This window comes from Candidatus Saccharibacteria bacterium (assembly GCA_034521515.1).
In the GTDB taxonomy this organism is placed as follows: domain Bacteria; phylum Patescibacteriota; class Saccharimonadia; order Saccharimonadales; family JAXHMH01; genus JAXHMH01.
Genome location: JAXHMH010000002.1, coordinates 57,672 through 115,342, shown reverse-complemented (window position 1 = coordinate 115,342; position 57,671 = coordinate 57,672). Strand labels below are relative to the sequence as shown.

At 45.7% G+C, this 57,671-nt stretch carries 59 protein-coding genes (2 of these 59 cut by a window edge); 46 read left to right on the top strand and 13 right to left on the bottom strand.

The window, feature by feature from the left end:
- From secA to U5K77_00600, 12 genes are all read left to right on the top strand, one after another.
- Positions 1-1,103, top strand: the end of a protein-coding gene (secA, locus tag U5K77_00655; protein MDZ7744260.1) for a preprotein translocase subunit SecA. Its footprint begins 1,507 nt before the window's first position; the window shows 1,103 of its 2,610 coding nt (coding positions 1,508-2,610); its start codon lies off the left edge, out of view; the stop codon is at positions 1,101-1,103.
- Positions 1,104-1,205: 102 nt separating this feature from the next.
- A complete protein-coding gene (locus U5K77_00650) occupies positions 1,206-2,492 on the top strand; it encodes a pitrilysin family protein (GenBank protein MDZ7744259.1) in 1,287 nt (428 codons plus the stop codon).
- A gap of 73 nt (positions 2,493-2,565) precedes the next feature.
- On the top strand, positions 2,566-2,934 hold the full coding sequence (locus U5K77_00645) for a hypothetical protein (protein ID MDZ7744258.1): 369 nt from the start codon (positions 2,566-2,568) through the stop codon (positions 2,932-2,934).
- Between the two features lie 21 nt (positions 2,935-2,955).
- Positions 2,956-4,047: a peptide chain release factor 2 gene (gene prfB, locus U5K77_00640; GenBank protein MDZ7744257.1), complete on the top strand. Its 1,092-nt coding sequence runs from the start codon at positions 2,956-2,958 to the stop codon at positions 4,045-4,047.
- Between the two features lie 161 nt (positions 4,048-4,208).
- Complete coding sequence (gene ftsE / locus U5K77_00635; protein ID MDZ7744256.1) at positions 4,209-4,886, top strand: cell division ATP-binding protein FtsE; 678 nt, start codon at positions 4,209-4,211, stop codon at positions 4,884-4,886.
- Positions 4,887-4,904: 18 nt separating this feature from the next.
- Positions 4,905-5,861, top strand: coding sequence for a permease-like cell division protein FtsX (locus tag U5K77_00630; protein ID MDZ7744255.1), 957 nt, complete (start codon positions 4,905-4,907; stop codon positions 5,859-5,861).
- Positions 5,862-6,015: 154 nt separating this feature from the next.
- Positions 6,016-7,161, top strand: a complete 1,146-nt coding sequence (locus tag U5K77_00625; protein ID MDZ7744254.1) for a peptidoglycan DD-metalloendopeptidase family protein — start codon at positions 6,016-6,018, stop codon at positions 7,159-7,161.
- A gap of 84 nt (positions 7,162-7,245) precedes the next feature.
- On the top strand, positions 7,246-8,451 hold the full coding sequence (locus U5K77_00620; GenBank protein ID MDZ7744253.1) for a S41 family peptidase: 1,206 nt from the start codon (positions 7,246-7,248) through the stop codon (positions 8,449-8,451).
- Between the two features lie 870 nt (positions 8,452-9,321).
- The gene (locus tag U5K77_00615) at positions 9,322-10,917 is read left to right on the top strand and encodes a CTP synthase (protein MDZ7744252.1); all 1,596 of its coding nucleotides are present in this window, start codon (positions 9,322-9,324) and stop codon (positions 10,915-10,917) included.
- A gap of 92 nt (positions 10,918-11,009) precedes the next feature.
- A complete protein-coding gene (locus U5K77_00610) occupies positions 11,010-11,873 on the top strand; it encodes a response regulator (GenBank protein MDZ7744251.1) in 864 nt (287 codons plus the stop codon).
- Between the two features lie 75 nt (positions 11,874-11,948).
- Positions 11,949-12,494, top strand: coding sequence for a hypothetical protein (locus U5K77_00605; GenBank protein MDZ7744250.1), 546 nt, complete (start codon positions 11,949-11,951; stop codon positions 12,492-12,494).
- A gap of 137 nt (positions 12,495-12,631) precedes the next feature.
- Positions 12,632-13,657, top strand: a complete 1,026-nt coding sequence (locus tag U5K77_00600; protein MDZ7744249.1) for a hypothetical protein — start codon at positions 12,632-12,634, stop codon at positions 13,655-13,657.
- A gap of 8 nt (positions 13,658-13,665) precedes the next feature.
- Here the strand turns inward: U5K77_00600 and U5K77_00595 are convergent, their stop codons facing one another.
- Together U5K77_00595 and U5K77_00590 are read right to left on the bottom strand one after the other, a co-directional pair.
- Positions 13,666-13,938 carry a 50S ribosomal protein L27 gene (locus tag U5K77_00595; GenBank protein MDZ7744248.1) on the bottom strand — a complete coding sequence of 91 codons (273 nt, stop codon included), beginning with the start codon at positions 13,936-13,938 and terminating at the stop codon, positions 13,666-13,668.
- Between the two features lie 177 nt (positions 13,939-14,115).
- Positions 14,116-15,477: a hypothetical protein gene (locus tag U5K77_00590; GenBank protein MDZ7744247.1), complete on the bottom strand. Its 1,362-nt coding sequence runs from the start codon at positions 15,475-15,477 to the stop codon at positions 14,116-14,118.
- Between the two features lie 43 nt (positions 15,478-15,520).
- On the opposite strand from U5K77_00590, the gene U5K77_00585 reads away from it, so the two are divergent.
- From U5K77_00585 to recO, 10 genes are all read left to right on the top strand, one after another.
- A complete protein-coding gene (locus U5K77_00585; protein ID MDZ7744246.1) occupies positions 15,521-16,564 on the top strand; it encodes a lysylphosphatidylglycerol synthase transmembrane domain-containing protein in 1,044 nt (347 codons plus the stop codon).
- The gene (xseA, locus tag U5K77_00580) at positions 16,561-17,679 is read left to right on the top strand and encodes an exodeoxyribonuclease VII large subunit (GenBank protein ID MDZ7744245.1); all 1,119 of its coding nucleotides are present in this window, start codon (positions 16,561-16,563) and stop codon (positions 17,677-17,679) included. The genes U5K77_00585 and xseA overlap by 4 nt, the downstream gene beginning before the upstream one ends.
- A gap of 4 nt (positions 17,680-17,683) precedes the next feature.
- Positions 17,684-17,887: an exodeoxyribonuclease VII small subunit gene (gene xseB, locus U5K77_00575; protein MDZ7744244.1), complete on the top strand. Its 204-nt coding sequence runs from the start codon at positions 17,684-17,686 to the stop codon at positions 17,885-17,887.
- Complete coding sequence (locus U5K77_00570) at positions 17,884-18,378, top strand: class I SAM-dependent methyltransferase (protein ID MDZ7744243.1); 495 nt, start codon at positions 17,884-17,886, stop codon at positions 18,376-18,378. The genes xseB and U5K77_00570 overlap by 4 nt, the downstream gene beginning before the upstream one ends.
- 175 nt (positions 18,379-18,553) lie before the next feature.
- Complete coding sequence (locus U5K77_00565) at positions 18,554-19,267, top strand: hypothetical protein (protein MDZ7744242.1); 714 nt, start codon at positions 18,554-18,556, stop codon at positions 19,265-19,267.
- A complete protein-coding gene (locus U5K77_00560; GenBank protein ID MDZ7744241.1) occupies positions 19,255-20,706 on the top strand; it encodes a LamG domain-containing protein in 1,452 nt (483 codons plus the stop codon). The genes U5K77_00565 and U5K77_00560 overlap by 13 nt, the downstream gene beginning before the upstream one ends.
- A gap of 68 nt (positions 20,707-20,774) precedes the next feature.
- Entirely contained in the window at positions 20,775-21,710 is a 936-nt protein-coding gene (locus U5K77_00555; GenBank protein ID MDZ7744240.1) for a hypothetical protein, read from the top strand.
- Positions 21,711-21,825: 115 nt separating this feature from the next.
- The gene (locus tag U5K77_00550) at positions 21,826-22,548 is read left to right on the top strand and encodes a hypothetical protein (GenBank protein ID MDZ7744239.1); all 723 of its coding nucleotides are present in this window, start codon (positions 21,826-21,828) and stop codon (positions 22,546-22,548) included.
- Entirely contained in the window at positions 22,548-22,934 is a 387-nt protein-coding gene (locus tag U5K77_00545; GenBank protein MDZ7744238.1) for a response regulator, read from the top strand. The genes U5K77_00550 and U5K77_00545 overlap by 1 nt, the downstream gene beginning before the upstream one ends.
- Positions 22,931-23,629: a DNA repair protein RecO gene (gene recO, locus U5K77_00540; protein ID MDZ7744237.1), complete on the top strand. Its 699-nt coding sequence runs from the start codon at positions 22,931-22,933 to the stop codon at positions 23,627-23,629. Before U5K77_00545 ends, recO begins: the two co-directional genes overlap by 4 nt.
- 53 nt (positions 23,630-23,682) lie before the next feature.
- Here the strand turns inward: recO and U5K77_00535 are convergent, their stop codons facing one another.
- Positions 23,683-24,285 carry a hypothetical protein gene (locus tag U5K77_00535; protein ID MDZ7744236.1) on the bottom strand — a complete coding sequence of 201 codons (603 nt, stop codon included), beginning with the start codon at positions 24,283-24,285 and terminating at the stop codon, positions 23,683-23,685.
- An 84-nt stretch (positions 24,286-24,369) separates the two neighbouring features.
- On the opposite strand from U5K77_00535, the gene U5K77_00530 reads away from it, so the two are divergent.
- The 5 genes from U5K77_00530 (at position 24,370) to U5K77_00510 (ending at position 27,091) form a co-directional block, all read left to right on the top strand.
- Entirely contained in the window at positions 24,370-24,507 is a 138-nt protein-coding gene (locus tag U5K77_00530) for a hypothetical protein (protein MDZ7744235.1), read from the top strand.
- 78 nt (positions 24,508-24,585) lie between these two features.
- Positions 24,586-25,896 carry a glycine--tRNA ligase gene (locus U5K77_00525; GenBank protein ID MDZ7744234.1) on the top strand — a complete coding sequence of 437 codons (1,311 nt, stop codon included), beginning with the start codon at positions 24,586-24,588 and terminating at the stop codon, positions 25,894-25,896.
- A gap of 72 nt (positions 25,897-25,968) precedes the next feature.
- Positions 25,969-26,478: a hypothetical protein gene (locus U5K77_00520; protein ID MDZ7744233.1), complete on the top strand. Its 510-nt coding sequence runs from the start codon at positions 25,969-25,971 to the stop codon at positions 26,476-26,478.
- 24 nt (positions 26,479-26,502) lie between these two features.
- Positions 26,503-26,802 (top strand): hypothetical protein, encoded by a 300-nt coding sequence (locus U5K77_00515; GenBank protein ID MDZ7744232.1) that lies wholly within the window; start codon positions 26,503-26,505, stop codon positions 26,800-26,802.
- Entirely contained in the window at positions 26,771-27,091 is a 321-nt protein-coding gene (locus U5K77_00510) for a hypothetical protein (protein ID MDZ7744231.1), read from the top strand. Before U5K77_00515 ends, U5K77_00510 begins: the two co-directional genes overlap by 32 nt.
- Before the next feature lie 102 nt (positions 27,092-27,193).
- Here U5K77_00510 and U5K77_00505 read toward each other — a convergent pair whose 3' ends face one another.
- Positions 27,194-27,835 carry a hypothetical protein gene (locus U5K77_00505; GenBank protein MDZ7744230.1) on the bottom strand — a complete coding sequence of 214 codons (642 nt, stop codon included), beginning with the start codon at positions 27,833-27,835 and terminating at the stop codon, positions 27,194-27,196.
- Positions 27,836-28,126: 291 nt separating this feature from the next.
- Between U5K77_00505 and U5K77_00500 the strand changes: the two genes are divergently transcribed.
- The 16 genes from U5K77_00500 to U5K77_00425 all read left to right on the top strand — a co-directional run bounded on the left by U5K77_00500 (position 28,127) and on the right by U5K77_00425 (position 43,384).
- The gene (locus U5K77_00500; GenBank protein ID MDZ7744229.1) at positions 28,127-28,567 is read left to right on the top strand and encodes a hypothetical protein; all 441 of its coding nucleotides are present in this window, start codon (positions 28,127-28,129) and stop codon (positions 28,565-28,567) included.
- Between the two features lie 48 nt (positions 28,568-28,615).
- On the top strand, positions 28,616-28,891 hold the full coding sequence (locus U5K77_00495) for a hypothetical protein (GenBank protein ID MDZ7744228.1): 276 nt from the start codon (positions 28,616-28,618) through the stop codon (positions 28,889-28,891).
- 6 nt (positions 28,892-28,897) lie between these two features.
- Complete coding sequence (locus tag U5K77_00490) at positions 28,898-30,142, top strand: diaminopimelate decarboxylase (protein MDZ7744227.1); 1,245 nt, start codon at positions 28,898-28,900, stop codon at positions 30,140-30,142.
- Between the two features lie 45 nt (positions 30,143-30,187).
- Positions 30,188-31,720, top strand: a complete 1,533-nt coding sequence (locus tag U5K77_00485) for a PIF1 family DEAD/DEAH box helicase (GenBank protein MDZ7744226.1) — start codon at positions 30,188-30,190, stop codon at positions 31,718-31,720.
- A gap of 165 nt (positions 31,721-31,885) precedes the next feature.
- Positions 31,886-32,224, top strand: coding sequence for a hypothetical protein (locus tag U5K77_00480; GenBank protein ID MDZ7744225.1), 339 nt, complete (start codon positions 31,886-31,888; stop codon positions 32,222-32,224).
- Positions 32,225-32,337: 113 nt separating this feature from the next.
- On the top strand, positions 32,338-32,961 hold the full coding sequence (locus U5K77_00475) for an NYN domain-containing protein (protein MDZ7744224.1): 624 nt from the start codon (positions 32,338-32,340) through the stop codon (positions 32,959-32,961).
- 67 nt (positions 32,962-33,028) lie between these two features.
- Complete coding sequence (locus tag U5K77_00470; GenBank protein ID MDZ7744223.1) at positions 33,029-34,282, top strand: family 1 glycosylhydrolase; 1,254 nt, start codon at positions 33,029-33,031, stop codon at positions 34,280-34,282.
- Positions 34,283-34,364: 82 nt separating this feature from the next.
- Positions 34,365-34,808, top strand: a complete 444-nt coding sequence (locus tag U5K77_00465) for a hypothetical protein (GenBank protein ID MDZ7744222.1) — start codon at positions 34,365-34,367, stop codon at positions 34,806-34,808.
- 226 nt (positions 34,809-35,034) lie between these two features.
- On the top strand, positions 35,035-35,394 hold the full coding sequence (locus U5K77_00460; GenBank protein ID MDZ7744221.1) for a cell division/cell wall cluster transcriptional repressor MraZ: 360 nt from the start codon (positions 35,035-35,037) through the stop codon (positions 35,392-35,394).
- A 433-nt stretch (positions 35,395-35,827) separates the two neighbouring features.
- A complete protein-coding gene (rsmH, locus tag U5K77_00455; GenBank protein MDZ7744220.1) occupies positions 35,828-36,736 on the top strand; it encodes a 16S rRNA (cytosine(1402)-N(4))-methyltransferase RsmH in 909 nt (302 codons plus the stop codon).
- Positions 36,737-36,950: 214 nt separating this feature from the next.
- Complete coding sequence (locus tag U5K77_00450; protein MDZ7744219.1) at positions 36,951-37,295, top strand: hypothetical protein; 345 nt, start codon at positions 36,951-36,953, stop codon at positions 37,293-37,295.
- Positions 37,296-37,315: 20 nt separating this feature from the next.
- Positions 37,316-39,085 carry a penicillin-binding protein 2 gene (locus U5K77_00445; GenBank protein ID MDZ7744218.1) on the top strand — a complete coding sequence of 590 codons (1,770 nt, stop codon included), beginning with the start codon at positions 37,316-37,318 and terminating at the stop codon, positions 39,083-39,085.
- A 22-nt stretch (positions 39,086-39,107) separates the two neighbouring features.
- Positions 39,108-40,148, top strand: a complete 1,041-nt coding sequence (gene mraY, locus U5K77_00440; protein MDZ7744217.1) for a phospho-N-acetylmuramoyl-pentapeptide-transferase — start codon at positions 39,108-39,110, stop codon at positions 40,146-40,148.
- Positions 40,148-41,404, top strand: coding sequence for a putative peptidoglycan glycosyltransferase FtsW (locus tag U5K77_00435; protein MDZ7744216.1), 1,257 nt, complete (start codon positions 40,148-40,150; stop codon positions 41,402-41,404). Before mraY ends, U5K77_00435 begins: the two co-directional genes overlap by 1 nt.
- A complete protein-coding gene (locus tag U5K77_00430) occupies positions 41,331-42,470 on the top strand; it encodes a UDP-N-acetylglucosamine--N-acetylmuramyl-(pentapeptide) pyrophosphoryl-undecaprenol N-acetylglucosamine transferase (protein MDZ7744215.1) in 1,140 nt (379 codons plus the stop codon). The genes U5K77_00435 and U5K77_00430 overlap by 74 nt, the downstream gene beginning before the upstream one ends.
- 74 nt (positions 42,471-42,544) lie before the next feature.
- Positions 42,545-43,384, top strand: a complete 840-nt coding sequence (locus U5K77_00425) for a hypothetical protein (protein ID MDZ7744214.1) — start codon at positions 42,545-42,547, stop codon at positions 43,382-43,384.
- Positions 43,385-44,019: 635 nt separating this feature from the next.
- Here the strand turns inward: U5K77_00425 and U5K77_00420 are convergent.
- From U5K77_00420 to dprA, 4 genes are all read right to left on the bottom strand, one after another.
- Positions 44,020-45,054 carry a sigma factor-like helix-turn-helix DNA-binding protein gene (locus U5K77_00420; protein MDZ7744213.1) on the bottom strand — a complete coding sequence of 345 codons (1,035 nt, stop codon included), beginning with the start codon at positions 45,052-45,054 and terminating at the stop codon, positions 44,020-44,022.
- Between the two features lie 234 nt (positions 45,055-45,288).
- A complete protein-coding gene (gene topA / locus U5K77_00415) occupies positions 45,289-47,604 on the bottom strand; it encodes a type I DNA topoisomerase (protein ID MDZ7744212.1) in 2,316 nt (771 codons plus the stop codon).
- 532 nt (positions 47,605-48,136) lie between these two features.
- Positions 48,137-48,310: a hypothetical protein gene (locus tag U5K77_00410; protein ID MDZ7744211.1), complete on the bottom strand. Its 174-nt coding sequence runs from the start codon at positions 48,308-48,310 to the stop codon at positions 48,137-48,139.
- Positions 48,311-48,485: 175 nt separating this feature from the next.
- Positions 48,486-49,352, bottom strand: a complete 867-nt coding sequence (gene dprA / locus U5K77_00405; protein MDZ7744210.1) for a DNA-processing protein DprA — start codon at positions 49,350-49,352, stop codon at positions 48,486-48,488.
- 728 nt (positions 49,353-50,080) lie between these two features.
- Between dprA and U5K77_00400 the strand changes: the two genes are divergently transcribed.
- Together U5K77_00400 and U5K77_00395 are read left to right on the top strand one after the other, a co-directional pair.
- Positions 50,081-50,407, top strand: a complete 327-nt coding sequence (locus tag U5K77_00400; GenBank protein ID MDZ7744209.1) for a hypothetical protein — start codon at positions 50,081-50,083, stop codon at positions 50,405-50,407.
- Positions 50,408-50,514: 107 nt separating this feature from the next.
- Positions 50,515-50,715, top strand: coding sequence for a hypothetical protein (locus U5K77_00395; protein ID MDZ7744208.1), 201 nt, complete (start codon positions 50,515-50,517; stop codon positions 50,713-50,715).
- A gap of 42 nt (positions 50,716-50,757) precedes the next feature.
- Here the strand turns inward: U5K77_00395 and pth are convergent, their stop codons facing one another.
- Positions 50,758-51,399 carry an aminoacyl-tRNA hydrolase gene (gene pth, locus U5K77_00390; GenBank protein MDZ7744207.1) on the bottom strand — a complete coding sequence of 214 codons (642 nt, stop codon included), beginning with the start codon at positions 51,397-51,399 and terminating at the stop codon, positions 50,758-50,760.
- Between the two features lie 141 nt (positions 51,400-51,540).
- Positions 51,541-53,097 carry a ribosome biogenesis GTPase Der gene (gene der, locus U5K77_00385; protein MDZ7744206.1) on the bottom strand — a complete coding sequence of 519 codons (1,557 nt, stop codon included), beginning with the start codon at positions 53,095-53,097 and terminating at the stop codon, positions 51,541-51,543.
- A 64-nt stretch (positions 53,098-53,161) separates the two neighbouring features.
- On the opposite strand from der, the gene U5K77_00380 reads away from it, so the two are divergent.
- Positions 53,162-53,764 carry a hypothetical protein gene (locus U5K77_00380; GenBank protein MDZ7744205.1) on the top strand — a complete coding sequence of 201 codons (603 nt, stop codon included), beginning with the start codon at positions 53,162-53,164 and terminating at the stop codon, positions 53,762-53,764.
- Between the two features lie 21 nt (positions 53,765-53,785).
- Here U5K77_00380 and U5K77_00375 read toward each other — a convergent pair whose 3' ends face one another.
- From U5K77_00375 to U5K77_00365, 3 genes are all read right to left on the bottom strand, one after another.
- Positions 53,786-54,445, bottom strand: a complete 660-nt coding sequence (locus U5K77_00375; GenBank protein ID MDZ7744204.1) for a pseudouridine synthase — start codon at positions 54,443-54,445, stop codon at positions 53,786-53,788.
- 103 nt (positions 54,446-54,548) lie between these two features.
- Positions 54,549-56,162: a response regulator gene (locus U5K77_00370; GenBank protein ID MDZ7744203.1), complete on the bottom strand. Its 1,614-nt coding sequence runs from the start codon at positions 56,160-56,162 to the stop codon at positions 54,549-54,551.
- 99 nt (positions 56,163-56,261) lie between these two features.
- On the bottom strand, positions 56,262-57,671 hold the 3' portion of the coding sequence (locus tag U5K77_00365) for an ATP-binding protein (GenBank protein ID MDZ7744202.1). Its footprint extends 303 nt past the window's final position; 1,410 of the gene's 1,713 nt are visible here — the last part of the coding sequence; the start codon falls outside the window, past its right edge — the gene reads right to left on this strand; it ends in the stop codon at positions 56,262-56,264.

Here is a 57,671-nt window from a genome sequence, read left to right as displayed (position 1 = left end):
CCTTAGCGACAAATATTGCCGGTCGTGGCACCGACATCGTACTCGATGAAGATGTCAAAAAAGTCGGCGGTCTATATGTAATTGGTTCTGAGAGACATGAATCCCGCCGAATTGACAATCAGCTGCGTGGACGGTCGGGTCGTCAGGGCGATTCCGGTCTTACGCAGTTTTTTGTCAGTACCGAAGATGACCTGATGAGAATATTCGGTGGTGAGCGAATAGGTGCCATTATGAAACGGCTTGGCGTAGACGACGAGACTCCAATTGAGAACCGTGCTATTTCTAGAAGTTTGGAGGGAGCTCAGAAGAAAGTAGAAGGTTTTAACTTTGATATGCGTAAAAACGTTGTTCAATACGATGACGTGATGAACCGTCACCGTAAAGCAACCTATACCATGCGGCGTGAAGTACTAAAACAGGAGGATATAAGTAAGCGCATAAAGGTGTTTATTGAAGAAGAGTCGCGGGCACTGGCTGAGTCGCCTCTACTAACCAGCGACCAGTTTGAAGCCATTGTGACCGAAGTGTTTCCGTTCGATGATCCGACACTCGATCGGTTGTTCGATAGTCCTGCCGATAAGTTCGGTGAAGTGCTTAAGGCTGAGGCTATGGAGCTATATGCCGGCCGCGAGGCAGCTTTTACGCCTGAAGTATTACGTCGCATTGAGAGAGATATTTACCTACAAATTTTGGATAATTTATGGATGCAGCATTTAGAGAATATGGCACATCTGCGCGAGGGAATTTCTTGGATAAGTGTCGGGCAAAAGGATCCGTTGGTAGAATATCGTCGTCAAGGTCAACGTTTGTTTGAAGAGATGCAGTATAGCTTGCGACACGATATTGTTCGAGCGTTATTCCATGCTCGACCAGTCGAAGAAGAAGAGCTTGGCCGGCCTACGGAAACTGAACTAACCAGGGCGGCACGACGCTCGGTGAACAACGCAGATAAAATACTTGAAGCTGAGGAGTTCCGTGAAACTGATTTTGTGCCACAACACGTTGAAGAAAAACAGAAGAAACAATCTCGCGATAAGGTAAAAAAAGCTCGCAAGGCCGAGCGAAAGCGTAAAGCAAAAACAAAGAGCAAGAAGCGTAAATAGGTTTATGCAGCGATTGTTTATTTCTTTTAATAGTAGGCTTGTAGACGGGTTAGTTAATTGTCACGTGGTTTGCGTGGTAAGTAAAAAGTGTAGTAGTCTCTTATGAAGCATAATACGACAGAAATTGTTTTACCGAACGGTGCACGGGGTTTATTGGTACATATACCAGATGCCACTGTTATGACTTATGAACTGAATTTTCGTGCCGGAGAGTATCTCGTAGAAAAAGATAAGTGGGAAACGCCCCATATGATGGAGCATGTACTGCTTGGAGCAAATGAGCTTATTCCTAAGGCTCGAACATTTCAGGCAGAATTTGAGAAAAACGGTGCATATAATAATGCCAGCACAGGCACATACGATATTACCTATGAAGCGGAGTGTGCCGACTTTGAGTGGGATCGGGTGCTTGATCTACTCTTGATTGCTATAACTAAGCCACTATTTTTAGAAGAAGAGTTTAGGGCTGAGTTTGGCAATGTCCGTGAAGAGTTGACCGCCCGCTCCAACAGTCATTTCCGTCACTTGAGTCTCGCGCTTCGTCAAGCTTACGGCTTCTCAGTACTAACAGATCAGGAGCGATTGCAGCTTATGGAGAACGTACAACCAGATGATCTCCGCGCACATTACGAAAGAACGCACACCAGCAGTAACTTACGGTTTGTATTTGCCGGGAAACTGCCGCCTGCTCGCCGGAAAGTAATCAGGCAACTGCTTGGAGCAATTGAACTGCCAAAAGGTGATGGTAGGTTGGAGCTTCCGCACGAAACACCGCACTCGCTAGAAAATGCACTGTACTTAAAAAATAACACAGTCGATAACCTGTATTTTTATATCGACACCTTTATGCACCGACGGATGCGCGACCCGGAAAGCGATGCTTTGCATCTAATAAATACAATGTTGACCGAGACACTTTATTCACGAATTCTGGGTAGTGCTCGGGAGCAAGGTCTTGTTTATGGAATGAGCTCAGGCTTTGGCCAGACGCGCGAGTCGAGCAATTGGTGGTTTGGCTCACAGGTTATGCCAAAGAATGCCCACAAACTGTTTGATATCATCATTAACGAACTGCACGCTGTATTTGCCGGCGAGCTCAATGACGCAGATGTTACGGCAGCCAAGCAGTACGCCATTGGCCGTTATCAACGGAGCGGGCAAACCGTTGCCGGCACAGCAATGGGGTATAGTTGTCGTTACTTCTTTGATGGTGAGATTGATGATTACTACAAATTACCGGAGAGAATCAAAGCAGTGTCTAAAAACCGGATAGTCGCCATTACGCAAGAAATGTTCAAAGAAAAAACTTGGGGTATGGGCGCACTTGGCAACGCCGGCGATGAGTTTGTTGAGGAGCTTCATCGCAAGTTAAAGGTACTTTGGCAATAGCGCCTAACGCTTGTGCTTAGCGATGATGCTAGTTATACTGACCAGTATTATAAGGTAAGCAGAGGGTATAATTATGAATCCGAACGAAAATCCACAGCAGCCAACACCACCAAAAGAACCAACACCGAGCGGAGATCCTCAACCGCCAGCACAACCAGCTACGCCACCAACGCCACCACAGCCAGAGCAGCAGCCTGCTCCTCAAGAAAACCCACAACCAGCTACGCCACCAACGCCGCCAGCTGGGCAGACTCCGCCACAACCGCAACAGCCTGTGCAGGATCCTGCACAGCAGCAACCGCAAACACCAGCTGCCAACCAACCAGTTACTGGATCGTCGGTAGGCGAAAAACATCACGGTTCTAAAAGCATGCTTATTATTGCTGCAGTCTTAGTGCTGGTGATCACTGGCGTATTAGTAGCCTATCTCTTAATGGTTTAATTGTTTATAATCTCCTACTATATGCAGGAGTTACAAAAACAATCCAAAGCCCTAGTTTCCAATGTATCGCAGGCGATTAGTCAATTGCAGATTAAAGATGCAGAGGCGCAATTACAAAAATTACGTGATAAAGCGCAAAAACCAGATTTTTGGACTGACAATATTTCAGCGCAAACTAACCTGAAACAACAGGCTAAACTGGAGCGCAAGATTAATCCGTGGCAAGAATTAGAGCAAGAGGTTCATGAACTGGCGGAACTGGCGGAGTTAGGTGACGAGGCTTTATCGCCAGAACTGCAAAAAAAATTTACGGCACTGTCATCGCGGTACGAGGTCATGAAAAACGAGTTAAAATTAAGTGGCAGATATGATGAACACGATGCCATTGTTAGTATTCATGCTGGAGCCGGCGGTACTGATGCACAAGATTGGGCTCAGATGCTATTGCGCATGTATGCGCGCTGGGCAGAAGCCCATGAGGTACAGGTTGAAGTAATTGATGAGTCGGTTGGCGACGAAGCCGGTATTAAAAGCACGACTCTAGAGTTGAGCGGTGCATATGTTTATGGAAAGCTCAAGGGAGAGGACGGAGTACACCGGTTAGTCAGGCTCAGCCCGTTCAACTCTGATAATTTGCGTCAAACAAGTTTTGCAAAAGTTGAAGTATTGCCAAAGATTGATGAACCAGACGCTGTAGAGGTCGACGAAAAAGACCTAAGGGTCGACGTGTACAGAAGCGGAGGTAAAGGGGGTCAAAGTGTCAACACAACGGATTCTGCTGTTCGTATAACTCACCTCCCAACAGGGATAGTTGTCGCCATACAAAACGAACGCTCACAGATACAGAATAAGGAGACTGCTATGACGGTTTTACGATCCCGCCTTGCACAATTACAAGTTGAGCAACATGCTGAAAAAATAACCGAACTAAAAGGTCCGAATGAACAGGCAGCTTGGGGTAATCAGATTCGCAGTTACGTTTTGCACCCGTATAAACAGGTAAAAGACTTGCGAACCAAACATGAATCCAGCGATCCGGATTCAGTGCTTGCGGGCAACATAGATCAGTTCATCGATGCTTATCTAGAGCAGACCTATGCGGATAATGCATAGTTCTCACGCTTAGTTTGCTATAATGGATGCGATGAATCGGGTTGATGCAATTGAGTGTCATAGACAGAGTAACAGCAACAAGTCGCAGAAATTTCGTCCGATTTGGGTGCTTGAAATTGTATCAGCACAGGCAATAAATTGATTAAGGAATCGGTAGGTAAATGATCTTATTAGATAGAGTTACTAAAGTGTACGGACGGACTAATACGGCACTTGACAGGGTATCCTTACACGTTGAACCCAAAGAGTTCGTTATTATTATTGGCAAATCCGGTGCTGGTAAGTCTACGTTGTTAAAGTTGCTTACACGTGAAGAGCGCCAATCCAGCGGAAAAATAGTCATCGGCGGTATTGATTATGACAAGCTGCGAGACAAAGATATCCCGTTGCTACGGCGGAAGATTGGCGTGGTGTTTCAAGATTTTCGATTATTGCAGAACCGGACAGTATTTGAAAACATTGCTTTTGCATTAGAAATAGTTGGTCATACGAACAGTGAAATCAACCATACCGTTCCGCGCGTGTTGGATATTGTTGGGTTGAAAGGTAAAGAAGATCGTATGCCAGATGAATTGTCTGGCGGCGAGCGTCAACGTGTGGCGATTGCTCGAGCCGTGGTTCGGCAGCCCAAAATCTTGATAGCAGATGAGCCGACTGGAAATCTTGACCCAAAGCATGCCTGGGACGTGATAAGAGTTCTCGAAAAGGTTAATAGATATGGTACTACCGTACTGCTAACAACGCATAATTTTGATATAGTCAACAAGCTTAAACGCCGGGTGGTCGCGATTGAGGGCGGACGAGTCGTTAGTGATAAGGCTAGCGGGGAATATAGGTAGCGCCATGGAGACTGTGCAGTGAAAAACGAACAGAAGTTACACCACAAATTGGTAACATTCGGTCGCATCGTGAAGACCGGCAGCCGAAACTTGTTCCGAAATGCGTGGCTGAGTGTCGCTGCTATAGCCGTTATGTTGGTCGCACTTACAATAATTTTATTGGCAGTTGTTTTGAATGTGACGGCACGAGGTGTTATCAGTGAACTATCCAGTAACCTTAAAGTGTCGGTGTATTTACTAGATGATGCCCCAGTTGCAACCCAGTCCGAGCTAGAGCGTGCTATACAGGAACATCCTCATACTAATACTGTAGAGTTTGTCTCCAAAGATGAAGCTCAGCGGCGCTTCTTGCAAAGTTTTGAGAATGATCCGGAGCTATTAGCCGGGTTGGCCTTAGTCGGGGGCGACAGTTTACCGGCGTCTTATGAGATTAGCGTAACTGACTTGAATCGGCTGGAAGAGGTTGGCAACATTGCAAACCAGGAACAATACAACAATGTAGTTGAGAGTGTTACGCTTGGGCGTACCGACGCCAAAAAGACGATTGATCGAGCCGCATCAATGCAACGTTTTATTACGACGGCAAGTATCTTGGCAGCGGCAGTGTTCACAATTATCTCAGTACTTATTATCTTTAATACTATACGTATCGCTATTTTCACTCGTTCTGAAGAAATCCGGAGCATGAAGCTAATCGGAGCAACACCGGGATATATAAGAGGGCCGTTTTTGATTGAAGCCTCAATCTACGGCGTCATTGCCGGTGTAGCGGCTACAGCCATAGTGTATTCGCTCATATTTTCGGTTGGTTCTGGTCTGGAAAATCAGGCTGAATTTGCCGCGACACATAGCTTCTTTACCGAGTATACAACCATTATTGCAATATTTTTCAGTACTATCTTGCTGGGTATATTGGTAGGTATATTCTCAAGTAGCCTAGCGATGGAAAAGTATCTTAAGTTGAAACGGTGGTAGGGCGGCCGGTTTTTTGCACACATAGAATTAAAGGGGCAATGTAGAAGCTTGTGGAAATGCTCAGGCTTATCTATAATGAAAAGTCCTTGTGTTTAATACATGGAGGAGGGTATAATTCATTTTGTTGAAGCTAACTTTTAGCAAGAAACAAAAAATGAAAACCAAAACTCTTCAGAACAAAATTATTATTGGCGGTCTCTTGACTGTGTTTCTTATCAGTGCAGTCAGTCTTCCTTTTAATACTAACTTTATTTTACGCGCTCAATCGGTGGATGACTTACAAGAGAAGGCCAGGCAAATTGAGCAGAGAATAAATGATGCTAGCGAAAAAGCTGAGGAACACGCCCATGCCGCAGAATCATTAGAAGAAGCGGTATCCGAGCTAGACGAGCAAATTACGCAAGTCCAAAGAAGAATAGAACTTACAACTACCAATATAGCCAGGTTGGAAAAAGAACTTGATGAGGCAGAGAAAGAGCTTGAACGACAAAAAGGGTTACTTGAATCAAACATGAAGGCTTTGTACAAACGCGGCGGCGCTTCAACCATGGAGTTGCTGGTAGCTAGTGATAGTTTTTCTCAATTTATTGACGAACAAGAGTATCTGGAGCGGCTCAAAGCGGGTATACAAGAATCAACAGAAGAAGTTATTCGACTCAAACAGGACATTGAAGAAAAAAAGAGTGATCAAGAGGAGTTGAAGAAGAAGCAAACCCTTCAACGACAGGAACTTTCCAGTAACCGGTCTCAACAGCAACGATTACTTGAGAAAACAAAGGGCGAGGAAGCTCGTTATCAGGCGTTGGTGAACGAACTTGAGGCTGAGCGCAGAAAAGCTGAAGCGGCCTTAGCGGCAGCGCTGAGCAGTGGCAGCTTTAAAACATCTCCGGTTGGCCCCATAGGTAGAGGCGACATAATTGGAGAGGTTGGTAGTACGGGGTTGTCTTCAGGCGCTCACCTGCACTTAGAGGTGCGCGTGAACGGTTCGACGGTTAATCCGGCGCCATACATCAAACATCAGCCTGTAAACCCAGTAGCTATCACACAAAGCTACGGGAACCCTTGGAGTCTTTACGCTTCGGGATATCATGGCGGGATAGATTATGCTCCAGGTAATGGCGCTGTGTACTCTATTGATGATGGCTATCTTTACCGAGGTTGCTCTGATCAAATGCTAGGCACGGTAAGTAACGCGTATGGTTATGTGGCTATTGTTCAACACTCAGACGGTCATGTAAGTGTATATGCTCATATGGCTGGCGGTCCATCGGAGTGTAATTACAATACGTATTATCGATAACGTATAAAGTCGTATTTATTGCGGAAAGTTAGGCGTAGGTGTGCCATAATAATAGGCACATATTGACAAAAACGGAGGGTTTTCATGGGGCGTGGATCGCGCAATTCTATTACAGTGCCGAGCTGGGCAAAATCAATTTTTGTAGTTGTAGTTATTTTTTCTTTGGGGTTTTTGGTTGGAAACGGAACACTGCAATTCAATCTATCATCAGTTGATCCCATAAGTACCAACCAAGATTTACCAGATTCGCTTGACATGAATGAGGTACAAGATTTGTACTCATCACTACGTAATAATTACGACGGACAGCTTGAACTTGATGAACTCATGGACGGACTCAAAGAAGGCTTGGCTGGAGCGACGGGTGATCCTTACACGGAATATTTGGATGCTGAAGAGTCGGCTGATTTTGAAGAAGGGCTTTCCGGGACATTTACCGGTATTGGTGCTGAGCTTAGCAAGAGTGAAGATAACTATATAACTATCGTGGCACCCATTTCGGGTTTTCCTGCAGAAGCAGCCGGCCTTCGCGCTCAAGATATTGTAGCCGAGATAGACGGCGAAAACGCTTACGATATTTCTGTAAGCGAGGCAGTAAGTAAAATCCGTGGGCCAGAAGGTACCGACGTAACGCTAACAATCATCCGTGAGCAATCAAAACAGCTGGAGTTGACAATAACCCGTGACAAAATAGTTATTCCGAGTGTTGAATCCGAAGTAACTGACGGTATAGGCTATTTGAAAGTGAGTCGGTTTGGCAATGATACCGAAAGGTTGGTACAAGAGGCTGCCGAAAAGTTCCGTAGTGTCGGCGTTGAGGGTGTGATACTTGATCTACGCAACAACCCTGGAGGATTACTGGACGCCTCGGTCAGTTTAGCAGGTCTTTGGGTAGAGAACGGCGAGACGGTTCTAGAAGAAAAACGAGAGGATGTCGTAGTCAAGACATTCCGCTCCGAGGGCTCAGCTTTGTTGCGTGACGTGCCAACGGTTGTATTGCTGAACGAGGGTAGTGCGAGTGCGAGCGAAATTGTGGCCGGTGCTTTACAGGACTACGAGTTGGCGACCATTATCGGCGAACAAACCTATGGTAAGGGTAGCGTACAGCGTCTAGTGCGATTAAGCGGAGGTGCTCAACTAAAAGTTACGATCGCACGTTGGTTTACGCCGGATGGCAGAAATATAGATAAGGAGGGCATAGAGCCCGATCAAACGGTTGAATTAACTCAAGACGATTTTGAGGCTGATCGTGATCCACAACTCGACGCCGCTAAGCAGCAGTTACAGTAATTCCAACAATTACGTAATTCAACTAAAACACATTTTTATATTTGATATAACATGATTCTCAATAGATATGTATTGTAATACGAATTTTGTTTGGATAACTGTTGCGCCGGTCGCCGAGGCGACCCGTATGCGCCATACTTTCTTGGTCGCAAGAAAGTATGCAAAGAACCGACTGGCGACTGCAAACTCTTGATCTATCTGTTGTCTAAAACAGGCTCGCTGGTTCGTCTCTTTTTGCGGCGCAGCAGGCTTTGCCTGGTGGCAGGCAAAAAGGGAATGCTGTCGGAACTCCCCCTCACCATCTCTTTCGAGAGTGGTGAGGGGTCAGACAGCTCTCGCGCCCAAGGGCGCCTCTTTTACACAACATCTAGTCAGGACTTTGCAGAGCCAGACCCCGGAATGGCTTCGCCATTCCGGTTAATTATGTGTTCTTTAAAAAGAACACAACTAATGAGGGTCACATCTGAAAAACAGAAGCGAAGGAGTGCTGGTTGGACGAGTCAAGCCGGTAGTCAAGCTCCGCCAAAGTAACTAGAAAAACTGGCGGAGCCGCTTGTCGTTCTGCCGGCGCGGCCAACCAGTGCTGCTTCGTACTCTTGTTTTTTCAGCCGTGACGAGGTTTTTGGTTACTTTTTAGCGGACAAAAAGTAACAGGGTATTTGATTCTCCCGGCCTTCGCAGCAGTAGACTATTTCCAGGACCTGGTCTTGGAAATAGTGAAAATATGGTCTAGTAGGCGGGTTAGTAGTCTATGACAGCACGTTTTAGATAATTGGGATTGGTAGGCAAGAAGTTTTAATAAGATAAAACACTTTAGGTTCGGGCGGGGCTATGCTAGAGTTAAGGGCATAAATAAGGGGTAAAAAAGCGGTGGCAAAACCGACTAAATACATTTTTGTAACTGGTGGTGTGCTTTCTGGATTAGGAAAGGGTATTACGGCCGCTTCCATTGGCAACCTCTTAAAAGCTCGTAACTTGAGTGTAAACGTTCAGAAGTGCGACCCTTATTTAAACACCGATGCTGGTACGCTAAATCCGGCAGAACACGGCGAGTGTTTTGTTACTAAGGATGGTGCTGAAACCGATTTGGATCTAGGGCATTATGAAAGGTTTTTAGATCAAGAGTTGACGCAAAGCAGTAGCTTGATGAGCGGGAGAGTATTGCGTCAAGTCATTGAAGACGAGCGCCGTGGTAAGTATCTTGGTAAAACCGTGCAATTTATTCCGCATGTTACGAAGGCAATCCAGAAACAAATCAAGGCGGCTGCCAAAGGGTTTGATGTCCATATTGTAGAAATAGGCGGTACAGTAGGTGATTATGAGGGATTGAGTTTTCTTGAGGCCATCCGTGAACTCTCGTTTGAGGTTGGTCGGGAAAACAGTTTGTTCGTGCACGTTGTATATTTGCCTTATCTTGGTGCAAGCGGTGAGCTGAAGACAAAGCCGGCTCAGAACGCTGTTCGCGACCTTAGAGGACTCGGAATTGTTCCGGATGTATTGGTGGCACGAAGTGAAGATAAGGCGCCTAAATCGGTTATCAATAAACTCAGCTTATTTAGCGGTGTAACGCCAGAAGCCATAGCACTGCTGCCTAATGCCTCGAGTATTTACGAAGTGCCGCTTACACTAGAGGACACTAATATAACCGAGACTATAGCCAAGAGACTAAACTTAAGAGTAAGTAGACCACACCTTAAAGATTGGCGCAAAATGGTGGATCGTGCTAAGGCAAAGCAGAATAACACGGTAGATATTGGAGTTGTCGCCAAATATATGGATAACCAAGATACCTATATGTCGGTTTTTGAGGCACTCAAAAGTGCTGCATGGGCGAATGACACAAACCTAAATCTGCACTGGATCAATGCTGAAAAGCTAGAAGGCGACGTAGATCTCAGCCCGGTGTTCCAGGATATTGACGGGGTTGTCGTGCCTGGCGGGTTTGGTACACGTGCGCTAGAAGGTAAGATTAACGCCGCTCGATATGCCCTCGCCAACAAGCTTCCATATCTCGGTCTATGCCTTGGTCTACAGATGGCAGTAGTGGCTGCTGCACGCAACGGTGGAATCAAAGATGCGACTTCTGAAGAACTCGACAACACCAGCAAGTGTTTGGTGATTAACACTATGGCAGATCAAAAAGGCAAGGAAAATACCGGTGGCACAATGCGTCTGGGTAATTATCCATGTAAGTTGGTGAAAAAGAGTTTAGCTGAACAGGTATACAAAACATCAAACATTGTAGAACGTCACCGTCACCGTTATGAGTGTAATAACGATTTTCGAGATCAATACCAAGCTTGGGGGATTAGAGCGAGTGGTACCAGTCCGGACGGTCACTTGGTAGAGATAATTGAAGGACTCGATCACCCATTCTTTTTGGCGAGCCAGTTTCACCCGGAGTTTAAGTCACGTCCTAATCGCGCCCACCCAATGTTTAGCGGATTTATAAAAGCTTTAAAATAACCTGGATGTCGGGGACTTCGCTACAGATGTATTTCAATCGGCTTCTCAGGCTGTAGTTGATATTTATGAATGTCTGGGGTAGCATTATGCTTATGGATGAACAGAATCAAAAACAACAACCTTCGGACATGAATCAACCTACGGAGTCTACGGCGCCGCAAGAGCCGAACACTGCGCCTGCTGATACAGACACTACGTCGGCAGATAACTCAACAACTCAGCCTTCACCGGTTGCTGAGCCACCAGCTGACATTACCGGAGCAGAAAATCAAACAGAGGCAAATACGGGTGAAGCTCAAGCTGCAACTAATCAACAAGTTGAACCAACTCCTGATGTTAACGTAGATACACCAAGCGCTAATTCAGCACCAGCCGACGACGTGACGCCAGACTCGGCGGCGGAGGTTGAACAAAATAATGAAACCAAACCCGCCGCGACTCCTACAGATACACCCGAACCAGCTCAGCCAGTAAATCAACCCGAAACTAACCAGACAGCTGAACCTCAAGCCACGCCACCGGCAGCCACGGAAAACACATCGCAACAACCAGCTGAAGCTGCACAAGCAGATACTCCTGGTAATCATCCCAAAAAGATCCTATTAGTTGAAGATGATGATGCGCTCGCAAACACCTATGAAGTTAGGTTGAATGCCGAGGGTTTTAAGACACAGCGCGTGCCTAACGGTGAAGAAGCGCTTTCTGCAGCGTTGGATTATAAGCCAGATCTTATTTTGCTTGATGTGATGATGCCCAAGGTCAGCGGCTTTGACGTGCTAGATATTTTGCGAAATACACCAGAAACAACCAACGTTAAGGTGATTATGCTCACAGCTCTAAGTCAAGAAAGTGACAAAGAGCGAGCTAAATCACTCGGCGTAGACGATTATCTCGTTAAATCACAGGTTGTGATCGCAGATGTTGTAGACAAGATTAAACAACATCTGAGCAGCTGATCGTAAGCAGTAAAATAGTAGTAGCTTTATAGCGTTATTGCTTATTCTACAATTTTGTAGTATAATACGTGCGTCATGTCAGAAAACAAAAACAACCCAGAACGTTTTTATGATTCAGAAAAAGCTTTCCATGCAACCTTACTCCATAATCAGAAAACTATCGTAGAATTTGCCAACGGAGACATTGATCCAGTGGTTATGGATCCACTGACCACGCTAAAATTACCAAAAGGAGCACTACAGCTACGAGTCTTAGCACCAGATGATGATCGTGCTGTAGAGAACGGGTATGGAAGCCGGTCAAAAGAAAATGGTCGCGTACAGCGCATGTTTGATACGCTCACAAAAGATCAGCCTAATAAAATTACTAGACAGGCTGACAACGGGGAGTCGGTAACGTTTGACATGTTTGATCAGGAGTTATCGATGGTGCACTGTAAGCTACCGCAAGCCTACACCGGAACGGACAAGCATATTGAACCACTTGAAATAATGTACGCCATGAAAGGCAAACCGGAGTTTATACACGAAGCTAGATACCATGATACAGATGCCGGGATTGAAACTGGGAAGCTGGGAGGTTTAGTACTTGATGTCACCAAAAGCGAAAAGTCCGAGTAAGATTATCTAGAAAATTCTTTAGAGCTGAGTCCACATTTTTTAAGGTCACATTACCGAAAATCAGTTACGTTAAAGGTGTGCGTTATATATGGAATAATGCTATTGCTTATTAAGCAATAATGTAGTATAATGTAGCTATGTCTCAAGAACAAAAAGTAGCACTACCACCACAAGCTGAGTTTGAACCACAAGAAACTGTCGAGTTGCTCCAGGCCGAAGGCTTGCGGGAAGTTATCCAGGTTTCGCAAGAGGGTTTAGGCGAAGCCGAGCAAAGTGAGCGGTTAAAGGCTTTGACAGAGGTTATAGCACCGGAAGTTAAGGCTCAAATGAGTGCGGTAGCTTTGGAGACAGCATTTGAACAAGCAGAGCCTAAAAAAGAAGCTCTTACTAGTCGCTTAAACTATCTGCAAGTAGAAAGTAATGATCAAAACACATGGGTTAGAAGTCTTGACGATCAAATAAATGGCTTCAAGAACATAAGTTCACAATTGTTTAGTATGAATGATGGCAGTAGTGTAGACCCCAGCGATTTGGGCTATATGAGCAGTGCTTTCCGTGATTATGCAGAAAATTTTTCTTTAACAAAGCGTAACATAGAATCTGCGGTAGCAAATAAACTCGAGGCAGTTCAGGGCATGGAGCCCGAGGTAAAGGATGCTGTACTCCTTATCGACGATAACCGAGCACACTTAGTCGAAGGAGTAGGCGAGATTAACGAAGATCCTGAAAAGGCTTACTCTGAAGAAGGCGTAGAACAGCATGTAGAAGAACGCGAAGCAGCGTCTGTAGAGGAGCACCAAGAGCAATGCGATGAAGAGGTTCAGGCAAACATAGAAAAAATAGCAGATTTGCGCGATGACTTTGGAGAAATTAGCACTGGATTGCGCAAAGAAATGCAATCTCTGCGTGATCAAGAGGGAGCTGTAGAATCCCTCCCAGGAGTAGCTAGGCTGGATGATATCGGCAACCAACTAATGATGCTTATGCGTTTAGCCGAAGATGGATCGTTGTCAACAGCAAGGCTTCAAGATTTCGCGGACGAGCTTACTCAAGTAACAAGACGGCTGGAAAACGGTGCAGACGAACTAATCCGTGCCGGTACGTCCGAACGCTCTGCACTGGACGATTTACACAGTCGTATCTCAGATATTAGTAGCAACTAATACAGAAATTATTCGACGGTTACTTCGGTGCGCGGTGCGCTTTTGCCAGTAAAACGGCGGACACGGCGCTTGGTAAATTTGACGACCCCATCTTTTGCAGCGTGGATTGTATAATTTCGTGAAATAAATGTGCCTTTACCGGCGCGTTTGGTTGAGCCGGTTTGACGGACGATTACTTGACCAGTTTTAACTTCTTGGCCGCCAAATAGTTTGACGCCCAGTCTTTGTCCGGGACTGTCATGGACATTCTTGCTTGAGCCACCAGCTTTAACTTTACTCATCTTAAACCTCTTACCAGTCAGCCTGCTTGCATGCGGAGCATGCAACTCCGCTGACTTCTTGGCGCATTACTGCGTCAGTAACTCCGTTGCTTCCTCACCGTATGTGCATACGGCTCGATCCGCTACTTGTTACTTCCTTGTACTGCATCCAAGTAAGAGGCTTAAGTGACTGGGTTGTTAATTACGTTGTAATACTACGAGTTCGCGCCCGACGATTTGCCCCTCTCGGTGGTAAATCAGGTCTTCTTTTGAGACGTGAACAAAACTCTGCCGAGTATACCCCAATTCCTCGATATTATCAAGTACTGGCAGGTGCCAGAATCTGTCAGTCGCAAAGACCTGCTTCCGAGCAGTGCTCGTAACACCGCCTTTGCTTGCGGCACTGTGCTTTGTTGCAGATTGCGCTACTCCTTCACCGTATTTTATATACGGCTCAGTCCGTTGCTCATCTGCGCCGTGCACAGCACTCGCCCTGACAGCCCTGGCACCGCCAGTGTCACCGCGATACCAGGCAGGGACAGCAATGCAGAGACGGAATCCTTTTTTGGTCTGCCTCGCCACGTTTTGCAAGAATTCTCGGTGAATGGTATCTACGTCTTGCATGACTTCACGCAATTTTTCAGGTCGCGGGACAGTAGAAAAGGGGCGACCTAGATAGGTCTCGCCCGCAATAACGCTAAACGGCTCGACCCACTCTTTATTCATGGCATCGCCCTGGTTGACCCGATGTTTGATAGATGTGATATTCAGCCAATCTAGATTTGTGGCGGTGTACTCTACCATACGCGGCTCCAGATCAGTGCCGTAGGCGTTATAGCCCATCAGCATCGTTTCCTGCAGCACGACACCAGTACCGCAAAACGGGTCAAGCACGGTAGCTGAGCCTGACTTCCACTCTCCAGCCTCCACACTCTTTTCTCCTGTTGCCAGGTTTATAATAATTTGTGCAAGTTTTGGCGGCAGCATTCCGACACGAGCATCACGTTTTGGCCGAGCTTGGTCACGGGCGGCATAGGCATTGATATCTTGTACAGCGATAGTTTGAGCCACAATTGTTTTATCTTGGTGTTTAATTAGCAATACTTCAAACCCGCTCGGTCCGGTAAGTTGATTATGGATAACCTGCGCAGCGTTAAGCTCAGATGTTTTGTTGGGGACGACGCGGACAGATTTACTGGTTTGACGGATTGCTTTTTTTAGCGTCAGTCCGGTGGCGTTTAGTTTGCGCGGATGAATATTAAAACCGTAGAGGCTCAGACCTAGCCGTATCTTACCTGGCTCCAAGTCGGCGGTATAATCTGGCAACTGTTTGGTTAAAAACTGCTCAATCCGACCCCAGTCGGTATAAGGCAGTTCGGTAAGGTAACGGCCAAGTTTAAGGCTACCGCCAAGCCGACTCATGGTGATGTGGTCGGCTTCAAGATTAAGTAGAGCGCCAGTATTGCCGATAGGCAAAACGGTTTCGGAGCCATACAAACTCTCAAGTTCTGCTAAACCTAATGCCGGTTGGCGACCTAAAATACAAACAGATTTACCCATATTACATACCAGTATACGGCCAATAAGCTATAATATAGAATCAATGGTTGAGACAATTCGCCGAAAAGACTGGAAAACCATCGCTACAATCGTTACGTTCTTGGCGTTATTGGGTACCGCATACGCCTTGCGCGAGCAGATTGGCGATACGCTGCGTAATCTGCGGGAAGTTAACTTATGGTTTATTTTGCTCATTGTGCCGCTTGCAGCCACAAATCACTATTGTCAGGGCAAAGTATATCAAGGTGTTTTCCGTATTTTGGGTGATCGTTTCCGGACGAAACCAATGTTTCGGCTCAGTCTTGAGATGAATTTTGTAAACAACATTTTCCCGAGCGCCGGCGTCAGTGGCTTTTCGTATCTTGGTTTGCGCCTACGCAAAGAGGGCATTAAAGCCGGCAAAACCACCCTGGTGCAAATCATGCGGTTTGCGTTGCTGTTTATTTCTTTCCAGCTCTTACTGGGTGTTGGATTGTTTTTGTTGGCGCTCGCGGGAGACGTAAATAGTTTCGTAATGCTTGTGGCCGGTTCACTTGCCACATTACTGTTCGTTGGTACGGTACTGGCGGTTTACATTATTAGCAGTAAGGCTCGAATAAATGGCTTCTTCACAACTTTGACACTTGCCGTAAATCGAATAATACACGTTATTAGGCCGCGACATCCGGAAACTATTAAGATTAACAGCGTTAAAACGGTGTTCACCGAGCTTCATGACAACTATCGATTATTGCGCGAGAACGTTAATTTGTTGCGTTGGCCTTTGGTTTATGCAACGGCAGCCAATATCTCTGAGGTGTTTGCCATTTGGAGTGTATTTTTGGCGTTTGGCCAGGTGGTTAATCCAGGTGCGATTATATTGGCGTATGCTGTTGCAAACTTCGCCGGTATTATTTCGGTGTTGCCGGGAGGGATTGGTATCTACGAAGCGCTTATGACTGGCGTGTTTGCTGCTGCTGGCGTACCGGTTGGCTTGAGTCTGCCAGTTGTGCTGACATTTAGGATAATAAGTATGGGGCTTCAGATACCGCCGGGATACTTCTTTTATCAACGAAATTTGCAAGCTAAGCACCCACAAGAAACATGAACGATCTTATCTTTTCACCAACCGACTTCGTTGCCGTTCTTAATCAAACATTAGAAATGGCGTATCCTAATGTCGTCGTGGTCGGTGAGCTGGCTAATTTGCGGGTTAGTAAAAACCGGTGGGTGTATTTTACGTTAAAAGACGAGCATGCTAGTGTTAAATTTTTTGGTACGGTCTATCAGTTACCTGGACCGCTAGAAGATGGCATGATGTTACAAGTACGCGGAAATCCGCGCTTGCATTCGTTGTATGGGTTTAGCGTTAATGTGCAGTCAATTCAGCCAGTCGGCGAAGGGTCGTTGAAACGGGCTGCTACACTCCTGGAGGCAAAACTTAAATCCGAGGGCTTATTTGATGCCGAGCGCAAGCGTCTTCTGCCGTTTCCGCCTGCTAAAATAGGTTTGATAACCTCCAAAGAATCAGCCGCCTATAATGATTTTATTAAAATACTTAACACAAGGTGGGGTGGAATAGAAGTATTGTTGGTCGATACTCAGGTTCAGGGTGAGTCTGCGCCGGCTCAATTAATTTCGGCACTTGAATATCTAAATACGCATGAGGATTTAGACTTGATTGTTATGACTCGCGGCGGCGGTAGCCCTGACGATTTAGCAGCCTTTAGTACCGAACAGGTTACTAGGGCAGTGGCGGCCAGCCGGGTTCCAACGTTGGTGGCAATAGGGCATGAAGTAGATGTGAGTTTGGTTGAACTGGCGGCTGATCAACGCGCCAGTACACCAAGTAATGCGGCAGAGCTGCTCACACCAGATAAAAATCAAGTTCTTGGCCAGCTGCCAGCTAGCCAAAAACAGCTAGCCCAAGCACTAACTCAGACAGTTAGTCGGCACAAGCAAGCCGCACAAGATAAACGGTACGATTTGCGTAGAATGGTCAGGGATTTGTTATCAGACGAACAGCAGAATATTCAGCAAAAAACCAAACTATTGGGTCTACTCGACCCAGCCCAGGTGCTCAAACGTGGCTATGCTATCATACGCGCCGGCGGTTTGTTGGTGGGTACTGTCAGTAAAATACGTGTCGGACAAAACGTGTCAGTACAATTGCGGGATGGTCAGTTTGAAGCTCAGATTAATCATATAGATAAGGTAAAATAGTACTATGGCAGCAGCTAAGAAAGATTACAAAACACTACAAGCAGAGCTTGATACGGCTTTGAGCGAACTTCAATCGGGTGAATTGGATATAGATCAAGCAGTCAAGTTGTATGAGCAGGGTATGCAGCTTATTAAAGAATTAGAAAAACAGCTAAAGATAGCCGAAAACAAAGTCAAAAAGGTGCAAGCCGAGTTTGGGCAGGAATGATTTCAACATTATTGTTTATAGGCGTAGCTCTGATTTTATTATTTGGGTTTGTGGTGTTGTTTGGGGCACCTTATTTACCGACCACCAAGCGACAAATCACCACAGCGCTTGATATGTTAGACCTAAAGCCAGGTCAGACCATGCTAGAGCTGGGATGCGGTGATGGCAGGGTAATAAGAGCAGCGGCGCAGCGAGGCTGGAATGTTGTCGGTTATGAGATAAATCCATTATTGGTTTTGTTGGCACGCGCTCACACCTGGAAATACCGTAAGCTAGTACAAATACGGTGGAAGAATTTTTGGCACGCTAATTGGCCGGAAGCCGAGGGCATATACGTGTTCCTACTTGATAAATATATGAAAAGGTTGGATAAAAAAATTACTCAAAAATACAAAGGCAAAAAGGTAAAATTAGCTAGCTTCGCCTTCCAGATCCCTGATAAAAAAGCACAAAACAAATTCAAGGGGCTGTTTCTGTACCAATATCATTAGACGTAAGCGGACAGCCGCGTTTAGGCACTCATGGTATGATGGTAGCGAGTAAGTAGTAAAAATCAACACATATGAAAGAACTTTACCGCAAAATTCGTAAAAACAGATATTTGCTTGCTTCGGTGTCGCTTGTTTCTATATTCTTTTCTCAACAGTAGCACGCGCCGGCTATATTATGTTTATCGATGGGCTTCCAGAGTCGCCGGGAGGTACTGTTGTGTATCCGCATTTTGAAGGAGGTGAGGTTGCAGAAATAGGAAGATACAGATATCACGCATTCAAGGAGTCTGGTACGTTGTCGGTTGTAGAGTCGGGTTACGCTGAAGTGTTGGTCGTTGCAGGCGGAGGCGGAGGCGGTGGTTCGGCGGCGTATTATCGCGGCGGTGGAGGCGGTGCAGGTGGGCTTATATATGAATCAAACTTTAATATTGATACAAGCATACCTATTGTCGTGGGTGGTGGTGGAGCCGGTGGTGATGGAACCACTGAAGCACAGACAGGTGAAAATGGCGGAGACTCAACGCTCGGGACGCTTACTGCCATCGGAGGAGGCGGTGGTGGGGCAAGCGGTACAGTTCGTCATGCAGTTAATGGGGGTTCCGGTGGCGGTGGAGGCTCGCATTCAAATAGTCCGAATGGCTCCGGTGGTACTGGGGTATCAGGTCAGGGTCATGATGGAAGTGACGGTAATTCTACCAGTGTTCACACAAGTCGTCGCGGCGGTGGTGGCGGTGGCGCTGAATCATCAGGGAAGCGTCCACTGATGGAGGTGCAGGAAAACACTTTCCACAATTTGCTAACTGGGGGGAAAATGGTGCATTTGCTGGCGGCGGCGGTGCACGCTGGTATAGTGCAGCCCCGGCGTAGGAGGTATCGGTGGGGGTGGTGACGGTGGTATTGATAGCGGCTCAGGGGATTGGTGGCTTCAGCAGAAGATGGTGCTCCAAACTCTGGCGGTGGCGGCGGTGGCGGCCACGTCTAGATGAAGGCTCAACTGGCGGTGACGGAGGCTCTGGTATCGTGATAGTTCGTTACCAATACCGTGATAATCAAGATATATCTATTTCTAAAGCACAGAAGATGTTGACGGGGCATTGGAGTCTGGATGGGCACGCTCGGGATGCAACTCCATACAGTAACCATGGGACGATTTCAGGAGCAACTTCAGCGTCAGACAGGTTTGAGCGCTCGTCTGCGGCTCTTGCTTTTAATGGTAGTACAGATTATGTCCATATACCAGACCACTCGAACCTTAGGCATGCCAGTAGCGATTTCAGCATTTCGTTATGGCTCAACACAAGTGAGGAGACAAATGGTGGTACAGAACTTTTGTCCAGCTTCTTGTCAATGACGGACGGCTCAGGTTTTAAGCTTACACAACGAGCTAACGGTTCAATAAAAACAGAAATTGGTGATAATAGCATTAATACGACGCAGCTCCTCGAGCAAGACACATGGTCGCACTGGCTGTTTGTGGGTCAAGATGGTGACACGTTATCGGTATACAAGGACGGCGCTCTGTCTGATACATTCTCAAGTAACTACAACATTACATATAGCGATGGACTTTACGTTGGCTCACAAATGGGTACTACTGCTATGTGGGAAGGTCTTGCTGATGGCTTTCGGGTACATAGTTACGCGATTGACGCGACGGGTGCTGCGGAGCTATATAAAACCGGAGGCTCACATATAAAAATTTCGGATTTACAGAGGGGTCTTATCGCGCATTGGGCATTGAACGGTAATGTCAAGGACAGTACGCCGCATGCTAATGATGGATCAACAGGCGGCGATGTATCAATGACTTCCGATCATCACGGCAGGCCAAATAGTGCCTACAGTTTTTCTAGTTCCCAAGATCACTTAAGTGTACCGGCGATTCCTGAAAATATTGATGAGGTAACTATATCCGTTTGGGCGAAGTTTAGCTACTGGACGGGCACATGGACGTATCTTTTGTTCAAGGGAGCTTCAACGACGTTAGGGAGTTCTGCGTATTGGATTGGCGCGAATACATCAGGCAACTACGCAGCCGCGGTTAATGGCAATTACTCACAAGGTGGAACATCCGTCCCCGTAGACACGGATTGGCATCTATTAACGCTTACATATGATGGCGATGAGCAACGCTTTTATGTGGCAAAAAAACAGAAACCTCTGAATGCAGTTATGTATCCGGCCAGTGACCAGATGATAATACGGATACGCATATGGGTATTGGCGGCAGATTCAGCAGCAGTTGCTAAAGACCATTCTATGGGACAGTCGGCTATGTACGTGTGTACGACCGCATATTATCGTCAGCCGAGATTCAAAAACTTTTAGATACGTATTAATAACCCATAACAAAGTTGCTCTGTCATGGCTGCCTCTGGTAACATAAGCGGGATACTATGGATTCAGATTATCGACAACCACAACGCTCTAGTGCCCAACCAGGCTATACGCCACGCTCTCCGCAGCAGCCGGTTCAGCGCGCCGTTCCAGCAAGTCAAAATCCACAGCCACAAACAGTTATTTCTCCAGATCGTGGAGTACAGGGCGCCCAACAAAACACGCCACAACCCCAACCAGCAGCAGCGCAGACCACGAATCAACAGCAACCACCTCAGAATATGTATCATCAAGATATTCCGAGGGATTTTCCACCGCCAAATGTTGACCCAGTTTCTGCCTCGCAGCGCAAGCAACACCACAAACTGCTCATTATTCCGTTGATTATATTAGTCGTACTGCTTTTAGGTGCCGGCGGTTTCGGAGCGTGGGCATTTATGGAACGGCAAGAGTATAAACAAAACGCGGATGAATTAGCCCAAGCAGCCGCCGATGAAGCCGTAGCAGAGGCATTAAAAGAAAAAGAGGCGGAGTTTATACAAAGAGAGAAACGACCGCTCAAAGAGTATAACGGACCAAGTGCTTTCGGCAGCGTAAGTATTAGTTACCCCAAAACATGGTCGGCGCATGTCATAGAATCAGATCGTAGTAACCGACCTATAGAAGGATATTTCCACCCGGATTTTGTTCCGGATACTGGTGGTGACACGGCGTTTGCATTAAAACTAGAGGTAGTTGATGAGGCTTATGATCGTGCGCTGTCTAAGTATGATTCTGACAGTGAACGTGGAACCGTCAATGTGAGCGCAATATCCGTTGATGAAGTACCGGACGTGACGGGTGCGCGTATAAACGGCGAGATTGAACGCGGTAAAACTGGTACAGTTGTCCTGTTCCCGCTACGCGATAAGACCTTACGCATTTCAACCGAATCTCAAGAATATATCAAAGATTTTAATAACATTATCCTAAGAAACTTAAGTTTCGTACCGTAACGGATTGACCAAGCGGCTATATGCGCGTTGCAGTGAGTTCTACACTATTTTGAGAATCGTTCGCATTGTATAATGGCAGTTAGTTAACGAGCGAGAGAGGGTACGATTTATCGCTATGGGAGATCAACGGACAGCTGCGCCATCAACAGCCCAAGATCAGTCTTTGAGGTCGCTTGCTGAGCAACTCAAAACTCCGCTACTGCATATCTCGCAGGCATCTCAGTTAGCACGTGGCGGCGATAGCGCTAGGCTAAACCAGATTGAATTAATTGCCGATTCTGCCTTGCAGTTCGTCGATAGTTATGTTCTATCTACTCAGATTGCTAGTGGCCAGCTGGCGCTTTCTATGGAGCCGGTGACCGTATCATCCGTTTTGCAAGACGCTGCTCACAAACTTGATAAAATTGCGCGGGAGTATGCTTGCAATATCGAGCTAAAATTAGCCGGTAAATATGGGCCGGTTATGACGGATCGCCGTAGTTTTGAGTCTGCCATAACTGCTTTAGGCTACTCGTTTATTGAAGCTCAAGCGCAAAATACCGATAAAAAATCACGCCTGGTTTTATCGGCGCACCGCGGCAAGGGTGGTATTGTAGCGGGTGCTTTTGGTGAGCTTGAAGGCTTGTCTTCAGCAGGGTTTCGTAAAGCTCGTGCCCTACAGACAACTTCACGCCAGCCCTTGCCGGCGTTCGGACATTCTGCTAGCACCGGCGTGTTTGTAGCCGACACGCTATTTGAGGCAATGTCTAGTGAGCTGAAAGTAACGCGGCGTGGTAACTTAACTGGACTAGCGGCGACATTATCGCTAAGTCCTCAGTTGGAGCTGGTTGCTACATAATGGCTAGAGTTTTGCTTATCGAGCCAGATGCAATACTGGCGCGTAATTATGAGCAAGCGCTAGGGCAGGCTGGTCATGCTATAGATTGGGCTAAGCTTGGTCAAGAAGCTGTGCAGCTAGCCGATGTTAATCGTCCCGACATTATTATTCTAGAACTACAGCTAGCTGAACATAATGGTATTGAGTTTTTGTATGAATTCCGTAGTTATACAGATTGGCAAGACATACCAATTATTTTGCTTACTATGGTGCCAGAGTCAATGTTACCGACTGGCCAGGCTGGACTAGATTCGTTAGGCGTTGCTCGATATTTATACAAACCTCAGGCCAAGTTGCAACAAGTTGTATCGGCAGTTGAGCGAACTTTGCAATCATACAAAGTATGAAATCACATATCAGTACAACCGGTATTGTGCTTGCTAGAACTGATTATCAAGAAGCTGATCGTATACTGACGGTGCTTACTCCAGATTACGGTAAGCTGAAGCTGATGGCTCGTGGTGTACGGCGTCAGCGTTCAAAATTAGCCGGCGGTATAGAACTATTCAGTGTTAATAATATTACGTATTTACCAGGCAAGGGCGAAATCGGCACGCTTATTTCTTCACGTATGCTCGCAAACTATGGCAATATTGCTAAAGACATAGACCGGACTATGTTGGGTTACGAACTACTTAAACGCACCAACCGCATAACCGAAGAAGCAGCAGATTCGGACTATTTTGACACGCTAAGTGGCTCACTGGCAGGACTGGATGACGACACAATATCACCGGTTCTCAGCGAACTGTGGTTTAGTATGCAATTGTTAAAAATCACCGGCCTTAGTCCCAACCTCAAAACAACTCAACAAGGTCTAACCTTGCAAGAGGGTAAAACCTATTTGTTTGAGTTTGACGACATGGCGTTTTTAGAACGAGAAGGTGCGCCGTACAGCGCTGAACATATTAAAATATTGCGCCTGGCATTGACCGTGGACAGCCCGCAAAAGTTGGGGCAGGTTAAGGGTATCAAAGACAATATCGCAAACGACGTGCTTCAGCTAACAAACACAATGCTCCAACGACTAGTCCGCATTTAAGGTTTCAAGCTTTTCGCCCCCATCAATCCCTCACCTACCTCTTTCACAATAAACTATGCTATAGCACGATTTATTGAGAACTTAGTTTTGGGTAATTTTTTCTTAAAACGTTCTAATAGGACTGCTTCATTATCGAAAGAGCGACATTCTGTATACGTCACATATTTTTCTAAGCCGTAGACTGTGCAGATCGCTTCGATTACGTCTCTACAGGGCAAGGGATGTATCCAAACACTTTTTTGCATTTGATAAAAACCGACAGAGCGCAGCTTAAAGGTTAGGGCGTTTCGTCCTGCTTTGTGCTTTTCGGGGATATCGTAAAAAATAATTCGCCAGTATCCGTCCCATTTAGGGGGCTCTTTTATTGATAACTTGTTTATGTCGATAGCCTCTAGTCTCTCTCGGCCTTTGTCTGTGATCTTTAGACCATATTCGTAATTGTCCGTAATTAGTTTTTGCCACTTCATATAGCTAAGAACTCGTCTGAGCTCTCTTTCTTTTTCACGCTTATTTACGCCGTTTAAAATTTTATCCAGTGGTTTATCAAGTGCAACAAGTAGCCCAGGGAGAACCATTCCTGTAGCCAATACGGTTGGAGTCAAGCCATATCTCAGGATGGCGTCAATAATCTGCGAAGTTTTGTCATTGCGTGCCATATCAATAAAGTATGCTATAGCATTATTTATTGAGAGGCAAGTTTGTGATGGGATTGGTAGTGTGTTGGGATTGGGTGGTGGGGGATGGGTGAGGAGAAGGTTGGGTTTAACGTGATGAGTTTTTGGTTGGAACAATATATTGTTGATGATTTTGATTTTCATCTGGGTGCTGACGAGGTTTGGTTTTATGACTTATCGCTTACTTTGTATAAAGTACATTGATTTGTGGATTGCCGCCTTACATATAATTAATGTCAATCTCTCGCCCATATCCCAGAGGTGGTGTATACTATGGCGCATATGAGTAAAGAAATTAAGTTAGACGACATCGTTAGTCTGTGTAAGCGGCGGGGGTTTATTTTCCAGGGTTCGGAGATTTACGGTGGTTTGGCTGGTACGTGGGATTACGGTCCGCTTGGCGTGACACTCAAGAAAAACATTATGGATTTATGGTGGAAGACATTCGTTGATGAGCGCGATGACATGTTCGGCGTAGATGCGGCTATTTTGATGAACCAGAAGGTCTGGCAGGCTAGTGGTCACGTCGATACTTTTACTGACCCTATGGTGGTATGTAATAAGTGCGGTCAAAGTTATCGGGAAGATCATCTCGATTATACAAAGCCATGCGTCAAATGTGGAAGTAAAGATTCATACGGACAGGCTCGTCAGTTCAATATGATGTTTAAGACCAATGTTGGCCCTATCGCAGACGATAACTCGATTAGCTACCTTAGACCTGAAACGGCGCAAGGTATTTTTACCAACTTCAAGAATGTGGTGGATACTCTATACCCGGATTTGCCGTTTGGTATCGCGCAGCAGGGTAAGGCGTTCCGTAACGAGATTAGCCCACGTGATTTTGTGTTTCGCAGCCGCGAATTTGAACAGATGGAGATTGAGTACTTCATTAATCCGGACAACTGGGAAGAGTCGTTCGAGCAGTGGCGCAATGATGTAAAAGCGTTCTTGAGTGACCTCGGTTTGCCGGAAGACAAGATCCATGAGCTTGATGTTCCAAAGGACGAACTAGCGCATTATTCTGAGCGCACTATAGATTACGAGTTTGATTACCCTCATGGGCGTGATGAGTTACTTGGGCTAGCGTACCGCACAGATTTTGACCTCAAAAATATAGAACGCGTTAGTAACAAAAGCATGGAATACAGGCCAAAGGATGGTAGTGAACCGTTTGTACCGCATGTGATTGAGCCAAGCTTTGGTGTGGAGCGCGCTATTATGGCCGTGCTTGTCAGCGCATATACAGAAGACGAGGTAAACGGTGAAAAGCGCGTATTCCTAAAGCTTCCAGCGCATCTAGCCCCTGTAAAAGTCGCCGTATCGCCACTACTCAAAAACAAGCCGGAGCTGGTAGAAAAAGCCCGTGAAGTTTACAAGATGCTCAAAAAAGAAATCGGCAACGTCATGTGGGATGATAATGGCAACATCGGTAAACGCTACCGCCGCCAGGACGAAATCGGCACCCCGCACTGTGTCGTTATAGACTTCGACACCCTAGAAGACAACACAGTAACCGTCCGCGATCGCGATACCACCAACCAACAGCGCGTCCAAATCATCAACCTTCCCGCCCACTTCAAAAACTTATAATGATAAGCCAAGATCAACTACCACATTACATAACGGTGAAAGATCAGTACGAGAAAGAGGCGCATAAAAGACATGCTAGTTGATTTTGGGATGACTAAAAATGGCGAACAGGTTTACATGAACCCGGCAGATTCGCATGCGCCAACACATTTTGAGGCTACCCCAGGGCTGGAAGAGTTGGTTAGGGAAGCTTTATCTACGATTGAAGCTACCGGAGAAGAAGTTCCTGTTCAGCTGGATCTAGGTATAGTTATTGGCAAAACAGAATGCGTTAAAGTTGATGAATCCGATGAGATTGTTTACGCAATCCGCGAGGGTAGGGATACTTACACCAAGTTTGTTAAAAATCGCGACCCGGAGCCAACAAATCATCTTAGTATTGTGCTACGAAAAGAAGGCGACACTTACAAGTTATGGAGCGCTTGGATTGGCGAACTAGGCGAGCCATTCCCAGACAGCGAGGCCGCGACCGATAAGAGTAAAGAGTACTGGTCAAACCGTGCACTTATTTTTGGCATACAGCAGATTAAGCCAGGCACAGAAACAACTAACTGCCCTTGGGAAAATAGTTGCAATCGTTGAGTAAATATTTTATACTACTACTTAATGAAAAACGCAGTTTTGGTGCATGGCAAACCCAGGCAGGATAAGTATGAGAACCCAAGCATTCCAAAGCCTTACGAGGCTAATTGGTTTCCGTGGGCTACTAAAAAGTTGGAGCAGCATCGTTACCAAGTGACACGTCCGCAGATGCCCAAGCCATATCAACCGGACTACCGTGATTGGTCGTTGGAGTTTGGCCGCGAACGCCGTATTACGCACGAAACAACTCTGGTTGGCTTAAGTGCGGGGGGCAGGGTTTTTGCTGAAGTGGATGAGTGGGCACTTGGGTGTAACTGTAGATAAACTTATACTCGTGGCGCCGTGGACTGACCCTAACAAAAAGTACGGCGATTTTTTCGATACCAAAATTAATCCAAATATGGCACAGCGGTGCCTAGGTGGTATATCGGTGTTTTATAGTTCTTTGGATGACGAGCAGGCTAAACAAAGCCTTGAAGTAGTACGCCAAACATTCGACGGTCGCGATGACGTGGAGTTTATTGATATACCAGATTACGGCCACTATATGCTAGGAAATACCATGAAAACCGAGGAGTTCCCGGAACTTATAGACAAGATACTTGAACATTAGATCGAGTTTACGTTAGGCATAAAACTGAAATGCGCCAGTCGACTGGCGTGTTTAGTGGTAACACAGAGTTATATATTTCAAGTCATAGGCTGACATGAGTTTTTAGCCATGGAGCTTAAGATTGTATATATCATCTTCTGGGTGGCTTTGGGCGCACAATGCCAATGCTTCGTATGACTTCCAGAGCATCTCACTGTCCATGGCTATATCGTCTAAGTCGCGCGGTGGCTGCGGTGAAAAACCTCCATCTGCAAGGTTGCCGTAAATGTGTAGACCGTCCTGCGTTTTCTGTAGTATTGTGGCAAGATTGGGTCTATCCCAAGACACCAATGGATCGGGACGTAGAACAGTCTCAATAGCGCTGTTTAGCCATTTTCCTCTTGGAGTAATTGCGCCATCGCATAGCTCTATGGCTGTTCCGTCAGGGAAACCCGCTTCGCCATATTTGGTTGATCGCTGTTTATTAATGATTACTGTATGACTACCTGGGTGTGCTACTTCTATAGTATTAGACAGCAAGACTTTGTATTCCTCATCGCCATAGTAGGTGTGGTAGTAGGCGTATCCTCCATTTGCTTCAAGAGTTGGTTGAAAATCATCAAGCATAACTCGCACGTGTTGAAGCATGAGACCTCTATTCATGCGTGTAATCCATCGGTAAGTTTTAGGTCCAAACTCACTCCTGTCTATTTCAGCACGTTTGATAGGTGACATTTCTGGAATGTTTTCTGGTTCTGAGGGCATAATGCGAGTATTGTATCTCTCAAATAAGTATTCACAAAGCAGAAGCTTTTTACTGTATAAGGCGACGCTGAGTTCTTGAATACGAAAGCCGGCTTGCGTATTCAGTATAAATCTAAAACAAAAACACATGCTATTTGGAGTCTGTGCAGCACAAACGCTAAACGCGCCAGTCGAGTGGCGCGTTTAATAATAAGGACAGGTTGTTATTAAAAAGTGGTTAATAAATAGTGTTGCCTTGAAACCCAGCAACGTGGTAAATAAATAGTAATAAAATGAGCAAAGGGGAGCCCTATGTACCCGTCGGGTACACCAGAAAAACCGAAGATTGCCATAGAGGGTATAGATGTAGCATCGCTTAAACTTGGTATGGCAACAAGCTCCGTTATCTATTCCGTAAACCAGGAAATTACAACTGCTATACGGGAAGCAGAAGATACGCAAGGGAGTCCGGAGTTTTGGCGAGAGCCTGTTGAGGTTGAGGCGAGTGAGGAAAATATTGCAATGCTTGGTGTTGCGTTGTATGGTGTTGTATCAAAACGGTTTGCTTGGGAAGGCAACAAACCCCACTATAGAAGCGAGTTGGTGGCACAAAGACGAGTGGCTCAGCAAAATGTCAAAAAAGCTCAAAAAGTCCTAGTAGAATTAGCTGGTGGCGAAGAAAAGTTAGATAGATTGAAAGACCACTACGACAAAAAATGGCGTAATGTGGTATCACTACACAATACTAGCTAAGCAGCAGAGATATTACACTAGCAATGTAGGTGCTACAATGATCATGTCATGACGGAAGTCCAAGTTGAGCAGAGAGAACATAAAGACGATGTATATGTATTTGCTGTGCGTGTAGATGGCAATATTTACCGAGTTAGGTGCAGTGATGATTATTATCGTATGCTCACAGAAAGCAAGATCGATCCCGAGCAGCTAGTTGAAAAGTCGTTTGTATTCTTGTTGGAGCGGGAGCCAGCTAGCTCGATACTCAGTGAGTTTGATTTACCTTTGATTAGCAATTATTTTCCGGAATATGAGTCAACGATAAAACGGATGGTTGGATAGGCTGCAATGAACCGAAAAGATCTAAGATTACCATTCGACAAACAGGCTGCCGAGGAAATTGCCAAAGAGTTTGGTACTCCACTGCATATTTATGATGAGCGTGGAATACGTGAAACCGCGCAGCGGCTTAATAAGGCGTTTGAATGGGCGGAGGGCTATAAGAACTTCTTTGCCGTTAAAGCTACGCCAACCCCGGTAATTCTAAAAATATTACAGGAGGAGTGTATGGGGTTTGATTGTTCGTCGCGTGCTGAGCTTGCAATTATGCAACGGCTTGGCGTAGCTGGCGAAGACATTTTTTACTCAAGTAACAACACGCCAAAACGTGATTTTGAGCTGGCCATTGAGCTTGGTGCGACAGTCAATATAGATGACCTGAGCCAAGCATCGGCGTTTAAAGACGCGCTTAACGGCGGGTCTTTAAACAGGGTAGCCGCGCGCTATAACCCAGGCAGCCTGAAGTCTGGTAACGATATTATTGGCGAGCCCACCGAGGCAAAATACGGCATGGGCATTAATGAATTAGTAGAATCATTCAAGCAGCTCAAGCGTGAAAACATCAAGGAGTTTGGGCTGCATACCATGGTGGCGTCCAATGAGCTTAGTGTGTCATATTTTACCGACACAGCCGAGCTGCTACTAGAGGCAGTGGAGCAGATTGAAAAAGCCGCAGGGATCACAATTAGCTTTATAAATCTTGGTGGCGGGTTTGGGCTTAATTACCGAGTCGATCAAGAGCCGTTTGATGTAGTAGCAGCTGCAAAAGAGGTGGAGCAGGTTATTGAAAAACATGGCAAAAAACTGCAAGTATATACAGAACACGGACGTTACGTAACAGGCAGTCAAGGTTTCCTATTAACACGTGTCCAATATGTTATGGAAAAGTACAAAACCTATCTAGGCGTAGATGCCTCCATGCAAAACCTTATGCGGCCAGGGATGTACGGGGCGTACCACCACATTACGGTGCTTGGTAAAGAAGACGCCGATTTAACACATAGTTATGACGTGGTCGGTGCACTATGCGAAAACAATGATAAGTTTGCGATAGACCGAGAGCTGCCAGAAGTTGAGTCTGGGGATTTGCTCGTAATCCATGACGCTGGCGCGCATGGCCATGCCATGGGATTTAACTATAACGGCTTACTGCGCTCGGCCGAGATGCTAATTAGGGGTGATGGTAAGCCGGAACTTATTCGTCGCGGCGAAACAGTTGATCAGTACTTGCAAAACATCGTTTGGCCGTCGTAATTCCGGTCGCCGCCGTGTAGATATATGCGGTATACTGTGTAGTCTATGGATCAAGCATTAGCTTTAGAGATACTATTGGCGGGTGAGAATACTTTATTGACCGGGCCGGCGGGGTCGGGCAAGACCCATGTGTTGAACCAATTTATTGCGCAAGCAAAGCGATCCGGCAAGACAGTTGCCGTAACGGCTACAACTGGTTTGGCAGCAACCCACCTTAATGGCAGCACTATTCATTCGTGGAGTGGAATTGGTATACATGACGAGTTACCGCCTAAGTTTCATGAACATTTATTGAAGGGTCGCAGAGATACTATCAAAAAAACTGATGTGCTTGTCATTGATGAAATCTCTATGCTGCACGATTATAGGCTGGATATGGTGGATGATATCGCCCGAAAAGTTCGCGGTGTTGACGAGCCGTTTGGCGGTCTGCAGGTAGTGCTTTGTGGTGATTTTTTTCAGCTTCCGCCAGTAAGCCGTGGTGAGCAGCCAAAGAGTTCGTTTGTAGTTAGCTCTAATGTATGGGATGAGCTTGATCCGGTGGTTTGTTATCTTGATGAGCAGCATAGACAGGATGATGACACGCTACTCGAGATACTAAATGCCATGCGCCAGGGTGACATACGCCGTCGGCACGCCGAAGCGTTATTGGAACGTCGCCAAGCTTTTGACCCGTTTGAGGAAGTGACCGAGCTGCATACCAACAATGTTGATGTTGACGCCATTAATAAAGAGCGTTTAGCTCAATTTGAAGAAGAGGAACAAGTGTATTACATGGAAACGACAGGCAAAGAAAGCTACGTGGAATCTCTTAAAAAATCCTGCTTGGCGCACGAGACTTTGAAACTCAAGCAAGGCGCGCTGATTATGTGCGTTAAAAATAACGCCGAGAAAAAGTATGTCAATGGTTCGCTTGGTGTGGTTACTGGTTTTGATGACGAGACCGGGTATCCGGAAGTAGAGCTTAGAAATGGGCGGCGATTGGTTATAACACCAGAAACCTGGGAAATGCGGGACGGTGACAAAAAACGGGCTAGTCTTACCCAGCTACCACTCCGCTTGGCGTGGGCCATAACAGTACATAAAAGCCAAGGCATGACGTTGGATGCAGCACGGATTGATTTACGCCGGGCGTTTGTTGAGGGGATGGGCTACGTTGCTCTATCTCGCGTGCGCAGCTTAAAAACTTTGCGCTTGGCGGGTATTAATCAAATGGCACTGCGGGTTAGCCAAGAGGCGTTGACTATTGACACCACGCTAAGAAGCAAGTCCCAATCTGATAAACAACGTTTTGAACACTTGCGCGAAAATATTGCTAAGCGGCAAGCCGAGTTAGAGGCTAATAAAGATGCCAAGCCCGGAACCTGGACGGCCAAGCTAGAAAAGATGAGGCAAAAATATCCTAACGCCTACAAGCCCTGGAGTAAGGCCGATGATAATAAGCTGGTCAAATTATTTTCTGGCAAGAAAAAGGTGAGTGTTAAGGAAATGACGGAAATCTTTGGTCGCCATCCAGGATCCATACGCTCTAGGCTAAAAAAGCATTTTGGAGAAGATTCTATAACCGAGTTGAAGTAACGACTGGAATTTGCATAATACTCAAAAAGCGCCCATTGAAGACTATCAATGACGAGACCTCGCTCCTTAGGAAAACGCTTAACTTTTTAACATAGACACGAAGATTGTATAGTGTGAGTGCTAGGAAAAACCTGGTGGCCAGATTCATCTGTGGAGGTGTGGGCGATGAATGCTAAAAGACACAGCCTGGAAGAGCCAGCTCCGGAGGGGCAAGTCGATTACGATGTTCAGCTAGCACGATTGCGGCTGAAGACTCAACTTGTAGCTCTAATGGCTGCACTAGTTTGCCTGGCGGCTCTCTGGAGTGGTCTAGAGCTCGTGCTGGGTGAAGTGAAAGGCTTCGCTGGTCTCGTAATCCTCCTCCTCACAGCTATTGCAGGTGCTGCCTTTGGGCACTCCTTCTGGGTGCACGAGGAGAAGGTACTCTCAAGGAAATACCTCGGGGGAAGAAAGACCAGTAGGGAGCATTGCACGGTGGTAGAGCGCAGGTGCGTGATAAAGTAATATCCCCCTCGCTCCCATTCATTTCCTAGCTCCGTCTACGAAGTAACAGTCGTACTGACGAGTCGTAACAGCGACGAAACGGACAAAATAAAAAGAAGTGGTAAGATAGTGTTATGAGAAGACGGCGTAAAACACCGCGCGTGTATGCATTCATCGATAGCCAGAACCTTAACGTCAGCGTGCAGCGTTTGGGGTGGAAGATGGATTGGAAGAAGTTTCGCCAATTTTTGACCGATAAATATGGTGTCAGCCAGGCCTATATGTTTATAGGCTATATACCAGAACAAGAAAAAATGTATGAACAATTGCATGATACCGGCTTTGCTGTGGTGTTAAAGCCGACATTTGATATGACTCGCCCTCGTCCTGAAGGTGACGACCAAGATAAAAGCAAAAGCAATACCGCTGAAGAAGATAAGCATGTAAAAGGCAATGTAGATGCTGATTTGGTTCTGTGGGCTATGAAAGAGATGAAACATTACGATAAAGCTATCATCGTATCTGGTGATGGCGATTTTTATAGTCTTGTAGAATATCTTGAAGCCGAAAATAAACTACTTAAATTGTTGGCACCGAGCGGGCATTACTCTAACTTGTATAATAGGTACGAAGAATATGTTGATCGTATTGATGCGTTTCGACATGAACTGGCGTATAGGGAGGGGAAGCGTTTTGCTAAAGCTCATCGTTCTACGGATAATGCACGGTCGGGATCAAAAAGAAAATCAAAAAATTAAAAATAAATCACTAGCTGTGACGAAAGAAGCAATAAAGTATGAACAGTATAATGAAGAGAGGTAGACAGTGAATTTGGAACACCCGGTTTTCCCGCGCGAATTTTATTGGGGCGCAAGTACCGCCAGCCATCAAGTTGAGGGTAACACATACAACCAGTGGTCGGTCTGGGAGTTAGCTCATGCTGGTGAGTTGGCTAAAACTGCTCCGGAGCGACTTAGCTGGCTTCCTTCATGGCACGATATTAAAGACCAGGCAACTGATCCTAATAACTACATATCCGGGAAGGGTGTCGAACACCTAAAACGCTATAAAGAAGATTTTGCTCTAGTAAAAGAGCTTAATCTAAATGCATTCAGGTTCGGTGTAGAGTGGTCACGTATTGAGCCAGAGGAAGGCAAGTGGGACGAGAAGGCAATAGAACACTATCGTCAGTATATCAATGAGTTGCTCAAAATGAACATTGAGCCTTTTTTGAATATCTGGCACTGGACGGTGCCGGTGTGGTTCGAGGAGAAGGGCGGTTTCAAAAAACGCGCTAATCTTAAGTATTTTGACAGGTTTGTAAACAAGCTTGGCGAAGAATACGGTAATTTGCTGAAGTATATTATTACGCTTAATGAGCCAAATGTTTACACTAGTTTTAGTTATTTAACGGGTGAATGGCCGCCTCAAGAAAAGAGTTGGTGGAGCGCTGCCAAGGTGTATTATAATCTGGTTTCTGCTCACAAACGGGCTTACAAGATTCTCAAAAAAGATAAAAAACATTTGCAAATCGGGGTTGCCGCACAACTGGGGAATATACAGGCCAAACGTCCGCATAATATATTTGACCAAGTATCGACTAAGATTATGCGTTATGGTTGGAACTGGTGGTTTTTGAACCGGATTATGCGCTATCAGGATTATATAGGGTTTAACTATTATTTCACTGATTATTACAAGGGTATTATGAACGTGGCTAACCCTAAGATACCGTTAAGTGACTTGGGGTGGTACATGGAGCCAGAGGGACTCTATCAGTTACTGGAAAGATGCTGGGTGAGGTATAAAAAGCCGGTAATTGTGACCGAGAATGGTTTGGCTGATGCTAGTGATAAACACCGCCGTTGGTGGATTGAGGAGACAATTGTTGCTATGGAGCGAGCGTTAAGCGAAGGGGTAGACGTACGTGGTTACTTACACTGGAGCCTACTTGATAACTTTGAGTGGAAATATGGCTGGTGGCCACAGTTTGGGCTGGTACACGTAGATCGTAAGACTATGAAACGCACTATACGTCCCAGCGCCAGATGGTTCGCCAAACGCGTAGATGAGCTCTAATGTCAGCGGTAAATTAAGATAGGGTATAAGCTAGGGTAGTCATAAGATTGACAGAAACGCTAATGCTTGCTATAATGTGGTCATGTCTGAAGAAAAAAATCCACTAGAAAAAGGTAAAGTTGGCATCGAATTCTTGGCCAAACTTGATGATAATAAAGAAAGAAGGCGAGGCAAGGGTACTCTTTACGAGCCTGAAACAAACCCTAGGATAACGAGCGAAAGTGAACCAGCAAAGCTACGGAAAATTGCAGCCGGGCTGCTTGCTGTATCGGTAGCGGTGCCAACCGCTGCAGGAGCTTACAAACTGGCTGATATGGCCTTTGAAGGTCGGTCTGAAGCAGATGATGTCGAGCATTATATAAAAGGGGGTACACCTGAAGATATGCATCCAAACATGCGTATAGAAGTCAAAGGTGGCGACCCGGATCAGGGCGAGTCAGTAGATGTATATACTAACAAAGGTGGTCCTGAGCCGGGAACTCCAGAGTATGGCCAAGATTTCGAGACTAAGGGTGGCGGACAGTAAGTCATAGCGTCTGAAGGACGGACTTATCCACCACATGTTGTGGTGGATTTTTATTTCTGTCAAATCTGTGGATAACTAAGTGATTTTATCTGGTTTTTTATTGGAAAAGGGTTGCAAGTGGGTAATGGTGGGTAGTAAACTCATGTCAGTGGGTAATCGTGGGTAATCCAAAATAGATTACTCCAGCAATAAAAATAAAAACCACTAGTAACTTAACTACATACATATGGCCACGATAGACTATTTCGAAAGAAAGCTCGACAGCAAGCGGAGGTTGACAATACCAGCCGAGCTTCGAGACGAGCTGAGTAGCGGGGTAGTTATCACCAAAGGGTTCAAAGACTATTTGCATTTGTACCCTAAGGCAGTATGGGATGAGCTAGTTGAGCCGCAGCTCCAGGGAAGTATCCTTGATGAGAGCGTAGCGGATCTCAACGTGCAGTTTCGTATGGGTAAAACCGAAGCAACGCTTGACGGAAAGCAAGGTCGGATATCTATCGAACAGCATTTACTTGACCATGCCGGGATTGATCGTGGTGTTGTTGCTATACGTGCTGGTAAATACTGGCGCCTAGTTGCAGCATAGTTAAAGTACCTTAAAAACCCAAACGAAATTAGATAGAAATATATCGTAGCCGCTTTTCTCGGGAAGAGCAGCCAGAGACTTTGGCTTTGCCAAAGCCCTGCGCGATGAGAAACCCCGAAGGGGTGTCTCATGGCTGAAGGTTAGCTATCTGGCAGTCAACAAGTGGCCGAAGGCAACCACTATAAAAACCTTTGTTCTTTACACCAAAACACCTCCCAAAACTCCACCTCACACATAAGTCTCTCAAACTTGTTTGTAAGTGCAGCTAGGACCTTGCAGATTTCACCAAACGAAATCCGCACTAAGTCTCAACAAACGCAATTACAAACACCACAAAAACAAAAACCACCAAAAAACAAAAAGTTGACTGCTAGATAGGTGACCTTAAAAAAACAAAAACAAAAACAAAAGATCACCAAAAAAATAGTGCACGATGCACCAAAATAAACACCAAAACAAACATACGCCAGTATTGCTTGAAGAAGTGTTGCAGTACCTAGATCCACGTAGCGGGGACTCGTTCCTTGATCTTACGGCTGGGTACGGCGGACACGCAGCAGCAATGTTGGAACGCACCTTAGCGCCAAGCAGGGCAACGCTCGTAGACCGCGATCAATACGCGGTAGAGTTTTTGCAGAAACAGTTCGGCGATCAAGTCAAAATTGTTCACCAGGATTTTTTGACAGCAAGCCAAGAACTTCGGCGCCAAGACAAAAATTATGAATGTATTTTGGCAGATTTAGGGACATCGTCACCGCACCTTGATAATAATGAACGTGGATTTAGTATCCAACAGGAAGGTCCGCTCGACATGCGGATGGATCAACGACAATCACTCCGTGCCTCTACGATTGTAAATGAGTACAGTATGGAAGAACTAGAAAGGATACTAAAGGACTACGGCGAAGAGCCCAAAGCTAAGAAAATAGCTGAGCTCATTATTCGTCATAGGCCAATTCACACAACCAGTCAGCTTGCTGAGATTGTAAAATCAGCTTGGCGCGGCCGTAGTCGGATACATCCGGCAACCAGGACGTTTCAAGCGCTGAGGATTGCAGTCAATAGTGAGCTTGAGCAGCTGGAACAGGCAATACCCCTGTGGGTAGATATGCTTGCACCAGGTGGTCGGCTAGCGATTATTAGCTTTCATAGTTTGGAAGATAGGATCGTAAAACAGCAACTGGCAAAATATGCAGGTAATCGATATGATGCAGATTTACGATTGCTTAGCAAAAAGCCGGTGATTGCCGGCAAAAATGAAAAAGTTTCCAATCCGCGAGCTCGCAGTGCTAAACTGCGTGTCGCAGCAAAAATAAACAACAAACAGAAAGGAGAGATTTAATGCCAATTCAGGTAAAAAGCCTCTCCCGTGCATACAAAGTACGCGTCAAAGTGATGCACTAGTATGCCAACATTCCTGCCCTCTAACAAGTTAGGGGGCAGGGCATAGACTAAAATAAACACCCACTCACCATTTCATCAAGCTTTGCAATCTGATTACAGGCTGCTCTGCTCAGAAATGGTAAGTGGCAGGCAAAAATAAAAAGTACAAAAATATGACATATTCAAATTCTCTTGCAATGGGGCGGCAACGCTACGGCAGCCGTAACCAAAACGCAACAAGTTTTAGACCGAAAGTAGCCACAATAGGCCCCGTCAGTAACACGATTATATTAGTTGTGCTTGCTTGCTTGTTAGGCCTGCTTTATCTTACCCAAGTTACCAAAACAAATGCGTTTGGGTATCAGATAAACGAATTGCAACAAGAACAGGCGACACTTCAGGTTGAGCACGAAGAGCTTAGTGTTGCTTCGGCTCGCTTGCAAGCTCTAGAGCGCGTCCAAGAAAGTGACGTTGCCAAGAGTCTTGTTTCGGTCGCTCCACGTGACACCCTCCAGTGATAAACCGTAAAAGGGGTCGTATGCAACCGTCAATAAAGCAGTTACTAGAACCAGTACAACGCATCCGGGTTTGGTATGTGCTGTTATTGCTTGTCTTTGGGTTACTGGTAGTCCGGTTGTTTTATATTCAAATTATTCAACATGATCATTATAAAACTGCTGCACAGCATGGACAGCTGAGAGAGTATGAGATTCCAGCTGAGCGGGGGGTTATAGAAGCATATAGTAATGGTGAGCGGGTTCCGATTGTTTTGAACGAGACAAAATACACATTGTTCGCTGACCCTGCATTTATTGAAGATCATGATCAAGCGGCAATCGAAATACAGGAAATTATCGGAGGCGATGCCAACGAGTACAAACAAAAAATGACCGCAGATAGCCGCTACGTCATACTAGCCAAAAAACTAGATAAAGATACCAAGAAGACCATTGAGTCACTAGATCTAAAAGGTATAGGTCTACGGGATGCGGTATATAGAACCTACCCGCAGGGCAAACTTGCTTCGCAGTCACTTGGTTTTGTGAACGATGAGGGCGAAGGCGTATATGGGGTGGAACAGGCGTTAAACGAAGAGCTGAGCGGTACACCTGGAATGTTACGAGCAATAACTGATGCCCAAGGTGTGCCATTGCCGGCAAATCGCGAAAACACGTTGATTGAACCGCAGAATGGTCAGCGAGTCGTGACATCTTTGGACATTGGAATGCAAAAACATGTCGAAGATATACTCAGAGCTAACTTAAAGCGAGCCAAATCATCTTCGGGTGGTGTTGTTGTTTTGGAAGCGGACACTGGTGCCATTAAAGCAATGGCTAATTATCCGACATATGATCCGGCCAAATTCTCAAAAGTAAGCAGCGATGATATTGGTGTATTTGAAAACAATATTGTAAGCGGCGCCTTAGAAGTTGGTTCGATAATGAAACCGTTGACCGTAGCGGCGGCACTTAATGAAGGGGTAATTCAACGGGACTCTACCTATTATGATTCCGGATTTATAGAGGTTGACGGAGCTACGATTACAAATGTGGAAGAATCCGGCGGAGCGGGAACTCGTTCTATAAAAGATATTCTCCAATTATCTTTAAATACTGGTGCTACTTGGATGCTCAAGCAATTAGGCGGTGGTGAAATAAATAAACAAGCTCGCACAACATGGCACAATTATATGACAGACCATTATTATTTTGGTCAGTATACCGGGATTGAACAGGGTTATGAGTCAGCCGGTTCGATCCCTGATCCAGTTGACGGATTTGGGTTGAATATTCAGTTCGCAAACACGGCGTTTGGGCAGGGTATGACCGCAACCCCGTTACAAATGGGTGCTGCTCTTGCCAGTGTGGTAAACGGGGGTACTCGCTACCATCCTTATCTAGTAGAAAGTGTGATTTCTCAGGACGGCGGAGTGCACGATCGCAGACCGCAAGCAGTAAATAAGGAAGTTGTTTCTCGGCAAACAAGTAAAAATGTAAAAGAGCTTATGGAGTATGTGTTCCAGACGAACCACCGTACTTATGGGATGGATTCACTTCGGCCCAAGTATAGTATTGGTGGCAAAACTGGGACTGCTCAGGTACCAAAGCCAGAGGGTGGGTATTACGAAGACAAATTTAACGGTATGTTTATGGGGTTTGTCGGCGGAGATAATCCCGAATACATTATCGTGGCACGCGTTAATGACCCACAAATTGGCGGATACGCCGGTTCTACCGGTGCCGGTCCGGTATTTACCGATATCGTTAATGTACTGATAGATAATTTTGGTGTAACACCGAAGAAATGAGATAATTGTAGGGAAGTTTATCATGACAGAAATACTAACAGTTAGCATACAAACAAGTACCGTCATTAGAATACTGGCATTGGCGGCGTTGAGCTTTATGGTAAGTATGGCAATAACCCCGATATATACCACTGCGGCTTATAAATACCAATGGTGGAAAAGGCAGCGTTCGGACGCATGGTCCGGCGGATTAGCCAAGGTATATCAGAAATTGCATGCTGCCAAACACAAACGAAATATTCCAACCATGGCAGGGGTCATATTTGTCGTTTCAGTTTCTGTAGTGACGTTACTATTTAATCTTGACAGAGGTCAAACCTGGTTACCTTTAGCCGGTATGGTTGGTGCCGGTATTATCGGCTTAATCGATGACTATATCAATATACGCGGACAAGGATTAGGAATTGCCGGTATGCGGTCAAAAATTAAGTTTGCGCTGCATAGTGCAGTTGCACTAATCGGTGGTTGGTGGTTCTTCGCGAGGCTTGACGTCTCAAGCATCTCGGTGCCAGTTATCGGTGAGTTACAGGTAGGTTTTTTGGTAATTGCGTTGTTTTGGTTTATTGTCGTGGCGACAGCCAACGCGGTTAATATAACAGATGGACTTGATGGACTTGCCGGCGGACTTCTGGTGTCTTCTTTCGCTGCGTATACACTGATATGTTTCATGCAAGGTCAATATGCATTGGCTGGTTTTTGTCTAACCATCGTCGGAGCATTGCTGAGCTATACTTGGTTTAATATCTATCCAGCACGGTTTTTTATGGGTGATGTTGGCTCGTTTGCGCTTGGTACGGCACTAGGTATCATCGCAATGCAAACGGATACTATTTTTATCTTGCCGGTCATCGGTGCAGTGTATGTTGCCGAGACGGGGTCAGTGATTATAAATCGACTATCTAGAAAAATCCGCAATGGTAAAAAAGTGTTTAAATCGTCACCAATTCATCATCACTTTGAGGCCAGCGGCTGGCCTGAAACCAAAATTACCATGCGGTTTTGGATACTTGGCCAAGTGGCGGCTGTTATAGGACTTATTCTGTTTGTTGTAGGAGGCTTGTAATGGCTCTTTCTTCAGCATCTCGCCGGCCGGCAATGCTACACCGCTTACAACAGCGGAAACATAAACCAGATTACTTACTCGTACTGCTGAGCACCGTGTTGCTAGCTATTGGACTTATCGTTGTATACGCCATAAGCCCGGGGTTGAGTGAGCAGCAAAACGTTAGTGAAAATTATTATGTTAGCAAGCAGTTTACGGCTATTGGGCTTGGCATTGTAACGTTTCTCATAGCCGCTAACTTAAAAATGCACCATATTAAGCAGCTTAAAATACCGCTCATTATCGCTGCGTCATTAGTAGCGGTAGCTGTACATATTTTTGGCCAAGAGGTTAACGGGGCGACCCGGTGGGTTCAAATAGGCGGATTGTCGTTTCAGGCGGTTGAGCTTATTAAATTTGCAGTACTTATCTGGTTGGCAGGGTTTCTTGCCAATAGGGTTAAAGAGAATAACTTGCAAAGTTTCGATAAAACATTTAAGCCTATTTTGATCGCGCTCGCTGGAGTAAGTATTGTCGTGGCGGTATTTCAAAGCGACCTAGGTTCGGTTGGGGTTTTGGCAGCTATGTTCCTCGCCATGTGTTTTGTTGCGGGGCTACCCATGAAGAGAATATTGATGGTAATCGGTATTTTGGCGATCGGTACGGTGCTGGCGATATCTAGTACGGGCTATAGGCGAGATAGATTTATGACATTTTTACAGCCTGAGAGCGATTGTCAGTCAGCCGGTTACCAGGCATGCCAGGCGCTAATTGCAATCGGTTCCGGTGGAATGTTTGGTCAGAACGTTGGTGGTAGCGTACAAGCGTATGGGTACCTGCCCGAATCGGCTAACGATTCAATATTTGCTATTTTCGCAGAGATGTTTGGGTTTGTAGGTTCAGTGGTGTTGATTGGATTGTTCGTGGCACTGTTCGCCAGGATGCGGCACATCATGGAAAGAGCCCCGGATGTTCATAGTAGACTACTTATAGTGGGTGTTCTGGCATGGCTCAGCACCCAAGCGTTAATCAATATAGGAGCCATGCTTGGTGTACTGCCGCTAAAAGGTATTACGTTGCCGTTTATTAGTTATGGTGGTACCAGTATAATCTTTGTAACGGCCACGATAGGTATTGTGTTTAATGTATCACGATACACGACATACGGCGTGAATAACTTGGCTTTAAGTGAAGGGAAGGGTAATGAAAGTACTTTTGACTGGAGGCGGAACAGGCGGGCACATTACGCCCCTTCTGGCCGTCGCGCACGAGCTTAAACAGTCGTCTGCACCCGCAGAGATTATGTATGTCGGTGAACGGCGTGGTAAATTTGTTCATCTTATTCAAAATAAGCCAGATATCGATAGCTTCAAGTTGATTTTTGCCGGTAAATTTCGGCGTTACCACAATGAAAGTTGGATAAAAAAGTTAGTCGATGTTAAAACAAACCTTCTTAACTTACGAGACATCATCTATCTTTGTATCGGTACAGTTCAATCGGTCGCTTTACTTATTAAAAATAGACCGGATGTGATATTCATAAAGGGTGGATTTGTGGGCGTGCCGGTTGGTGTAGCGGCGCGTATCTTGCGCATACCGTTCATAACTCACGACTCCGACACGACACCTGGTTTAGCTAATCGTATTGTTGGTCGCTGGGCACGATATCATGCTACAGCAATGCCAGCATCGTTTTACCCTTATAAACAATCGCTTGTGCGGCATGTGGGGATACCATTGTCAGATAATTTTAGATCTGTCGATGAAAAAACAAAGGCTCAGTATCGTAAAGAATTAACAATCCCGCATAACGCGAAAGTTGTTTTGGTGACCGGTGGAAGCCAGGGTGCGCAACGCATGAACCACCTGGTTTCTCCTGTACTTCTTGACCTATTAAGACAACGGTCAAATCTATACATAGTGCATCAAACAGGTCGTCGTGGGAACGTCTCTTATCAGGAGTTTAAAGAGCGTTGTATTGTAATGGAGTTTATTGATGATCTACATAAATATAGTGCTGCAGCTGATGTGATTGTGTGCCGGGGCAGTGCAACGAGTTTAGCTGAATTTGCGGTGCAGGGTAAACCGTGCGTGGTTATTCCGGCTCCGCATTTAGCGTCTGGTCACCAAGTCAAGAATACTCAGCACCTTGAGAAGCTAGGAGCCGTGCTTGCGCTGGATGAGGTGGAGCTAGCGAAGCAATCGGATTTGCTAAAGACGACTTTAACGAGCTTGCTTGATGATGACACAGCTCGTAAGCGGCTAGTCGATAATTTTAGAAAAACTACAAAGTCTAACGCTGCAAAAAATATCGCAAAACTATTGCTCGAGTTTAATACATGAGAAATTTACTTCGCAGGCTTCTTCGAAAGTCCAACGACGACAAGCATAACACCAAATCCCCAGGCCGCGCTCCTATGTACTCATACTACGCAAACCGCCGGTATGACGTTCGTGACTCGACAGCTCGCCGGCGCGGAGAGCCAAACAGTAAGACTGATGTCACGGGCTGGCACAAATTACCAGGGTTTATAGCCATATTGATTATAATCGGTTGTATTTTTTATATACTTAGTTTGGACATATCTCCGCGGATCGTTACGGTAGAACAACCAGATGAGTCTCTTTCAATATTACAATCAGAGGAGATATATCAAGAGGCAGCAAGAGACGCTCTAAAAGCAAATGTACTGCATAGATTTAAATTGACAATTGACACTCGTTCAATTGAACGCTCGCTGTTACAGCAATTTCCGGAGCTTGATCAAATAGCAATTACGGTTCCGGTCGCCAGTCGCCGCCCAGTTATTGAAATTAGAGCCAAAACGCCAGCTTTTGTGTTAACTTCGGATGTTAACGCGGTTGTTGTCGACACACGCGGTCGTGTGATTGTCGATGTTGCTGATGTTGAGCATGATGTGCAATCGATGGTTCCGCAAATTATTGATGAAGTTGGGTTGACGCCAAAAGTGGGTGACTGGATTCTGCCTAGCGATACGGTGGCATTTATTAAATCAACGAAGTTATTACTAGAGTCAGCGAATATAAAGGTTGAGCAACTGGTACTTCCGGTAATTGCTAACGAACTTCACGTTTGGCCGCAAGGGGAGGGATATTACCTAAAATTCAATACTGCAAATGACGCAAGAGAGCAGGTGGGTGCATATATTGCGACGAAAAAGGATCTTAACGCAAAAGGCGTTCAGCCAGGTGAGTACATAGACGTACGGGTAGAAGGCCGAGTTTTTTATAAGTAAAAACCCCACTCTACCCTAATGTTCGTAAAATGTTCAGATTTGAAATATTTCACATTTACTAAAAAACTATACGAACATACAAAAGTAGGGCAATGTCAAAAAAATATATATAAAACAGGAAAGTAGGGCAAATGCAAATTTTTACAATCAAACGTCGTAAAAGCAAATGTTTTCACGATCCGCTGGCCAGCGGATGTGGATAAGTCCCGCGAGTGTAAAAATCATAACGTTTTATGTGAGGCGTGTTGGTGGCTATAGGTGGATTAGCAACAAGTAGCAGATAGTAGACACCGGGCAGTTACTTGCAAGCAGTTTTAGGCGCAGACTGCCAAAAGTCCCCTGCACGGGGAGGTATTTGTAATCATCTTTAAACCAGATATGCGAGTCGCAAAATATACATTGTGCGACGTCGTGTCAATGTTCGGTTTTGGTGCACTTGCTCGTTGTCTCCCGGCCTTTTTCAAATGATTCTTGGCCTTATAGTACGTTATTATTTTTAAATGCACTACCCGACTTATGTGTGGTTTAATTTTTAGTGTTTAATTTACTTTTGCCTTGTTTGGCCTATGTGTAACATTTAGTACTAAACAATGTTAGCTTGTTCGTATTTTGTACAATAAAGTAATCGGTCTTATCTATTCGGCGAGGCTGTAAGTGGCTTTGGCAACGCGTTTAAACTGCGGCTTGCCTTGTAAGTTTAGCAAAATAGTAGTTTCTTTAACCTGGCGGCTCTTAAGTACTGCTTTGACGATTTCATCACGGTGCATTGGTTGGCCGTTTTCCTTAAGTATGTCTGCGATCACGTCGGCTACAGTTCCACGGTCATAACCCCATTCTTTTAAGGCGTAAATACCGCGTCCAATTAAAACAAATCGTTTGTCTTTAATAAGCTCATTGTGAATTGCTTGTGTTGTTACATCTTTGCGCTTAAACTCGCTTTGCTTTATGGTGTCAGCTATCTCATTAAAGTGCATATGTTTACCACTCTCGTGCAAGATGACATATATTTTGTCACGTATATTCTTTGGGTTAACCATGGGCCACTTAATTAAGCCCCATCTGTTGTTTAGCGTGGCAAGGTGTTTGCTAGCACTTGCAAGTGCCTGTGTATGCTTGTGGTCTTCATGTCCGGCATGCTTGGCGATTTCTTCGGCGCTGGCCGGTTCACCTAGCTTCTTTACAGTTTCAATAACCCCAGAAACAAGTTCTTTTATGGTTTTTTCGTCGTGAACTTCCCTGATACCAACAGCGTGGTGGAAGTGATCGTTGTCTTCAATAACCGCTAGACGTGGGCAAAGCTGAGCCAAAAAAGCGATCTTTGATTGGTTCTCTTTGCTGTTATCTTTGTGGAACTTTGCACTTAAATCCGTAATTCGAGCGATCTTCCCTAGCTCATGTAATTCAGTCAAGAATTTGTCTTGTACCTCATTAATGTGTGGTAACTGTCCCTGCTCTGCTTGAGATTTTAATCGCGCAATGACTGCCTTTTCAAGCTGGCGGACACGTTCTCGGGTAATGCCAAGTAGTTCACCAATTTGTTCCAGGGTTTCTTTACGGTCAAACAGGCCAAATCTACGAGAAATAATTTCGCGTTCTCGCTCCCTGTCTATAGTGCCTAATATATCGTTTACGATTTTTTCGATATTTAGCGTACCACTGGATTCAGTCATAATTTGTGTTCCTTATATTTACTGTTCACACTGTTCTTAACTATTATTCTAAAACAATACGTTCTAATAGTCAATACCTTTGTCGTATAAAACTATTGTAGCACAAAATAGACATATTTACTTAGACTATGGTGTAGAAATATCATCAGGCAATAAATTGCCAAGATACCAAATTGTGGAAAACCTAGATTTTTATTTATATGTATACGTTTTTTTGTGCACGCACCAGGCTGTTTATTTCTTGGACTTTGTGGCGCGGCGCTTGAAGCCCCCGCGTTTCTTGGCTGGGGCTTCAGCGAGCAGTTTCTTGGCGTCTGATTCTGTTAGTTTTTTAGGATCGGTGTCTTTGGGGATCTTGGCATTCTTTTTGCTATCGGTCACATATGGGCCAAACCGGCCGTTAAGTACCTTAATGTCGCCAAATTCTGCAATGTGCTTCTCTGCCTCGGCTTTAAGCTTGGCGGCGTAGAGTTCTTTGGCCTCATCGAGCGTAATGGTGTGCGGATCGCGGGGTTTAATGCTCACAAAAAGTTTATCTACCTGGATATACGGGCCGAAGCGACCTATGTTTGCTTTGATATCTTTACCGTCATCGGTCTGACCGACAATGCGCGGTAATTCAAACGCTTTAAGTGCTTGCTCAAGCGTGACGGTCTCTACTTTGGCACCCTTTGGCATCGGGGCAAAGCGCGGCTTATCTGTTTTATCCTCAGTCGCGCCGAGTTGCAACATTGGACCATATCTGCCCAAACGAGCCAGCACTGGCTTGTCAGTCTTAGGGTCAATGCCGACTTCCCTCGCCTGCGCAACGGAGGCACGATCAATACCGCCAGATTGCTCTATAAGCTCATGGAATGGCTTATAAAACTCCTCAAGCATTTTGTTGCGCTCTAATTTGCCGGTGGCGATTTTATCAAAATCGGCTTCAACATCCGCCGTAAAGCCATAATCGACAATTTGGTCAAAGTGTTTGTGCAAAAAATCGCTTAACACGCGGCCACTGGTAGTTGGCACTAACTTGCCCTTGTCGGATCCGGTCTTTTCTTCAACGACTTCCCTCGATACGTCGTTTTTAGCCAGGTTTAAAACAATGACTTCCCTTGGTTCGCCCTCTGTCTCGCCTTTTTCGGCGTAACCTCGCGTCAGTATGGTGTTGATAATAGTTGCATAAGTTGATGGTCGGCCAATACCAAGTTCTTCTAGCTTTTTGACCAAACTACCTTCGGTGTACCTAGCTGGTGGTCGAGCAAAGACTTGTTTGGCAGTTGCTGAATCAAGAGATAGCACATCATCTGACTTAACAGATGGCAATATGGTATCTTCTTTTTTATTGCCGCCGTATACTTTCAAGAAGCCGTCAAAAACAATAACTTCGCCCTTGGCCTCAAAAGCTTCCTTGCTACTGGATATTGCAATGGTTACGACAGTTTTTTCAAGCTTGGCTGGAGCCATTTGGCTGGCTAGCGTGCGACGGCGAATAAGGTCGTAAAGCTTCTGTGCATAAGAGTCATCGCTGGCTGACTCTAGGCTAATATCGGTTGGGCGAATTGCTTCGTGAGCCTCCTGAGCGCCAGATGATTTGGTCTTGTAGGTGCGAATCTGATGATATTCTTCACCGTAAGTCTTAGTTACATAATGAGTTATTTGTGAAAGCGCTTGGCCGCCCAGATTGACCGAGTCGGTTCGCATATAGGTGATTTTACCTTCTTGATATAGTTTTTGAGCGGCAGCCATGGTGGCCTTGGCACCGAAGTTGAGTTTGCTGTTGGCGTCTTGTTGCAAAGTGCTGGTTGTAAACGGCGCACTGGAGTTACGAGTAGCTGGAGTTTTGCTGACATCGCTAACTTTGAACGATGCACGTAGTAAGCTTTCTAAGAATTGCTTGGCTTCACCCTCGCTATTAAATCGCTTAGGTAATTCTGCCTTAAAAGTGTCATCACCCGATGAAAATTCGGCGGTTATCTTGAAAGAAAACGATCCTTCAAAAGACTCTATCTCTCGTTCACGCTCCACTAACAACCTGACAGCTGGTGACTGGACACGACCAGCCGATTTACCGCCAGGTACCTTTTGCCAGACCACCGGCGACAATTCAAACCCTACAATACGATCTAATATCTGACGTGCCTGTTGTGCTTGCACCAGGCTCATGTCGACTGTACGGGGATTTTTGACTGCCTCCTCGATGGCTGGCTTGGTTATTTCATGAAAAACTATGCGCTTGGTAGTTTTTGGGTCCAGTTTTAAGACTTCGCACAAGTGCCATGCTATTGCCTCCCCTTCGCGGTCTTCATCAGTCGCCAACCAGACAGTGTCGGCTTCTTTGACAGCTTTTTTTAGCTGGGTGATAACCTTTTTCTTGTCAGCGTCTACTTCGTACTGGGTTTTGAAACCATTGTTTATATCAATGGGCTCTTCTCCGCCTTTAACCTTTTTAGGTATTGAACGGATATGACCAACAGAAGATAATACCCTGAAATCTTTACCAAGGTATTTTTCTATTGTTTTGGCCTTAGCTGGGGACTCGACGATAACCAGGTTTTTAGTCATTAGCAATAAGTGTATCTCATTAGTTGGTAACAGCAAGTCGGGTAGTAGACTTTCGTGCAACTTTGCTCGAGCAAAGTTAAATATCACGGTTATGGAACCGTGATGTACACGAAAGCTCACTACTCGACAAGCTAGACTACTTGGCTTTTATCTAAAATGCAAATAAAACCCGTCGCCTTCTTTTCCGGGAGATGCAAATGCTCCTACTACTTTTGCCTGCCAAAAGTAGTACAAAACCTCGTCACGGCTGAAAGAACAAGAGCACGAAGCAGCACTGGTTGGCCGCGCCAGCAGAACGACAAGCGGTCCCTCACCATTCTTTATTTGTTTGTTCGGGACTGACTGCTGGCTTGACTCGTCCAACCAGCGCTGCTTCGCTTCTGTTTTTCAGATGTGACCCTAGTTACCTGTGTTTTAAAAGAACACGTATCTATCCGGAATGGCCCGGGCCATTCCGGGGTCTGGCTCCGGCTTACCCTGAAGCGATGTTGTGAGAATGAGGCGCCCTCGGGTGCGAGGACTGTTTGACCCCTCACCACTCTCGAAAGAGATGGTGAGGGGGAGTTCCGACAGCATTCCCTTTTTGCCTGTCACCAGGCAAAGCCTGCTGCGCCGCAAAAGAGACAAACCAGCGAGCCTGTTCTGTATCAACAGATACATCAAGGCAAAAACGCAGCCCAGCAGTTTTGCCCACTTTTGATGACAAAAGTGGGGAGGATGGTGTACTGGCTTATTATATTTGTATCTTTAGGAAAGAAGATTCACAAAAAGGTGTCATGGGAATAACAGATGTAAATTCAAAAATACATATGTATTTACATCTGTATTGCTTAGGGTTTTACTTTCAAAGCTCTTGAACTCTACCCTCTATACTCAAGTCTCTAGCTAAGAGTCCAGTGGCCGGCGCCTAGGGAACGTATGCGGCCGTTTATCTCTAGCATGGTTATCGTTTGGTTGAACTCCCCTGGGTTTAAATCACTTTGGCGCTGCAGTTCGGAAGCATCAGTTATGCCGGAAGCAATGAGGTTTAATATATTTGTTTCGCCTTGGTCGCCACCGAATAACTCTACTTGCTCGTTGGCTTTGTTTTCTTTAACTCCCAGAGCAAATAGTATATCTGAGCTATCGGTAATTGGTAGTGCGCCAGATTTAATGAGGTTGTTGGTGCCCTTGCTGAGCGGGCTGGTAATATTGCCTGGAATTGCCATGACAGTTTTGCCCTGCTCTAGTGCAAAGTTGGCAGTGTGCAGAGTTCCGGACTTTTCAGCAGCCTCTGTAATGAGCACCCCATCACCTAGTCCAGAAACCAGTCGGTTTCGTTCAATAAAGTTTGTCTTAAAGGGCTCGGTGCCTTCAGGGTACTCACTTATAAGCGCTCCGCCCTGCTCTACTATTTTCATAGCATCATGGTAGTGAGAGCTTGGATATATTGAATCCAGGCTGCAGGGTAATACTGCAATAGTACTACCTCCGACGGATAAAGCAGCTCTATGAGCCAAAATATCCACCCCTAGCGCTAGGCCGCTCACAATGGTCACGCCTTTTGAGGCGACTTCTCGGACGAACTTATCAGTTACCTCACGCCCGTAAGGGCTTACCTTACGCGTACCGACAACTGTTAAGACAGGGTTATTCTGAAGAAGTACAGATGGGTTGCCGCGGACAAAAATTTGCTTTGGCGGACTGGGTATGTTCTTTAGACACTCTGGAAATTCGGTAGATTTTAGCGTAAGCTTCTTGATTTTCATAAAATAATGTTTTTTAGTATTGACATAAGGCAACATTCTTGCTAGAATAGCAATTCGTAAGTCCTAAATAGGATTTTACGTACCTTATACCCCCAATTCTAACAGCAAAAGTTAGAACTATGTTGTTAGATTGTTTTAGAGCGCGCCATAGCGGAGTCTTCGGATTCTGTATCAAAGTTGTTACCCTCCACTTTGCTCTATCGGCAAAAAGCGTTCTAAAACAAACTAACCCCTTTAAGACCCCACAGGTTATCATGAGTGATAATCTGTACTTCAAAGCGAGTCCAAAAGATTCCCTCACCACTTTTTAGTGAAATAGGCCAAAAAATTATTTCTTTAAAAAGTGGTGAGGGAGGCACGGCACGTCTTACGTTGTTGCTAGATGCTTCGCTGGTGGGCTTGAAGGGTGGAATCAGGCTTCCAGTGGTGCCCACCCCCTCTGGAAGCCTGTTTTTATTTGAGGCGCCCAGCCCCACCCGTCATTTTCTTTGAAAATGCGGTCGGCCCCACCTCAGCTCGGTGGCATATGCCATCCGGGCTTCCGGCCTTGCAGATTGCCACTGGCAATCTTCACCCTCTTGAGGCTCATTTCAGTTAGGGTGCCCAACCACCTCTGGCGACCCCACCTGTCTTTCCGCTGGAAGGATGGGCCTTGCAGATTGCCACTGGCAATCTTCACCCTCTTGAGGCTCTTTTAGATAACAGTATAATAATTTATAGGTTTATATATGGAATTTGTTGACAACATTATTAGGCTGGATAAGGATGACATAAGAGCACTGGAGCTTGACCCCAAAGATCCAGAATATGGCGCAGACGCAGCGTTTGACTTATTGCTGCCGGCTGCATTTGAAAAGCGGGCTCAGCTTGAGGGTCTTTTGAGCCAAAGGCAGTTTGCGTGGAATGATGGGGAGGAAGGTGCACTGAACCTCAAAAGCTCGGAAAGTGCCCAGCTGGAGATAATAAGTCAGCTCGAGGAAGATCTTATTCAAGTTACTGTGGGTCTGGGCATGACTAGCATAAAAGAAACGCTTGAGCTCGAATCAAGCCTATAAGACTTATCGACGTACCTTAGTTTTGGCCGGTTGTGTGGTATAACTTAATTCTGGAAGAGTGCGGGGATAAGTACTATTACGGCGACACCGAACGCGAAACGGATGTTATGAGTGGCCGAAAAGATTGGCCGATTGATGATGTTGAAGGACTGATCTCTAAGATCAGAGAGGCCAAAAAGGAGCTTGAATCCCGGCAATTCTCGAGCGATGATTACGGCAAAAGCTTTAAGGAAGACAGCGAAGAGATTATTACGGCCGCTCGCAGTATGTTAAGGCAGCTGGGCGTGGAGGATGAGCTGGATGCGTAGGAATGAATAAAACGATCTGATTGTGAGTAAAGCGGTTATAAGTTAAACCAAGAAACTGCGGGTTTCGTGGCCTAGTTCGCCGGCAAAAACGTATTCCGTCAACAAGGTACTTGTCTCGCGTAGTAGTGCCGGCAGTTGTGATTCTTCATCTTCAGACATACGAGCCAGCACATAGTCTGACATGTCCAGCCTGGTTGGTTCGGCAGGTTCGACGCCTATGCGCACGCGGCCAAAATCTTCTCCAATGTGTTTGGTAATTGACTTTATTCCATTATGGCCAGCGCTGCTACCGCCCATACGTGTACGTATCTGCCCAAACGGAATTGCTGCTTCATCGTGCACGACCACGATTGAGCTAGGTTCAACTTTATAAAAATGAGCAATTGCCTGCACCGCTTCGCCGCTGAGGTTCATCATAGTTGTTGGCTTAGCCAATAGCACTTTAGTATCACCGAGCGTTTTAGCTGTAACATAAGCTTTTAGATCGCCTTTTTCTGCCCAATCCGGAAATTCGTGTTGCTTTGCGAAGGCATCAACACAGGTGAAACCAAGGTTATGACGAGTCTTATGGTATCTGGTGCCCATATTGCCAAGCCCGACAATTAAGATGGTTTTGTTGTTGCTTAGGGTGTAGAGGGGTTTGGTGCTGTCTGTGCTGAATGGGTTCTTTTGGAATAATGCCATAAGGTAAGTATCAAGTAGAAAGTAGAAAGTATCAAGTATAGCTTGGTTCGCGCGGCGCTATTCTGCCCGCGTAGCATCCAAAGCGAACTTAAATAGCCTACTTGTCCCGCAGAATCTGATGATAACTTCAAATATCAAACACTAGCTGTTCTTGCGTTCGCGGCGGCGGTTTTCTTTGTTGCGCTCTTTTGTGGGGCTTGCACCGTGTTTGTGAGTTTCGTGTTTTTCAAAAAACCAAAATTTCACCGGCGTACCTTCAAAGCCATACTTTTCGCGCAAACTTTTATCCATAAATCGCTTATAGCTCCAGTGCAGGAACTTTGTGTGCGCCCCAAACACCTTAAAATTGGTCGGGTTATCGGCTTCTTGGACGATGTAATTAAGTTTAGGTTGCCGGTTCTTTAGGCCAGCCGGAGGGTGGCTGTTGGTGATATCACCGAGCCAGCGGTTTAGTTCGGTTGTCTTGATAATAATCTGGCGTTGTTTTTCGATATGTAGAGCCATATCGAACAATTTGGTGACATTTTGACCAGTTACGGCGCTAGTGAAAACTAATGGTGCCCAAGGCGTAAAGTCAAAATCGTGAACAATACGTGGTGCCACACTGTCGCGAGTATAGGCGTCTTTATCAAGGCTGTCCCATTTACTAACGACTAGTATCAGGCCTTTCCCGGATTCCTTAACCATGCCAGCTATTTTCTGGTCAAGCGTAACGTGTAGTTCGTTTGCATCAAGCAGCAACAAGCAGATGTCGGCTTGTTCTATGGCGCTTAAAGATCGGATTACGCTAAAGCGTTCGATGCCCTTCTCTATCTTGCCGTTACGTCGTATGCCGGCAGTGTCCATAAGTTCAATCTCTTTGCCCTGATAACGCACGATAGCGCGGTTAATGTCGCGGGTTGTACCGGCTCTATCGGCTACGATTGCCTGCTGTTTCTTAGCCAGTGTGTTAAACAGTCGTGATTTACCAACGTTTGGTCGGCCCAACAATGCAATCCGGAGTCGTTCGTCTGGCTCGGGCAGAGATATGTTTGGGATCTCTTGGATAAGCTCATCAAGAAGGTCTCCAATACCTCTGTTTTGCGTGGTGCTAGTAAGAAAAATCTGCTTTATGCCCAGACGCTGATAATCTTTGGAACTGGCCTTTTTGGCTTTGTCTATTTTATTTACAACCAAAAAGACCGGCTTTTTTGACTTAAGCGCCATCTTGGCGACTCTACGATCTTCTTCGTTTATTGCCACATCCGCTTCTACGACAACCCAGATAACATCGGCACTCTCGGCGGCTTGAGTTATTTGTTCTTGGATAGTGAACTCAAAGTCATCCTCGGGGTCTTTAATCCCAGCAGTATCGGCTAACCAGAAGTCTTGGCGCACCAGGGTGGTCTGCTTTCTGGCGGAGCCAGAAACTCCACCACCCTTTTTGGCGGATCGCTGTGTCACCGGCTCCACTGCTCCCTCACCGTATGATTTATACGGCTCAGTCCGCTGCTCGTCGCTTCCGTGCGCTCCATCCAAATGCGCCGAAGACTTCGCTTGGCCCAATACAGTGGCTTTTGCCCAAACAGCGTCGCGGGTTGTTCCGGCTTCTCTTGCTACGATTGCTTCACGGCGCGAAAGTATAGCGTTAAATAAGCTGGACTTGCCAACGTTCGCACGGCCAACAATTGCCACAATCGGTAATTTTTTACTACTCATTTACAACAGTATAACAGAGGTAGCGATTATTGTAAACTGATATAAATGATGGTAAAATATTGTCATGACAAACCCAGAAGGTGGCAATTTATTTCCCGGTAACGTAGAAGGTCGAGCTTCGACCGAGGAAATCAGACAAGCTATGGCCGTACAGACCGAATTCGCCCTGGATTATCCTGTTAAATTCATCGAACTAATTGATGAAGAAATGAAAGATGTATCTGAGGATGATCTTTACTCGTTCTTGAAGAAGGCTCTATTGGTATACGACAATAAGTCCAGGGCTGGTGCCAGGGTTTATAAGCACGATACTCCAGCAGATCCACAGGACACAATTAATGGCATGTTCTGCGAAAGGCTCGGCTTTTTGTGGTTTTATTCTATGGCGGCCTCTTCAAGCACCCACTCTCCAGGTGCTGACCAAAAACTTGACAAAGATACTATAACTGAAATTTTTCACGCTCGACCATCGAATTTTGATTCCTTAAAATCATATATAGTATCTGGTGAATCCCCATTTATGTGGAGCGACCAACTACCCGATATTATGGGTGAATTGTTTGCGGAGGCTCTCTCGCGACCCTTGTTGGAGGAGCCAGACAGAGCGGCTTCCTTTGCGCTAGGTGTATACGTTGGCATGTCACTACTCAATGAAGCCAAGACTTAGGATTTAAGTTAAGTTTTGTTGCTAGAGAGTTTGTATTTTTCCGCTTTGCAGAGATCCAAGTGTGTATTCGCCAAAATGGGTGCGGTGGAGTTTGACGACGTTATAACCCAAGGATTCGAATGTGCGACGGATCTGCCGGTTGCGACCTTCGCGCATCTCTACTTTCCACTCTTTGTTCTGATTATTGATTGGGTCAAGAGCAAATTTACTAAGACCATCGTCTAACATGACGCCCTGTTTGGTGATTTTATCAAAATCTTTCTCTGTTAAATCTTTATTAAGCGCAATTTTATACTTTTTCAGCTTTTGGAATTTGGGATGGGTTAACTTGTAAGCTAGCTGCCCGTCGTCGGTCATAAGCAGCAGCCCGGATGAGTGTTTGTCTAGCCTGCCAACAGGCTTTAGGTGGTGGAGCGATTCTGGCAGCAGTTGGTAGATAGTTTTGTTGCCCTGCCCGTCCCGTGAGCAGACATAACCGACCGGTTTGTTGAGCATGATTATAGTAGTGGTTGAGCCAGGCGATATAATTTTGCCGTCTAGGGTTACGGTATCATCTTTTTGCACGCTGTAGCCTGACGATGGCGGTGCACCGTTTACCATCACCCGCCTTTCTGCAACTTTTCTGTCGGCTGCGCGGCGGCTCATACCAGTAGCACTAGCAATATATTTATTTATCCTCACACCACTAGAGTACACAGCAAAGAGTAGTTAGTACACAGTACCCAGCACTAAGTATATGCAGCCTGTTTCTACACTAAGTACTCAGTACTATGTACTCCGTACTCTAAAGCGCTATATCGCGATGTTGCTGATCTTCTGGATTCTGATTGGGGTTGGGTTGCGCTGGTTGCGAGGGGTTTTGCGGTGTTGCGGGTGAGGTTTGATTTTGTTCGGGTGCTGTAGCCTGCGTATTGTTTGTTGGTGGGGCTGTTTGTGGATTGGCTGGAGGTTGTTGTGTCGATTGTTGGCTATTAGTGGAGGACGGTTGGGCTGATTGTTTGGTATCAGCTTGTTGATTAATAGCGTTGCTGCCTGCCGCTGCTGCCGCTTCTTTTTCTTCCTCTTTTTTTAGTAGACTATTTAGATCAGGTTTGGTATCGGCAGTATCGTTTAAGGGACTGATAACCTTTTTAGCTGGTTTTTCGCCAGTCGTTGAGGAAGAATCATTATCAGTTTTTGTGTTATCGGATCCGCCTTTGTTTAGCGTCTCGTTGACTACGTCGGCAAGCTTATCTGCTTGGCTGGTTGCATCATTTGTTGCATCCGTCGATGGTGCCTGTTTAACCGCAATGTTAGTTGTGGACTTTGCGGTTTGTGGCTGAGGAGTTTGATCGGGTGGTTTCTGTGCTGGCTGCTGAGGGTCAGCGGCAGTAGGTTCTTTCGGTTGAGCTGGTTGCTGTGTTGGTTGATCAACAAACTTTTTTATTTGTTCGTCCATTGCCTTCTCTTCTTCTGCTGTTGATTGAGCCTGTTGCGTAGGTTGTTGAGGAGCGTTACTTTTCTGAGGATTTGGCTGGTTGTTGGATGGTGCTGACTGTTGTGGCGGTGCTGAAGGTGTAGCAGGCGGATTGGCTGCAGATTCCGCATCTGTCGCAGATGATGTTTGGGTTTGTTCTGATGCTTCAGGTGCTGCCTGATTTGGATCTGGCTGATCGTTGGCTGGAGGAGATGCTTGATCGGGTGCTGTTTTTGGTTCGCTATCTGTCGAGGTAACCTGTGGCTGAGGCGAAGGTTCTGTTGATTGGGCGGGTGTTGGTGTTGATGCCTGTTGCGTTGGTTCCGTTGAAGGTGCTTGCTGTGCTTGAGTATTCGAGGGTTGAGTATTATCCGGTGATGTAGGTTCGGCTGGTTGCTCTGTTGGCGGAGGGGTATTTTCTGTTGTTGGTGACGGTTGTGGTTGTTGCGCCGAAGACTCTTGAGTCGGTGCAGGTTCAGGCGTAGGTTGCTGTACTTCTGGTTGTTGAGCTGGCTCAGGTGGTGTTGTTCCCGAGCTGTCATCTGGTGTTGTTGATTGTTCAGGCGTGGCCTTATTGCCAGATAGCACTTCTTGGGCGGCTTTGGCAATGTCTTCTAATGTCACCTGTGATTTTACAAGGTACTTATCAGCACCTAGTTTTTCCGCACGTGCCTTGTCCTCTGCTTGGGACAATGCGGTCATCATAATAACTTTGGTATCTTTTGTTTCAGGTGTACTGCGCAAAATATCCAACATATCAAAACCACTTATCTTTGGCATCATAACGTCAGATATGATAAGGTCCGGGCGTTCTTTGACGGCCATTGCCAGAGCGGCTTCTCCGTCCTGAGCGGAAACAATCTCGTACCCCTCAGCTAAAAGTCGAGCTTCATATATCTCACGTAGGTTATTGTCATCTTCAACGAGCATTATTTTTGCCATGGGTGCCTAATTCCTTTTCTTGTTTGCTAATCAAGCTTATGTTAATACATATTGTAACATGTGAACAGGTTATACAAACTGAAATTGACCCTAGGTCTGCTAAGTTTGAGTGGAATTATCTGTCTGAGAAGCTTGGAGTCTCTGGGCTTGCTGGGTATCAAGCCTCGGTAAATTGATGTAAAAGGTGCTGCCCTTCCCGACAGTACTCTCTACCCAAATCCTACCGCCGTATAGTTCAATAATCTTGCGGCAAATAAATAAACCGAGACCTGTACCGCCAACAGTACGAGTAGCAGAATTGTCTACGCGATAGAATTTCTGGAATAAATGCGGTACATCTTCTGCAGGTATGCCCGATCCGGTATCTTGGATGAAAATTTGAATTACCTGCTGATCGCCTGTCAATCCGATCGACACCTTGCCTTTTTCGGTGTATTTGACAGCGTTATCGAACAGATTCGTGATTGCTTCGCGCAATCGATCCGGGTCAACACTGGCATAATACAAGGGACGTACGACTTTTCCGCCTACTTGGCTACCGGATTCTTCTGTTCCACCAATGACGAAGTCGGTTAAAAGCCCTTTCTTTTCGGCGCCGAACTTAAGTGTATCAACTAGCTTTTCAAGGTAGCTACCCATCTCTACGACAACTGGGTGACTAACAAGCCGACCGTCTTCAGCTTTTGCGCTAGTCAATAGATCTTGGAATAACTTTCCGAGATGTTTTGTTGAAGCGTAGGCTTTTTCAAGGTGGCTTCGAGCTTTGCTATCAATCTTGCTAATCTTTTCGTTCATAGCGAGTGCTAGATAGCCCTCGATCGCGGCAACCGGTGTACGCATCTCATGGCTAGCGGTGCTGATAAACTCCGCTCGCTGCTGCTCTTCTCGTCGTTGGCGGCTGACATCACGTAAGACAGCGACGACACCCAATAATTCCTCAGTCTTCGGCGCAAGAACCGGTGAAATTACTAGCGAAACTATATATTTCCGACTTCCTTGCCGATCCGTTAGTGTCACATAAGAAGAGGCTGGCTTTTTGTTGGCCATAACTTGCTTGAATAAATCGACTTCTAACGGGGCATCGTTTTCTTGAGTCAACGACAAAACGGAGTGGAGGTCTAGACCTGTGGCTTCCTCAATCGGCCAGGCGCTTAACGTAGCGGCTGCAGGGTTCATTAAGGTTATTTTTCCGTCAGTATCCGTCACAATAACGCCGTCGCTGATAGACCTAACCAGAGTCTCAGACTGTAGCTGCTTATTCTTGAGCATGGCTGCTAGCTGGCTATCTTTCTTCTCTGGTGTTTCATAGTATCGCCTCCAGACAAAGTGATTGATTACCGATATAAGTATTCCGAGGCCTACAACAGTTAATCCGTGGATTAGCTCAAAGTCACCGGTAAAGAAGCCGGTAACACTAAATACCAATCCTATGGTGAGGATAAACACGAAACCTGGCGCTATATACGACCCGAGCATGCCGCTAAGGAAGATCAGAGTAAACAGCATAAT

Excerpts from the sequence above, each read along its gene's own strand:
- U5K77_00600 (MDZ7744249.1), top strand. The coding sequence starts at position 12,632 with ATGTCTCAAGAACAAAAAGTAGCACTACCACCACAAGCTGAGTTTGAA.
- U5K77_00605 (MDZ7744250.1), top strand. The coding sequence starts at position 11,949 with ATGTCAGAAAACAAAAACAACCCAGAACGTTTTTATGATTCAGAAAAA.
- U5K77_00450 (MDZ7744219.1), top strand. The coding sequence starts at position 36,951 with ATGACATATTCAAATTCTCTTGCAATGGGGCGGCAACGCTACGGCAGC.
- recO (MDZ7744237.1), top strand. The coding sequence starts at position 22,931 with ATGAAATCACATATCAGTACAACCGGTATTGTGCTTGCTAGAACTGAT.
- ftsE (MDZ7744256.1), top strand. The coding sequence starts at position 4,209 with ATGATCTTATTAGATAGAGTTACTAAAGTGTACGGACGGACTAATACG.
- U5K77_00515 (MDZ7744232.1), top strand. The coding sequence starts at position 26,503 with ATGAAAAACGCAGTTTTGGTGCATGGCAAACCCAGGCAGGATAAGTAT.
- U5K77_00645 (MDZ7744258.1), top strand. The coding sequence starts at position 2,566 with ATGAATCCGAACGAAAATCCACAGCAGCCAACACCACCAAAAGAACCA.
- prfB (MDZ7744257.1), top strand. The coding sequence starts at position 2,956 with ATGCAGGAGTTACAAAAACAATCCAAAGCCCTAGTTTCCAATGTATCG.
- U5K77_00510 (MDZ7744231.1), top strand. The coding sequence starts at position 26,771 with ATGAGTGGGCACTTGGGTGTAACTGTAGATAAACTTATACTCGTGGCG.
- U5K77_00570 (MDZ7744243.1), top strand. The coding sequence starts at position 17,884 with ATGATTTCAACATTATTGTTTATAGGCGTAGCTCTGATTTTATTATTT.
- U5K77_00425 (MDZ7744214.1), top strand. The coding sequence starts at position 42,545 with ATGTACTCATACTACGCAAACCGCCGGTATGACGTTCGTGACTCGACA.
- U5K77_00465 (MDZ7744222.1), top strand. The coding sequence starts at position 34,365 with ATGTCTGAAGAAAAAAATCCACTAGAAAAAGGTAAAGTTGGCATCGAA.
- U5K77_00490 (MDZ7744227.1), top strand. The coding sequence starts at position 28,898 with ATGAACCGAAAAGATCTAAGATTACCATTCGACAAACAGGCTGCCGAG.
- U5K77_00620 (MDZ7744253.1), top strand. The coding sequence starts at position 7,246 with ATGGGGCGTGGATCGCGCAATTCTATTACAGTGCCGAGCTGGGCAAAA.
- U5K77_00445 (MDZ7744218.1), top strand. The coding sequence starts at position 37,316 with ATGCAACCGTCAATAAAGCAGTTACTAGAACCAGTACAACGCATCCGG.
- U5K77_00520 (MDZ7744233.1), top strand. The coding sequence starts at position 25,969 with ATGCTAGTTGATTTTGGGATGACTAAAAATGGCGAACAGGTTTACATG.
- xseB (MDZ7744244.1), top strand. The coding sequence starts at position 17,684 with ATGGCAGCAGCTAAGAAAGATTACAAAACACTACAAGCAGAGCTTGAT.
- U5K77_00550 (MDZ7744239.1), top strand. The coding sequence starts at position 21,826 with ATGGGAGATCAACGGACAGCTGCGCCATCAACAGCCCAAGATCAGTCT.
- U5K77_00505 (MDZ7744230.1), bottom strand. The coding sequence starts at position 27,835 with ATGCCCTCAGAACCAGAAAACATTCCAGAAATGTCACCTATCAAACGT.
- topA (MDZ7744212.1), bottom strand. The coding sequence starts at position 47,604 with ATGACTAAAAACCTGGTTATCGTCGAGTCCCCAGCTAAGGCCAAAACA.
- U5K77_00480 (MDZ7744225.1), top strand. The coding sequence starts at position 31,886 with ATGAATGCTAAAAGACACAGCCTGGAAGAGCCAGCTCCGGAGGGGCAA.
- U5K77_00585 (MDZ7744246.1), top strand. The coding sequence starts at position 15,521 with ATGGTTGAGACAATTCGCCGAAAAGACTGGAAAACCATCGCTACAATC.
- U5K77_00400 (MDZ7744209.1), top strand. The coding sequence starts at position 50,081 with ATGGAATTTGTTGACAACATTATTAGGCTGGATAAGGATGACATAAGA.
- U5K77_00500 (MDZ7744229.1), top strand. The coding sequence starts at position 28,127 with ATGTACCCGTCGGGTACACCAGAAAAACCGAAGATTGCCATAGAGGGT.
- rsmH (MDZ7744220.1), top strand. The coding sequence starts at position 35,828 with ATGCACCAAAATAAACACCAAAACAAACATACGCCAGTATTGCTTGAA.
- U5K77_00530 (MDZ7744235.1), top strand. The coding sequence starts at position 24,370 with ATGGGTGAGGAGAAGGTTGGGTTTAACGTGATGAGTTTTTGGTTGGAA.
- U5K77_00555 (MDZ7744240.1), top strand. The coding sequence starts at position 20,775 with ATGGATTCAGATTATCGACAACCACAACGCTCTAGTGCCCAACCAGGC.
- U5K77_00395 (MDZ7744208.1), top strand. The coding sequence starts at position 50,515 with ATGAGTGGCCGAAAAGATTGGCCGATTGATGATGTTGAAGGACTGATC.
- xseA (MDZ7744245.1), top strand. The coding sequence starts at position 16,561 with ATGAACGATCTTATCTTTTCACCAACCGACTTCGTTGCCGTTCTTAAT.
- U5K77_00380 (MDZ7744205.1), top strand. The coding sequence starts at position 53,162 with ATGACAAACCCAGAAGGTGGCAATTTATTTCCCGGTAACGTAGAAGGT.
- U5K77_00535 (MDZ7744236.1), bottom strand. The coding sequence starts at position 24,285 with ATGGCACGCAATGACAAAACTTCGCAGATTATTGACGCCATCCTGAGA.
- U5K77_00495 (MDZ7744228.1), top strand. The coding sequence starts at position 28,616 with ATGACGGAAGTCCAAGTTGAGCAGAGAGAACATAAAGACGATGTATAT.
- U5K77_00610 (MDZ7744251.1), top strand. The coding sequence starts at position 11,010 with ATGGATGAACAGAATCAAAAACAACAACCTTCGGACATGAATCAACCT.
- U5K77_00595 (MDZ7744248.1), bottom strand. The coding sequence starts at position 13,938 with ATGAGTAAAGTTAAAGCTGGTGGCTCAAGCAAGAATGTCCATGACAGT.
- dprA (MDZ7744210.1), bottom strand. The coding sequence starts at position 49,352 with ATGAAAATCAAGAAGCTTACGCTAAAATCTACCGAATTTCCAGAGTGT.
- U5K77_00420 (MDZ7744213.1), bottom strand. The coding sequence starts at position 45,054 with ATGACTGAATCCAGTGGTACGCTAAATATCGAAAAAATCGTAAACGAT.
- U5K77_00565 (MDZ7744242.1), top strand. The coding sequence starts at position 18,554 with ATGTTTATCGATGGGCTTCCAGAGTCGCCGGGAGGTACTGTTGTGTAT.
- pth (MDZ7744207.1), bottom strand. The coding sequence starts at position 51,399 with ATGGCATTATTCCAAAAGAACCCATTCAGCACAGACAGCACCAAACCC.
- U5K77_00545 (MDZ7744238.1), top strand. The coding sequence starts at position 22,548 with ATGGCTAGAGTTTTGCTTATCGAGCCAGATGCAATACTGGCGCGTAAT.
- U5K77_00435 (MDZ7744216.1), top strand. The coding sequence starts at position 40,148 with ATGGCTCTTTCTTCAGCATCTCGCCGGCCGGCAATGCTACACCGCTTA.
- U5K77_00460 (MDZ7744221.1), top strand. The coding sequence starts at position 35,035 with ATGGCCACGATAGACTATTTCGAAAGAAAGCTCGACAGCAAGCGGAGG.
- U5K77_00650 (MDZ7744259.1), top strand. The coding sequence starts at position 1,206 with ATGAAGCATAATACGACAGAAATTGTTTTACCGAACGGTGCACGGGGT.
- U5K77_00625 (MDZ7744254.1), top strand. The coding sequence starts at position 6,016 with ATGAAAACCAAAACTCTTCAGAACAAAATTATTATTGGCGGTCTCTTG.
- U5K77_00430 (MDZ7744215.1), top strand. The coding sequence starts at position 41,331 with ATGAAAGTACTTTTGACTGGAGGCGGAACAGGCGGGCACATTACGCCC.
- U5K77_00485 (MDZ7744226.1), top strand. The coding sequence starts at position 30,188 with ATGGATCAAGCATTAGCTTTAGAGATACTATTGGCGGGTGAGAATACT.
- U5K77_00370 (MDZ7744203.1), bottom strand. The coding sequence starts at position 56,162 with ATGGCAAAAATAATGCTCGTTGAAGATGACAATAACCTACGTGAGATA.
- U5K77_00475 (MDZ7744224.1), top strand. The coding sequence starts at position 32,338 with ATGAGAAGACGGCGTAAAACACCGCGCGTGTATGCATTCATCGATAGC.
- mraY (MDZ7744217.1), top strand. The coding sequence starts at position 39,108 with ATGACAGAAATACTAACAGTTAGCATACAAACAAGTACCGTCATTAGA.
- der (MDZ7744206.1), bottom strand. The coding sequence starts at position 53,097 with ATGAGTAGTAAAAAATTACCGATTGTGGCAATTGTTGGCCGTGCGAAC.
- U5K77_00525 (MDZ7744234.1), top strand. The coding sequence starts at position 24,586 with ATGAGTAAAGAAATTAAGTTAGACGACATCGTTAGTCTGTGTAAGCGG.
- U5K77_00590 (MDZ7744247.1), bottom strand. The coding sequence starts at position 15,477 with ATGGGTAAATCTGTTTGTATTTTAGGTCGCCAACCGGCATTAGGTTTA.